At 71.4% G+C, this 57671-nt stretch carries 47 protein-coding genes and 1 riboswitch (2 of these 48 running past the window's edge); of the genes, 17 read left to right on the top strand and 30 right to left on the bottom strand.

Going from position 1 to position 57671, the window contains the following annotated elements:
* A protein-coding gene (locus CLT71_RS03615) for a cellulose-binding domain-containing protein (RefSeq protein WP_486483031.1) crosses the window boundary here: on the bottom strand, nucleotides 1-821 show its start. It extends 874 nt beyond the left edge of the window; only the first 821 of its 1695 coding nucleotides appear in the window; it begins with the start codon at nucleotides 819-821; its stop codon lies off the left edge, out of view.
* Nucleotides 822-1360: 539 nt separating this feature from the next.
* Here CLT71_RS03615 and CLT71_RS03610 point away from each other — a divergent pair.
* Nucleotides 1361-2440, top strand: coding sequence for a Rossmann-fold NAD(P)-binding domain-containing protein (locus CLT71_RS03610; protein WP_486483030.1), 1080 nt, complete (start codon nucleotides 1361-1363; stop codon nucleotides 2438-2440).
* 153 nt (nucleotides 2441-2593) lie between these two features.
* Here CLT71_RS03610 and CLT71_RS03605 read toward each other — a convergent pair whose 3' ends face one another.
* Nucleotides 2594-4357 carry a glycoside hydrolase domain-containing protein gene (locus CLT71_RS03605; RefSeq protein WP_101365839.1) on the bottom strand — a complete coding sequence of 588 codons (1764 nt, stop codon included), beginning with the start codon at nucleotides 4355-4357 and terminating at the stop codon, nucleotides 2594-2596.
* 317 nt (nucleotides 4358-4674) lie between these two features.
* Between CLT71_RS03605 and CLT71_RS03600 the strand changes: the two genes are divergently transcribed.
* Entirely contained in the window at nucleotides 4675-5748 is a 1074-nt protein-coding gene (locus tag CLT71_RS03600; protein WP_101365838.1) for a hypothetical protein, read from the top strand.
* A 91-nt stretch (nucleotides 5749-5839) separates the two neighbouring features.
* On the opposite strand, the gene erm is transcribed toward CLT71_RS03600, so the two are convergent.
* Nucleotides 5840-6628 (bottom strand): ErmE/ErmH/ErmO/ErmR family 23S rRNA (adenine(2058)-N(6))-methyltransferase, encoded by a 789-nt coding sequence (gene erm / locus CLT71_RS03595; protein WP_486483029.1) that lies wholly within the window; start codon nucleotides 6626-6628, stop codon nucleotides 5840-5842.
* A 957-nt stretch (nucleotides 6629-7585) separates the two neighbouring features.
* On the opposite strand from erm, the gene CLT71_RS03590 reads away from it, so the two are divergent.
* Nucleotides 7586-7957: an FKBP-type peptidyl-prolyl cis-trans isomerase gene (locus tag CLT71_RS03590; protein WP_101365836.1), complete on the top strand. Its 372-nt coding sequence runs from the start codon at nucleotides 7586-7588 to the stop codon at nucleotides 7955-7957.
* 131 nt (nucleotides 7958-8088) lie between these two features.
* Here CLT71_RS03590 and CLT71_RS03585 read toward each other — a convergent pair whose 3' ends face one another.
* From CLT71_RS03585 to CLT71_RS03570, 3 genes are all read right to left on the bottom strand, one after another.
* Nucleotides 8089-9945, bottom strand: coding sequence for a Xaa-Pro dipeptidyl-peptidase (locus CLT71_RS03585; protein WP_486483028.1), 1857 nt, complete (start codon nucleotides 9943-9945; stop codon nucleotides 8089-8091).
* An 843-nt stretch (nucleotides 9946-10788) separates the two neighbouring features.
* Nucleotides 10789-11238 (bottom strand): hypothetical protein, encoded by a 450-nt coding sequence (locus tag CLT71_RS36890; RefSeq protein ID WP_158242166.1) that lies wholly within the window; start codon nucleotides 11236-11238, stop codon nucleotides 10789-10791.
* A gap of 6 nt (nucleotides 11239-11244) precedes the next feature.
* On the bottom strand, nucleotides 11245-11463 hold the full coding sequence (locus tag CLT71_RS03570) for a hypothetical protein (protein ID WP_143743358.1): 219 nt from the start codon (nucleotides 11461-11463) through the stop codon (nucleotides 11245-11247).
* 401 nt (nucleotides 11464-11864) lie between these two features.
* Here CLT71_RS03570 and CLT71_RS03565 point away from each other — a divergent pair, with 401 nt between their 5' ends.
* Nucleotides 11865-13514: an ABC-F family ATP-binding cassette domain-containing protein gene (locus tag CLT71_RS03565; protein ID WP_101365833.1), complete on the top strand. Its 1650-nt coding sequence runs from the start codon at nucleotides 11865-11867 to the stop codon at nucleotides 13512-13514.
* A 50-nt stretch (nucleotides 13515-13564) separates the two neighbouring features.
* On the opposite strand, the gene CLT71_RS03560 is transcribed toward CLT71_RS03565, so the two are convergent.
* The 4 genes from CLT71_RS03560 to CLT71_RS03540 all read right to left on the bottom strand — a co-directional run bounded on the left by CLT71_RS03560 (nucleotide 13565) and on the right by CLT71_RS03540 (nucleotide 19548).
* Nucleotides 13565-14437: an FHA domain-containing protein gene (locus CLT71_RS03560; protein WP_199187496.1), complete on the bottom strand. Its 873-nt coding sequence runs from the start codon at nucleotides 14435-14437 to the stop codon at nucleotides 13565-13567.
* Between the two features lie 4 nt (nucleotides 14438-14441).
* A complete protein-coding gene (locus CLT71_RS03555; RefSeq protein ID WP_101365832.1) occupies nucleotides 14442-15734 on the bottom strand; it encodes a VWA domain-containing protein in 1293 nt (430 codons plus the stop codon).
* On the bottom strand, nucleotides 15731-16531 hold the full coding sequence (locus tag CLT71_RS03550; RefSeq protein ID WP_158242165.1) for a protein phosphatase 2C domain-containing protein: 801 nt from the start codon (nucleotides 16529-16531) through the stop codon (nucleotides 15731-15733). Before CLT71_RS03550 ends, CLT71_RS03555 begins: the two co-directional genes overlap by 4 nt.
* A gap of 968 nt (nucleotides 16532-17499) precedes the next feature.
* Nucleotides 17500-19548: a serine/threonine-protein kinase gene (locus tag CLT71_RS03540; RefSeq protein WP_486483027.1), complete on the bottom strand. Its 2049-nt coding sequence runs from the start codon at nucleotides 19546-19548 to the stop codon at nucleotides 17500-17502.
* 7 nt (nucleotides 19549-19555) lie between these two features.
* Here CLT71_RS03540 and CLT71_RS37775 point away from each other — a divergent pair, with 7 nt between their 5' ends.
* Together CLT71_RS37775 and CLT71_RS37360 are read left to right on the top strand one after the other, a co-directional pair.
* Nucleotides 19556-19792: a hypothetical protein gene (locus CLT71_RS37775; RefSeq protein ID WP_486483026.1), complete on the top strand. Its 237-nt coding sequence runs from the start codon at nucleotides 19556-19558 to the stop codon at nucleotides 19790-19792.
* A gap of 3 nt (nucleotides 19793-19795) precedes the next feature.
* Nucleotides 19796-20068: a hypothetical protein gene (locus CLT71_RS37360; RefSeq protein WP_199188007.1), complete on the top strand. Its 273-nt coding sequence runs from the start codon at nucleotides 19796-19798 to the stop codon at nucleotides 20066-20068.
* Nucleotides 20069-20117: 49 nt separating this feature from the next.
* Here CLT71_RS37360 and CLT71_RS03535 read toward each other — a convergent pair whose 3' ends face one another.
* From CLT71_RS03535 to CLT71_RS03520, 4 genes are all read right to left on the bottom strand, one after another.
* Nucleotides 20118-21539, bottom strand: coding sequence for a coiled-coil domain-containing protein (locus CLT71_RS03535; protein ID WP_143743357.1), 1422 nt, complete (start codon nucleotides 21537-21539; stop codon nucleotides 20118-20120).
* A gap of 151 nt (nucleotides 21540-21690) precedes the next feature.
* Complete coding sequence (locus CLT71_RS03530; RefSeq protein WP_101365827.1) at nucleotides 21691-22683, bottom strand: glutamate ABC transporter substrate-binding protein; 993 nt, start codon at nucleotides 22681-22683, stop codon at nucleotides 21691-21693.
* The gene (locus CLT71_RS03525) at nucleotides 22680-23954 is read right to left on the bottom strand and encodes a hypothetical protein (protein WP_143743356.1); all 1275 of its coding nucleotides are present in this window, start codon (nucleotides 23952-23954) and stop codon (nucleotides 22680-22682) included. Before CLT71_RS03525 ends, CLT71_RS03530 begins: the two co-directional genes overlap by 4 nt.
* A 329-nt stretch (nucleotides 23955-24283) precedes the next feature.
* Nucleotides 24284-24847: a snapalysin family zinc-dependent metalloprotease gene (locus CLT71_RS03520; RefSeq protein ID WP_101365825.1), complete on the bottom strand. Its 564-nt coding sequence runs from the start codon at nucleotides 24845-24847 to the stop codon at nucleotides 24284-24286.
* Nucleotides 24848-25175: 328 nt separating this feature from the next.
* Between CLT71_RS03520 and CLT71_RS03515 the strand changes: the two genes are divergently transcribed.
* The gene (locus tag CLT71_RS03515; RefSeq protein WP_101371107.1) at nucleotides 25176-26192 is read left to right on the top strand and encodes a LacI family DNA-binding transcriptional regulator; all 1017 of its coding nucleotides are present in this window, start codon (nucleotides 25176-25178) and stop codon (nucleotides 26190-26192) included.
* 56 nt (nucleotides 26193-26248) lie between these two features.
* On the opposite strand, the gene CLT71_RS03510 is transcribed toward CLT71_RS03515, so the two are convergent.
* Both CLT71_RS03510 and CLT71_RS03505 read right to left on the bottom strand, forming a co-directional pair.
* A complete protein-coding gene (locus CLT71_RS03510; RefSeq protein WP_101371106.1) occupies nucleotides 26249-27601 on the bottom strand; it encodes a glycoside hydrolase family 43 protein in 1353 nt (450 codons plus the stop codon).
* A gap of 153 nt (nucleotides 27602-27754) precedes the next feature.
* Nucleotides 27755-28648, bottom strand: a complete 894-nt coding sequence (locus CLT71_RS03505) for a LysR family transcriptional regulator (protein WP_101365824.1) — start codon at nucleotides 28646-28648, stop codon at nucleotides 27755-27757.
* A gap of 109 nt (nucleotides 28649-28757) precedes the next feature.
* On the opposite strand from CLT71_RS03505, the gene CLT71_RS03500 reads away from it, so the two are divergent.
* Complete coding sequence (locus CLT71_RS03500; RefSeq protein WP_486483025.1) at nucleotides 28758-29639, top strand: aldo/keto reductase; 882 nt, start codon at nucleotides 28758-28760, stop codon at nucleotides 29637-29639.
* A 62-nt stretch (nucleotides 29640-29701) separates the two neighbouring features.
* Here CLT71_RS03500 and CLT71_RS03495 read toward each other — a convergent pair whose 3' ends face one another.
* Entirely contained in the window at nucleotides 29702-31294 is a 1593-nt protein-coding gene (locus tag CLT71_RS03495; protein WP_101365822.1) for an amidohydrolase family protein, read from the bottom strand.
* Between the two features lie 330 nt (nucleotides 31295-31624).
* On the opposite strand from CLT71_RS03495, the gene CLT71_RS03490 reads away from it, so the two are divergent.
* Complete coding sequence (locus CLT71_RS03490) at nucleotides 31625-33073, top strand: RICIN domain-containing protein (protein ID WP_101365821.1); 1449 nt, start codon at nucleotides 31625-31627, stop codon at nucleotides 33071-33073.
* A gap of 133 nt (nucleotides 33074-33206) precedes the next feature.
* Here CLT71_RS03490 and CLT71_RS03485 read toward each other — a convergent pair whose 3' ends face one another.
* From CLT71_RS03485 to CLT71_RS03475, 3 genes are all read right to left on the bottom strand, one after another.
* A complete protein-coding gene (locus CLT71_RS03485; RefSeq protein WP_486483024.1) occupies nucleotides 33207-33857 on the bottom strand; it encodes a GNAT family N-acetyltransferase in 651 nt (216 codons plus the stop codon).
* Between the two features lie 12 nt (nucleotides 33858-33869).
* Nucleotides 33870-33985: riboswitch (SAM riboswitch) on the bottom strand.
* Between the two features lie 106 nt (nucleotides 33986-34091).
* Nucleotides 34092-37517: a glycosyl hydrolase family 18 protein gene (locus CLT71_RS03480; RefSeq protein ID WP_199187494.1), complete on the bottom strand. Its 3426-nt coding sequence runs from the start codon at nucleotides 37515-37517 to the stop codon at nucleotides 34092-34094.
* 57 nt (nucleotides 37518-37574) lie between these two features.
* Nucleotides 37575-40403: an ATP-binding protein gene (locus CLT71_RS03475; protein ID WP_486483648.1), complete on the bottom strand. Its 2829-nt coding sequence runs from the start codon at nucleotides 40401-40403 to the stop codon at nucleotides 37575-37577.
* 608 nt (nucleotides 40404-41011) lie between these two features.
* On the opposite strand from CLT71_RS03475, the gene CLT71_RS03470 reads away from it, so the two are divergent.
* Nucleotides 41012-41542, top strand: coding sequence for a DinB family protein (locus tag CLT71_RS03470; protein WP_101365819.1), 531 nt, complete (start codon nucleotides 41012-41014; stop codon nucleotides 41540-41542).
* A gap of 79 nt (nucleotides 41543-41621) precedes the next feature.
* Here the strand turns inward: CLT71_RS03470 and CLT71_RS03465 are convergent, their stop codons facing one another.
* The 3 genes from CLT71_RS03465 to CLT71_RS03455 form a co-directional block, all read right to left on the bottom strand.
* On the bottom strand, nucleotides 41622-42245 hold the full coding sequence (locus CLT71_RS03465; RefSeq protein WP_101365818.1) for a GyrI-like domain-containing protein: 624 nt from the start codon (nucleotides 42243-42245) through the stop codon (nucleotides 41622-41624).
* Between the two features lies 1 nt (nucleotide 42246).
* Nucleotides 42247-43068, bottom strand: a complete 822-nt coding sequence (locus tag CLT71_RS03460; RefSeq protein WP_101365817.1) for a MerR family transcriptional regulator — start codon at nucleotides 43066-43068, stop codon at nucleotides 42247-42249.
* Between the two features lie 137 nt (nucleotides 43069-43205).
* Nucleotides 43206-43733 (bottom strand): GNAT family N-acetyltransferase, encoded by a 528-nt coding sequence (locus tag CLT71_RS03455; RefSeq protein ID WP_101365816.1) that lies wholly within the window; start codon nucleotides 43731-43733, stop codon nucleotides 43206-43208.
* A 130-nt stretch (nucleotides 43734-43863) separates the two neighbouring features.
* On the opposite strand from CLT71_RS03455, the gene CLT71_RS03450 reads away from it, so the two are divergent.
* The 5 genes from CLT71_RS03450 to CLT71_RS03430 all read left to right on the top strand — a co-directional run bounded on the left by CLT71_RS03450 (nucleotide 43864) and on the right by CLT71_RS03430 (nucleotide 47603).
* A complete protein-coding gene (locus CLT71_RS03450) occupies nucleotides 43864-44319 on the top strand; it encodes an LURP-one-related/scramblase family protein (RefSeq protein WP_101365815.1) in 456 nt (151 codons plus the stop codon).
* Nucleotides 44320-44488: 169 nt separating this feature from the next.
* Nucleotides 44489-45568: a LacI family DNA-binding transcriptional regulator gene (locus CLT71_RS03445; RefSeq protein ID WP_101365814.1), complete on the top strand. Its 1080-nt coding sequence runs from the start codon at nucleotides 44489-44491 to the stop codon at nucleotides 45566-45568.
* A 108-nt stretch (nucleotides 45569-45676) separates the two neighbouring features.
* Complete coding sequence (locus CLT71_RS03440) at nucleotides 45677-45988, top strand: hypothetical protein (protein ID WP_101365813.1); 312 nt, start codon at nucleotides 45677-45679, stop codon at nucleotides 45986-45988.
* 122 nt (nucleotides 45989-46110) lie between these two features.
* Nucleotides 46111-46890, top strand: coding sequence for an LLM class flavin-dependent oxidoreductase (locus CLT71_RS03435; protein ID WP_101365812.1), 780 nt, complete (start codon nucleotides 46111-46113; stop codon nucleotides 46888-46890).
* A gap of 164 nt (nucleotides 46891-47054) precedes the next feature.
* Complete coding sequence (locus tag CLT71_RS03430; protein ID WP_101365811.1) at nucleotides 47055-47603, top strand: YceI family protein; 549 nt, start codon at nucleotides 47055-47057, stop codon at nucleotides 47601-47603.
* A 30-nt stretch (nucleotides 47604-47633) separates the two neighbouring features.
* Here CLT71_RS03430 and CLT71_RS03425 read toward each other — a convergent pair whose 3' ends face one another.
* The 7 genes from CLT71_RS03425 to CLT71_RS03395 form a co-directional block, all read right to left on the bottom strand.
* A complete protein-coding gene (locus CLT71_RS03425; protein ID WP_143743354.1) occupies nucleotides 47634-48377 on the bottom strand; it encodes a 4'-phosphopantetheinyl transferase superfamily protein in 744 nt (247 codons plus the stop codon).
* Nucleotides 48378-48710: 333 nt separating this feature from the next.
* Nucleotides 48711-49397 (bottom strand): L-ribulose-5-phosphate 4-epimerase, encoded by a 687-nt coding sequence (locus tag CLT71_RS03420; protein WP_101365809.1) that lies wholly within the window; start codon nucleotides 49395-49397, stop codon nucleotides 48711-48713.
* Nucleotides 49394-51061 (bottom strand): ribulokinase, encoded by a 1668-nt coding sequence (araB, locus tag CLT71_RS03415; protein ID WP_101365808.1) that lies wholly within the window; start codon nucleotides 51059-51061, stop codon nucleotides 49394-49396. The genes CLT71_RS03420 and araB overlap by 4 nt, the downstream gene beginning before the upstream one ends.
* A 224-nt stretch (nucleotides 51062-51285) precedes the next feature.
* A complete protein-coding gene (gene yjfF / locus CLT71_RS03410; protein ID WP_101365807.1) occupies nucleotides 51286-52284 on the bottom strand; it encodes a galactofuranose ABC transporter, permease protein YjfF in 999 nt (332 codons plus the stop codon).
* Nucleotides 52281-53342: an ABC transporter permease gene (locus CLT71_RS03405; protein ID WP_101365806.1), complete on the bottom strand. Its 1062-nt coding sequence runs from the start codon at nucleotides 53340-53342 to the stop codon at nucleotides 52281-52283. The genes yjfF and CLT71_RS03405 overlap by 4 nt, the downstream gene beginning before the upstream one ends.
* Complete coding sequence (locus CLT71_RS03400; protein ID WP_199187493.1) at nucleotides 53342-54943, bottom strand: sugar ABC transporter ATP-binding protein; 1602 nt, start codon at nucleotides 54941-54943, stop codon at nucleotides 53342-53344. The genes CLT71_RS03405 and CLT71_RS03400 overlap by 1 nt, the downstream gene beginning before the upstream one ends.
* A 42-nt stretch (nucleotides 54944-54985) precedes the next feature.
* Nucleotides 54986-55933 carry an ABC transporter substrate-binding protein gene (locus CLT71_RS03395; protein ID WP_486483647.1) on the bottom strand — a complete coding sequence of 316 codons (948 nt, stop codon included), beginning with the start codon at nucleotides 55931-55933 and terminating at the stop codon, nucleotides 54986-54988.
* Nucleotides 55934-56339: 406 nt separating this feature from the next.
* Here CLT71_RS03395 and CLT71_RS03390 point away from each other — a divergent pair, with 406 nt between their 5' ends.
* Nucleotides 56340-57323 carry a LacI family DNA-binding transcriptional regulator gene (locus tag CLT71_RS03390; protein WP_101371102.1) on the top strand — a complete coding sequence of 328 codons (984 nt, stop codon included), beginning with the start codon at nucleotides 56340-56342 and terminating at the stop codon, nucleotides 57321-57323.
* A 282-nt stretch (nucleotides 57324-57605) separates the two neighbouring features.
* A protein-coding gene (locus CLT71_RS03385) for a histone-like nucleoid-structuring protein Lsr2 (protein ID WP_101365804.1) crosses the window boundary here: on the top strand, nucleotides 57606-57671 show its 5' end (the start). Its footprint extends 282 nt past the window's final position; the window shows 66 of its 348 coding nt (coding positions 1-66); its start codon is at nucleotides 57606-57608; its stop codon lies beyond the right edge, outside the window.

The raw sequence follows: 57671 nt of genomic DNA, 5'->3' as shown, positions 1-57671 counted from the left end.
ACCGTCAGCACCTTGTGCCCGACGTGGTCCTCGTGCCGGTGGCTGTGCTCCGCCATGTTGTCCAGCATCACCTCGCTGGTGTAGCCGAAGGCGGGCCAGCCCACGGTGCTGTACAGGTCGGACGGGCGTGGGTCGTCACCGTGTTCGTGGCCAAAGTTGCAGCCACTGGAGTCCCGGGTCGGGTGCCAGGTCGGATAGACCTTCCCGTCGGGGCCGTACGTCCAGTAGCGGGCGTGGATCTCGACGGAGCACTCACCGGATCTCGGCAGGTACCCCTTCTCGTTGGCGGTGGCAATCAGCTCGTACGCCCGGCTCCGCTGGGCGCTCGCCGGCGGCAGCGCGGTACCCCAGGTCGGGTTGCCGGGCGGCGTCGTGCTCGGCGGTGTGGTGGGCGGCGAGGTCGGTCCGGTGGTCGGACCGGTGGTCGGACCGGTCGTGGGGTTCGGACCGGGTGCTCCGGTACAGGTGGTGCCGTTCACCGCGAAGCTGGTCGGCGCGGGGTTGCTGCCGCTCCACGACCCGTTGAACCCGAACGAGACGCTGGCTCCGGTGGCGATGCTGCCGTTGTAGGTGGCGTTGCGGACGGTGACCTGGCTACCGCTCTGTGACGCGGTGGCGTTCCAGGCCTGGGTGATCCGCTGGCCGGCGTCGTAGCTCCAGGTGAGCGTCCAGGAGCTGATCGGGTCACCGACGTTGCTGACTGTCACCGTCGCGGTGAAGCCGCCCTGCCACTGCGAGCCGATGGTGTAGGTGACGCCGCAGCCGGGGGCGGCGACCGCGGGCCCGGCGATGGTGACAGCCACGCCGCTGGCGGCGGCCACGGCTGCCACGGTCACGGCTGACCACAGCCGGGACCGGGGACGATGTAGGCGCATTGCAGGTCCTCCGAGCGATGGTGGGTGAATCGACGGGGAACGTCGACCCCGGCAGGCGGATTGCCGGACGGCGGAGACCGGGGCCCGCCCGCCGGGTGGCGAGCGCGAGCCGCACGCGACCACGGGTGGCCGGGCGGTACCCCGGCGGGGGATGCCGGCGTATCACCATCGATTGATTTCTATCTATGTTACTGGCCGGGTGGAGCCTGTCAACGCATACCTGGTCCGGTCGGACGTGGTCATCGACGCAGGTGAACGTGGTTCGCTCCGAACGGGTAGGCGGCCGGACCAGCCCGGGACGGCGGGCCGGCGCCGATGTCGGGTTCCGGATTGTCGTCCGCGCTCGACCTTCAGCTACGGAAGAGGTTCAGCCGGCGGGAGACGTTTAGCGGCGGCAGACGTTCAGCGCGCGGGAGACGTTTAGCGGCGGGTACAGCGGGAACGGCTCCAGCCATGAGCATCGAGCCGGACGGCGGGATGGACCGGTGACGTCGACACCGGGTGGCACCGGCTCCGGCCTGCGGGTGGTGGTGGTCGGGGCGACCGGCAACGTCGGGACCAGTGTGGTCGAGGTACTCGGCCGGGATCCGGCGGTCGGCACGATCGTCGGGGTGTCCCGTCGGCCACCCCGGTGGCGGCCCCCGAAGACCGAGTGGGTCGGGGCGGACATCGTCAAGGCCGACCTCGCCGAGATCTTCGACGGTGCCGACGTAGTGGTGCACCTCGCCTGGCTCTTCCAGCCCACGCACCGGCCGCTCACCACCTGGCGGGTCAATGTCGTCGGCGGGCGCCGGGTCTTCGCCGCGGCGGCCCGGGCCGGGGTACCCGCGCTGGTGTACGCCTCGTCGGTCGGCGCGTACTCGCCGGGGCCGAAGGACCGGCCGGTGGACGAGAGCTGGCCGACCGACGGCTGGCCGACCGCCGGGTACACCAGGGAGAAGGCGTACCTGGAACGTGCCCTCGACGCCTTCGAGCAGCGGCACCCGGGGATGCGGGTGGTGCGACTGCGCCCCGGCTTCATCTTCAAACGCGAATCCGCCAGCCAGCAGCGCCGGCTCTTCACCGGCCCGCTGCTGCCGGGTCGACTGGTCAGGCCGGGGACCGTACCCGTCCTCCCCGACCTGCCCGGCATGCGGTTCCAGGCCCTGCACACGGCCGACGCCGCCGAGGCGTACCGGCTGGCGGTGCTGCGCGACGTGCGCGGCGCGTTCAACGTGGCCGCCGAGCCGGTCGTCGACGGCCGACTGCTCGCCGACGTCCTGCGCGCCCGGCGGGTACGGCTGCCGGCCGGACCGGTCCGGGCCGCGCTGGCGCTGGCCTGGCACCTGCACCTGGTGCCGGCCTCCCCGCACCTGCTCGACGCGGTGCTCCGGGTGCCGATCATGGACATCAGCCGGGCCAGGAACGAACTCGGCTGGACACCGCGACACAGCGCCCGGGAGGCGATCGAGGAGTTCCTGCACGGCCTGCGGACCACCGGCGGGATGCCGACGGCACCGCTGACTCCCCGGCTCACCGGTGGCCGGCTCGCCGAGGCCGGCACCGGGGTGGGCGAGCGCCCCTGACCGGACCGGCCCGAACCGACCCCGTCGGAGCGGGACCTGGGAACCGGCACCGGTCAGGCCGGAGCGGCCTGGTGGAGGCACGCCCCGGCCCGACCGGCCGAACCCGGAGTCGCCGGTTCGCGGACCGAACCCCGGGTGATCCGGATTGCGGAATCAGAAACGGGTGACCCGGATCGCGTCGGCGATGATCTCCCCGGTGCCGCTGGTCCACCGGCTCACACCCACCCGGTCCCCGTCACCGGCGGCCAGCGTGAAGACGCCGAGTGACACCCACTGGCCTCCGGTGAGGCGCTGGTTCACCCGTACCGTCTGGTTGCCGCTGGGGGTGGCGACGATGAACGGGGTCGAGTCGTTGTAGCCGGGGTTGGCCGCGTACCAGACCGAGATCTCGTAACTGGCGGTCTGCGGCACGTTCACCCGGTACCAGGCGACGTCGCTGGCCAGCACCGGCTCGGCGAACCGGTAGTCGGCGCCGTACCGCTGGGCGGAGTAGCTTGACGTGCCCCAGTTGGCGCTCGCGGTGAACCGGCCGGCCGTACTGTTGTCGACGATGGTGCTCCAGACCGGCGGCTCGCCGCCGCCTCCGTCCACGGAGACGTCGAGGTAGTTGCGGTCGATTCGCATCTGCACCCCGCCCCAGGTCTCGTAGACGTCACCGGCGTACTGGTGCAGCCGTTGGTGGTTGGCGTAGTACTCCGCCGGGCAGTACGGGCCGGCGTCGACGTTCGCCACGTTGTTCCACCAGGCGAACCAGAGATGGTCCACCCGGGTGTAGGCCGGGTCGTTGTACGCGCCGCACAGGTCCGTGACCCCGGACGAGCCGCTGGAGTACATCCCCGACAGGTAGCCGAGCGTGTGCAGCCGTTCCGTCCAGCCGGAGAGGTACGACAGCACGGCCGCCCTGCACGACGCGCTCGACGGATAGTGCTCCATGTCGTTGTAGATGGTGCTGCCGGCGAGGATGCCGAGCGCCTTTGCGGCGTTCACCGCGATGGTCGCCCGGCTGGCGCCCTGGGATCGCGCCGTGGCCGGGTCGGCGGACATCTTCGGCGCCCGGGTGCCGCAGGGAGCCTGGTAGTCGAGTTCGATGGGGATCAGCCGCCAGCCGTTGTTGGTCTGGTTGGTCACCCAGGTGGCGGTCAGGTTGGGTTGCGCGCACGAGCGGCTGGCCCCGCTGATGTAGATCCCGACGGCCCGGTACGGCGAGTTGGCGCGCCAGGTGTTCATCGTGGACTGGGACGGGGCGGTGCAGGTGTCGAAACCCCGGCCGAGGAAGGTGCCGGGCTGCGGACCGGCCGCCGCCAGCGGGGCGACCGGGGCGTCGGACTCGGCCAACGCCCCGGGGGCGGACTGCGACCCTCCAGCGGCGGACTGCGCCTCGAGGGCGGACGCCCCCGCCAGCGGTACCGCCTTCGGGTCGAGGGTGGCCGTGGCGAGGATCCGTCGGACGAGGCTCTCGGTCGACGGGGTGTGCGCGGCCGTGACGAGTACACCCGCGTCCCGGACCGCGACCTGGAACTCGTCGTTGCGGGACGGCGGTGCGGCCACGGTCGCGGCGCCGGGCACGGTGGTGGCGGCAGCGGTCGGCAGCCGCTCCGCCGAGGCTGCGTCGATCGGTTCGAGCAGCAGCCCGGCGGTCCGCCCGGAGAGTCCGGCGGGGCACTCCGCCTGGTCACCGGGGTGACCGAGGTAGACGGCGGGGCGGTCGAACCGGACGCAGGCGTGCGGTCGGGCGGTCAGGTCGACGACCTGCCAGCTCTGCGGCACCGTGACCCGGTAGCCCTGGTAACTCACCGTCCGGCTGCCCTCCGGCGTGACCGAATCTTCGGCGAGGCCGGCCCGGGCCGGCAGGACCGCCATCGTCGAGCCGGCGACCACGGCGGCGAGGCCGGTCAGGCCCGCCACGGTTCTCTTCATCCGAGCCTCCTGGAGGAATCTTTACCCGCAGCCGCATCGATTGAAGAATTCCTACCAGATATCGACGCCAGCCGCTAGGCTCAGTCCTCCGCGTCGGCACACCGTGGGTTGGGTGGGCACACCGTGGGTCAGGTCGGCACAGCGCCGGTTGGTTGGACGGTGGCTGACGCACTGCACGGCATCGTCCGCGCCGACATCGTCGGCGCCACGGCAGAAGCGCGGAACTGTCCCCTAAGGACGGTGCGGTCGCGGTAGAGTCGCCGCCACCACCGGTCCCACCGGTACCCCGGATGCCCGCCCACCGGACAGGAGTTCGCATGGCCACCGTCGCACGTCGGTCGACCCGGACGGCCGCTACCCTCATCACCGCCGTCGCGTTGGTCGCGGTCCCGACCGCCGACGCGGCGGCGCGCGACGGCGACAGCCGGGGCGCGCCCGGTCACGCCCAGGTCGCGGCCAGCACCAACGCCGTGGCGGCCGAACGGGTGCTGCGGGTCTACAACAACAACATCGAGAACCTCGTCATGAACAACGCCGACGGAACCTGCACCCGGATCTCCGGCCCGGACCATCTCACCTCGATGCTCGTCGACGACAACGGCCGGACGGGCACCGCCGGTGTGGCCGCCCCGGACCTGCTCATCGTGCAGCAGGTCCGGGGCACCGGGCAGGCCGAGGCATACGCCGACCAGCTCTCGGCGAAGTTCGGCTACCCGGCGGGCACCTACCGGGCGATCGTGGCCTGGAGCGACCCGGAGCCGTGGGGCAGCAGCCACAAGTGCAGCTCCCAGTCGCTCGGTGACCTGAAGAAGAAGCAGACCAACGGCATCCTCTACAACACCAGGACCCTCAGCCTCGCCTCCGGGGACATCTCGAAATACTGGAGTGCCGGCTGGTTGCGCCCCGGGACGGCGTACGCCGGTGGTGCCGGGTGCACGCTCTACAAGCCGCCGAACAGCGACCCGGACAGCACCGACTACTACAAGTGGAAGCGGACCAGCGCCATCGCGGCGAGGTTCACCATCAAGGCCACCGGCACCACGGTATGGGCCGCCACCATGCACCTGCCGCAGGAGAACCGGCAGCACGCCTGCGCCGGGGACGGTTACACCGGCATCGGCGGAACGGGAATCCACATCGGAGCGGACGCCACCAGCCTGATGAACGCCTCGACGATCCGGGTGGTCGGCATCGACGCGAACCGTACCGGCATCCCGGCGTCGACGTTGAGCGCGTACGGGATGACCGGCTACGGTTCGAGGGTCACCATGAACTCCAGCAAGATCGACTATCTCTTCATCAGGGGTACCGTGCAGCCGTCGGCCGTAGACCACACCGTCGCCAGCACCAAGTCCGACCACCTGGCCCTGTACGGCTTCATCACCTACTGACCAACCGTCTTCAGCACTGCCGCGCGGGCGCTGCCGGCTCGACCAGCCGGCAGCGCCGCGTCGACGACGGTACGTCGGACCGCCCGTCAGCTCACCGCCGATTCGAGTGGATCGCCTGGAACAACGCGATCCACTGCTCCGGCCAGAGGTAGCCGACCAGGATGTCGGCCGGTACTCGGTTGGCGCGCAGCGCGGCGTCGACCCGGCGGGCCGGGTAGGCACGGTGCAACGAGGCCCGAAGCGAGCCACCCACCCCGCCGAAGCCGAGCGCGACGAACCGCTCGTAGTCGGCGAGTTGACGTCCCGGCAGCAGATCCACCGCCCGTCGCTCCAGGCGCAGGATGCCGGAGTCCACCCGGGGCATCGGCCGGAACCGCTCCCGGGGGATCCGGCCGGCCAGCCGCCAGTTTATCCACGGCCACGTCTGCACGGTACGCAGCGTCCACCGACCGTAGTCGCCGCAACGCTTCCGGGCGTACTCCAGTTGGGTGACGAGGGTGGCGGTGGTCAACCGTGGAGCGTCCAGGCACCAGTCGACGATCCGGCTGGTCGAGGCGTACGGGATGTTGCCGACCACCGCGAACGGCTCGGTGGGTGGCTCGGCAGCGACGAAGTCGCCGTGTACGAGCCGGAGTCCGGGTTCGGAGCGGAACTCCTCGCCGAGCCGGGCGACAAGCGTCGGGTCGATCTCGTACGCGACGACCCGGCGGCACCGCCGGACCAGTTCCCTGGTCAGCGCTCCCTGCCCGGCGCCGACCTCCAGGATCAGTCCGGTCGGGTCCGGGCGGGCCGAGGCGATGATCTGCGCGATGGTCCGCTCGTCCCGGAGGAAGTTCTGCCCGAGCACCCGGCGTGACCGGTCCTGCCCGGTACGCGGCACCGATGGCCGGGCGGGCCGGCCGGCGTCCGGTTGCCGGCGGACCGGCGGGGTCGTCCGGCGGGCATTCGGACGGTTCTCTCGATTCGGATGGTGATGCGGCACAGCCGTGTCCTCCCGCCCGGATGGTCCGGGCCGGTTTGTGGGCAGGCGGGCACGACGGCCACGACCTGTCCCGGAAGCGATCAGGACTCGGATGACCCTGGACGTGCGAGGATGCCGGCGGCCCGCGTCCACGCGTCGTCGCCGCGAACCGCGTCGCGGCCACGAACAGCGCCACATCACGCCACAGACGCGGCAGACGCCACAGACGCCACAGCCACGAACTGCGGTCACGACACACGTCGCCGCGAACCGCGCCCGTCAGCCGCGAACCGCGGTCGTCAACAGCCGCGAACCGTGCTCACATCACGTCACGGACGCGAAGGAAGTCGCGTGCCAGCACAGGAGGCGGGTACGACCTCACGTGCCGTTTCATGGCCGCGACCGGCATCGCGTGCCGTCGGATGCCGCGAACGGCGTCACGGCTGCGACGAACGGAACCGGCGTCGCAGGATGACTGCGGGCGGTGGCGGAACGACGCGGCGGGCCGCCGGAAGGACGGACTGGCGTTCGGCCGCGCCGCCTCAGCGGCGTCGGCGAACGTTGCCAGGTGCTCCCGCGCTCAGCCGACCAGGGCGGAGCGGTCGGCCCGGAGGCGGATCAGGAGCTGGGGCGCCCAGTCGGCGGTGCACATCCCGGTCAGGGAGCCGCGGATCAGGGCGTGGAAGGTGCCAGACACCCGACCACCCTAGCTCAGTAACCGGCGAGTACCGCAACCGGTTTTCTCATCCTCGCCCACGCCCGTCCGGACCCTCCGGTCGAGCCAGGACCGCCCGGCTGCTTCCCGCTGCGCCGCAGGCGGGGGCCGATCCGGCGGGGGAAGTGATCACGATCCCCGGCCGGCGTTAAGGTACCCGGATGGAAAAGCCCACCGTTGGTCTGGTCGACGGTCCGCCGCCGCCAGACCTTGTCATCGAGGACATCACGATCGGCACGGGCCAGGAGGTCCAGCCTGGCCAATGGGCCGTGGTGCACTACGTCGGGGTCTCGTTCGACACCGGCGACGAGTTCGACTCATCGTGGAACCGCGGCTCGCCGTTCAGCTTCCCCGTCGGTGGCGGCAAGGTCATCGAGGGCTGGGACCGGGGCGTACTCGGGATGCGGGTCGGCGGCCGGCGCAAGCTGGTGATCCCGCCGCAGCTCGGCTACGGCAACCAGGGCGTCGGCAACCGGATCAAGCCGGGTGCCACCCTCGTCTTCGTGGTCGACCTGGTGGACGTCAAGTTCTGACCTGCCGGTCCTGACCTGCCTCGACCCGTCGGGGTTCACCGCTCCGGCCGACGGGCCCGGACGCCGACGGCAGGGCCCCGGGCGCCGTCGGCGCCCGGGGCCCGTGACCGGTTCGGACCGGTCCTGTCCGGTCAGAAGCCGAGGCCGCTCCGGCCGCCCACCACCGGCAGGGTCAGGGTGCTCGCCGCCGGCAGCACCGTCAGCCGGGTACCGGGCAGCGGCAGCAGCGTGTAGTCCTGGTCACTGGAGAAGATCACCAGACCGAGCCGGTGCCCCGAGCGGAACACGTAGTCCTTGGGCTCCATCGTCCAGCGGTAGTCGGCCAGGCGCCCCGGCCGCAACGGCCGGCCGTGTGCCTCGCTGGTGCGGTTCTGCGGGTCCAGCCAACCCCGGCTGACCACCACAGGTGCGTCGGTCGAGCCGGCCGGGCCGTAGTCGACGAGGTAGCCGGTCAGGTTCGCGGCCGTCCGGTTGTCGACGGAGAGCCGTACCCGAAGCTCCGGCCGCCCGGAGATCCGGACGTCCCGCCCGAGGGCCGGAGAGGTGTAGACGAGCCGGTTCGGGTTGGCGCTGTCCGGTCCCGAGACGAGTTCGGTCGGGGTGAGGGTTCGCCCGGAGTCGACCATGCTCTGCACGGTCCGGCCCCGCCCACCGTGCCCGACCAGGAGGCGACCCGGCGCGCTCGGGTCACTCGCCGAGAGCCGCATCGACACCTCGCGGGCGGCCGGGTCCGGCCAGTCCCGGTACGTGGCGTAGACCCGGTCCTCCCGCTGCACCACCGCCCTCGGCTCGGCCATGATGTCGTTGTCGACGCCCCACAGCCAGTAGTCGAACCAACGGTTCTCGGTCTGCTTGTAGGTCCACGTCCGCCCGTCCGGCAGCGTGACGGTGGCAGCGCTGCCCGGCCCGCCGTGCCCGCCCTGGTGCAGCCAGAGCTTACGCGGCACGCCGTACCGGTCGAGCCGCTCCCACCAGTCGGCGAACTGCCCGGTCTTCACGTTCCAGTCGTTGAGCCCGTGTACGACGAAGACGCTGGCCCGGACCTTGCGTGCCCCGGGAAGGTAGTCCCGCTCCGCCCAGAACCTGGTGTAGTCGCCGGTGACCCGGTCCTGTTCCTCGGTGATCTCGGCGATCTCGTCCGCACAGGTGCCCTCGGAACGGGCCCGCCCGGCGGTGTACATGGTGAGGATGTCGGCGTCCTCGCCCTGGTATCCACCGGGTGCCACCACCAAGCCGTTGGCCCGGTAGTAGTCGTACCAGTTGCTGATCGCGGCGACCGGGACGATGGTCCTGAGCCCCTCGACGCCGGTCGTCGCCACCATGTTCGGCAGGGTCCCGTTGTAGGAGACACCGGTCATCCCGACCGCACCGGTGGTCCACCCGGCCCGTACCGGTGCGCCGCTGGCGTCGTACGCCCTGGCCCGTCCGTTGAGCCAGTCGATTATCGCCTTGGTGCCGAGCGTCTCGGCCGAGTCGCCGGTGGTCGGGCAGCCGTCGGAGTCGCCGGTGCCGACGCTCTGCCCGAGCACCACCGCGTAGCCACGCGGCACGTAGTAGTCGTCGAGCTGGCCGGGCAGGTTCGCTTTGGCCCGCAGCACGGCCGGTTGCTCCGCCCGACGCGCCGAGGCGCCGGTCGACGCGCTCTGCGGCAGCTCGTCGACGAGGACGCTCGGATAGGGTACGTCGCCCCAGGTGTCCTTCCGGTACGGCGAGTGCTCCAGGATCACCGGCACCCGCAGCCCGGCGGTGTCGGTCTCCCGAGGCCGGGAGATGTCCGCCACCACCCGGTCACGCCTGCCGTCGTGGTCGGTGTCGAGCGGGGTCTCGACCCATACCCGCTCCTCGATGGCGTCGGCGAGGGAGAAGACCGGTTGCGTCATGCCGTCCTGCACGACGATGCCTGGCGGCGGGGCAGCCGTGGCGGCGCGGGCCGGTACCGGTGCCGCGACCAGGGCCAGACCCACCGCGTACGCCCCGAGAATTCTCACGGGACCTGCTGATGGCATGGAGATGCTCCTCTCGACCGGTCCTCGTGCACCGGCGCCCGACGCCGCGCTGCCCGTCCCGGAGCGTTGTGGCGGCATCCGGGGCGGAGCGCTGTCCGCATCGGACGATGCGGCGCATACCGGGGTTGTCGGAATGGTCGGGGCGGGGTGTACCGAGAACGGCTGACTACGACGGAAAGGGATTGCCCGTGCTGGAACATTGACGACTTATCCTAGATAAGCCACCGGGGTACGTCGATTCGTCGAGGCCACCCCAACCCGTCGTGGCAGCAAGTCACACCGCCCCGGACTTGGCCAACGGCCTGACCGGGAGGTAGCTTGGCCGCCGACATCCTAAGAGTCGTACCGACGTGACCGTTGACGGGGCCGGGAGCGCGACGGTGGCGAGACTGTGGTTATTGGAGGCTGGGCCCCGGTGAGTGCCTACACGATTACGATTTCTCCGGACGACCGGACGCGGGCGACCACGACGCTGCGGGTGGAGGTTGCCGGCAACGCCACCAGGATCACCGAGTTGCTGGTACGGGCAGGTGAGGGCGGTGGGCTCACTCCCCCGGAGTTGCCCGCGGTCGACCTCGACCAGTTGCTCCGCGCCGTGATGCCGTCCGGCGCGGCGCCGACCGCCCCGCCCCCGCTGGTGTCGTCCGACTCCGAGACGAGCCCGTCGCTGTCGGCCTCCTTCCCGTCCCAGGGGTCCAGGGTGGAGTTGCCGGCGGACCCGGTCGTCGTCGAGCCGGTCCCGGCGGATGTTCCGGCGGAGGCCGCAACGGGATCGGTCGACGAGGGCGCACCGGCGCCGAGCGGAGATGTCGAGCCAGCCGCTGATCAGCGCGCGGCGGGCGCGAAGCGCGCCACCAGGAAGTCGGCAGCGACTCGGAGTACCGCCGCGAAGACCGCGTCGGCCCGGAATTCCACGGCGAAGGAGACTCCCGCCGGAGGGCGCGCGAGCAAGACCACGGCGCCCGCGAAGCGGACCGGCGCCGTCAAGGGCGCCCGCGCCGCCAGCAGCACCGGTACCGCGAAGCGCGGCGGCACAGCCAAGGCCACCACCGCCACCGCGAAGCGGACCCGCACCACCAAGTCCACCAGCACCATGAAGCCCACCAGCACCACCAAGTCCACCGGCACCGCCAAGCGGACCGGCACGACCAGGAATACCGGTACGGTCGCCCGGGTGGCCGGGGGCGCAGCGAAGGGCGCGACCGGAGGTCGTACCGGTGCGGCGCGCCGGGCCACCACCGGGTCCGCTTCGGTGGCCGCGACCAGGAGGGCCACCCCGACTCAAAAGCCGACCCCGGTCAGGAAGGCGAGCGCGGCCCCGAAGCCAACCTCGGCCCGGAAGGCGAGCGCGGCCAAGAAGGCAAGCACGGCCGGGAAGGCTTCGGCAGCCTCGGCCACGACGACCGCCACCAGGCGCGCGAGCGGGCGGGCGACGAAGAGCGCCCCGGACACCGCCAGCACCCGGACGACCGGCGGGCGGCGTGGCCAGAGCCCGGCCATCGCCGCCACCGCGACGGCCAGCCGTTCCTACCGGCGTTCCCCGGACGATCTCCCGCAGGTGTACCGCCAGGCCGGCACCGTCACTGCGGTGGCCGATCACTACGGGGTACCTCGACACACCGCACAGAGCTGGATCCGGACCTGGCGGCAGCGCCAGGAAAGGGCGTCGGCCTGATCGAGGTACCGGCAGACGGGTTCCCTGTCAGGTTTGCGGACCGGCAGAGCGGCTCGTATGATCGGTTCGTGCATTTGTACTTCCTGTGACGGCCGAGAAGGCCCCCCGCACTCGTTGAGGTATTCCGAGATTGCGGGCGGCCTCTCGTTCTCGCCTTATGGCCCGTCACCTGCGCACCGTCCGCCCGCCCTCGGGCCGCATGGTGTGTCACTTCCGAAGGACACAAATGCTTACCCGAACCAGTCCAGCGCGCCAGCGCGCGCAACTCGTGGCCTCCGACCTGTCTGTCATGCGGGGAGAAACGCTTGTTCTGAATCACGTCGATCTCATCGTGACTCCCACGTCGCGGGTTGCGATCGTGGGCGAGAACGGCCGTGGGAAGTCGACGCTGCTCCATGTGCTCGACGGCACGCTCGCGCCCGACAGCGGGGCGGTGCAGCTCGTCGGCACGCTCAGTATCGCCGAACAGGAGATGTCGGTCGATGATCACCGGACGGTCGGCCAGGCCGTCGCGGAGGCGATCGCCGAGCAGCTCGCAGCGCTGGCGTCACTCGACACGGCCGCGGTCGCACTGTCGACCGGAGAGCCCGGCGCCGATGAACGGTACGCAGCGGCTCTGGAGCACGCCGAGGCTCTCGATGCCTGGAACGCGGAGCGGCGCGTCCAGATCGCGCTTGAATCTCTGGATGCGGAAACAGATCCAACCCGTGCGCTCGCCGAACTTTCGGTAGGGCAGCGCTATCGGGTACGCCTGGCGTGCCTCCTGGGCTCCGACGATGATTTCCTGTTGCTGGACGAGCCCACGAACCACCTTGACCGCAACGGCCTGGAGTTCCTGACCACACAACTGAAAGCTCGCCATGGTGGCGTAGTCGTCGTCACACACGATCGCGCATTGTTGTCCGATTTCGCGGAGACGATCGTGGACCTCGACCCGACTCCCGACGATCGAGTGCGCGTGTACGGCAACGGCTACGCCGGTTACCGCGAGGGCCGCCTGGCCGAGCGTGAACGGTGGGAGCAGGAGTACGAACGCCAGCAAGCGGAACTCGCTCGGCTCCAGGACAGCCTGAGTGCGGCGCAGAACCGGCTCGTGTCCGGGTGGCGACCGGACAAGGGCACGAACAAGCACGGCCGGGCAACGCGGGCGGGTGGGCTCGTGCAGAGCGTGCACCGCCGGCAGGTACAACTCGAGGCCCACGCTGTGACGGTTCCTGAGCCGCCACAGCAGTTCCGGCTCCCCGAGCTGCCGACGCGAACCGGCGCAGCGCTGCTGGATGTGGAAGGCGTGAGCGTGGCCGGACGGTTGCCGCACCCGGTATCGTTCTCACTCTCGCACCGGGGTCGCCTCGTCGTGACCGGCCCGAACGGGGCCGGCAAGTCAACGCTGTTGAGCGCCGTCGCCGGCGAGCTGGAACCGACCACCGGCTCGGTACGCCGGCCGAAGAACGTCCGTCTCGGCTTCCTCCGGCAGGAGACGACACTACCGCTGCATCGCCGGGCAAGCGACGTCTTCGCGGCGCACGTCGACAGGCTCGTCGCCGCCAGGACGGTGCAACAGACAGAAACCCTGGGCCTGTCGCAGCTCGGGCTCCTGCGCGCCCGCGAGTCAAGCAAGCGGATCGGTGAGCTGTCGATGGGACAGCAACGTCGCCTGGACCTGGCCCTGGTGCTCGCGACGAAACCGCACGTGCTCCTTCTCGACGAGCCGACCAATCACCTGTCAATCGCTCTCGTCGACGAACTCACCGACGCCCTCGGGACCACCCAGGCCGCAGTCGTCCTCTCGACCCACGACCGACAGTTGCTCCGCGACGTCGGCGACTGGCCACCGTTGCGACTGAGCGCGGCGGCCGAGGGGGAGGCGCTGGTATGAGCAGGCCCTTCCCGGATGCATGCGCGCGCTGGGCCGGGTGATGCCGCTGGTCAGGGGTGGGCCCGGATCGTCAACCGGGTCCAGGCGCCGAGGTAGACGCGGTCGCCGTCACCGAGCGGGATCGGGGTGTTGGCCACGATCGGCGGTGTCGACGGATCGTTGAGATAGGTGCCGTTGGCGGATTCCAGGTCCACCACCGCCCAGCCGTCCGACTGTGGGATCAGCAGTGCGTGCAGGTGGGAGACCCCGGGATCCTCCGGCGGCCCGACCAGGTCGATGTCCGGGTGTACGCCCCGGGATCGGCTGCGGCGACCGATCAGCAACTGCCGCCGTTCCAGGGTGAACCGGCGGGGTACGACGAAGCGGGGAAAGGTCAGTTCTCCGGCGTCCGTACCGCCGAAGGACGCGACGAGTTCGAAGTATCCGGGGTCGGCGTCCACCACCAGATGCCAGGTGCTCCCCTGCCCGCGCACCGCTGTGCCGTCGCCGGTTTGGACCGGACGGGGCATCTCCGGATCGGCACCGGCCGGAACGCCGACCGCCGACGCGACGGCCGATGCGGCTGCCTCGGTCGAGGCGGGGACGACCGGCGGGGAGAGCAGGAAGTCGTAGCCGTCCTCCTCGCAGAACCGGCCCACCTGCGGAGCACCGCAGTCGGGGCACGTAACGGCCGGAGTGGACTGGCTGGCGGGTCCCGCCGCGCCGGCCACCGACCGTCCGCCATCCGCCGGCACCGCGCCGCCGGCCGGCGCCGGTACGCCGATCGCCGGTGCCACCGGTACGTCGAGTAGCGATGCCGGGCCCGAGCCTTCGGCGCCACCTGCTGCCGGGGCGGCGGAACCACGCGACATCGGTACGCCACAGACGTCGCAGTAGTCCATCGTGGACGACTCGTGCCCCCGGGAGCAGACGGCTGCCGTCACGGCCTCACCCCTGCTCCTTCTTCACCCGTACCGTCTTCACCGAACGTACGTCGGTCAACTCGGCATCCAGCGCGGCCACCTGCCGCCTGAGCCGTACCGTGCCGGTCGGCGCGTCGACGACCTCGACGACCCGGCCGAGCAGCATCGCCGTCTCGTCGTGTCCCGACTCGGCGGCCAACTGCACGGCCCGGCCCAGCCGGGCGGTCGCGGTCTCCACGTCGCCGGCCTCCCGAGCCCGCAGCCCCTCCTGGATCGCGGCGGCGAGTTCGGCCTGTCCGGTGTAGTGCGCCACCTGTGGGCTGATCCGGGTGGAGAGTGCGGTGTCGTCGGTCCACCTGGCCAGGATCAGCCGCTCGGTCAGCACCTGCCCGGCGCTGACCACGCTGACCCGGGCGGCCAGCACCTCCTCGCCGACCGCGTCGGGTTCGAGGGCGACGGAGAGGTGGTATTCGCGCGTCTCCGCTCCCCACGCGCCGGTCGGATAGTCTCCGATCCGCGCGCTGACCGCGCCACGGCGACCGGTCAGCTCCTCGACGTGCGGAAAGACCTGCTTGACCATGCGTACCGTCGCGCCGGCCGGACTCCAGATCCGCAGCGCGACGTCCGCCACCCGCTTGCCCATCGCGTTCGCCGTCATCGCCTGGAACGCGGCCGGCAGCTGTGCGGGATGTTCCAGCCCGTCGGCCGTGCCGAGCAGGGCCGAGGCGATGGCCCGCAGCTCGCTGGCCACCCAGCCGCTGCCGATGCCCCTGCTGTCGCAGACGAACCGCCCCTCGCAGGCGGCGAGCATCCGACGCAGGTCCTCGGGTTTCTCGTGCTCGTTGCGCCCGTCGGTGAGCAGGATCGCGTGCCGCACCTCGGCGGGATAGCTGGCGAACAGCCAGTTGGCCAGGTCCAGCCAGCGGCCGATCGCGGTGCCGCCGTCGGCCCGCAGCCCGGCCACCGCCGCCTTCGCCGCCGCCCTGGTGTGCACGTTCGCCGGCACCATCCCCGGCTGTACCGGGTAGACCATCCGGGCGACGGCGGTCCCGGAGACCACCGCGAAGGCCACACCGTCGCGCAGGGTGTCGATGGCTACCGCCGTGGCCCGTTTCGCCTCGGCGAGCTTCGTCGGCGGCATCGCCATCGAACCCGAGGTGTCGACCATGATCACCTGCGCCGCTGTCGGGGCGGTCGCCGGGTCGCGCAGATCCGGACCGGACGCGGTCACGGTCAGGATCGCGTCCACCACCTGACCACCGGCCGGCAGGTACTCGTTGTGGTCGACGTCGACGACGAACCGCGGTGCACCGCTCACCTGCCCGCCTCCCCCGTTCCCCCACCGGGCGGAAACGGCAGCACGGCTACCGCGATGTTGTCGTGCCCACCTGCCTCCGCCGCGAACCTGGTCAGGTCCCGGGCGATCGCGATCGGCGTGCCACCGCCCGGCCCCGGTACCCGGGCCGCCAACGCCCCCGCGTTCGGCAGGTAGTGCGAGAGGCCGTCCGAGCAGATCACCAGCCTGCCCGGCCGTCCCGGCTGGAAGGTCACCACCTGCGGGTCGGCGTCGTTGGAGTCCGCGCCCAGCCACCGGATCAACGCCTTGGATGTCGGGTCCTGTTCGGCACCGGGCGGCACCGGGCGGCCGGCCCGGATCTGGCCGACCACCGAATCGTCCACGGTCAGGCAGACCGCCTCGTGCACCGCGCCGTCCGGACCGAGCCAGTACGCCCGGCTGTCACCGATCCAGCCGACGGTGACCGAGCCGGCGGTGACGGCAGCGGCCACGAAGGTACAGCTCGGCGGCACCTGGCCGTCGTCGTGCACTGCGGTCGCCCGGGCAGCCACCGCTGCCGCCCGGCCGGCGGCCACCATGGCGTCGGGCGCGGCGGCACCGTTCCCGAGCGCGGAGAGCATCGCGGCCAGCCCCGCCTCGGCGGCCGCGTGGGCGGCGAGATCGGCCCGCAGCGAGGTGGAGACCCCGTCGCAGACCACCGCGGCGATGGTCGAGCCCAGCCGCCCGACCGTGACCGCGTCCTCGTTGCGTCTGCGTCGGGCCCGGTCGGTGACGGCGGCGACGACGCCCAGATCCAGGTCCGCGCGGTCGCGGCCCACGGACGATCGCCGTCCACAGTGGTCACAGTGGCCGGAGTTGCCGGCGGGCGGGGTGCCGCAGCTTGGACAGGGTTGGCCAACCGCACGTGACGAGAGCCAAGGGCTGGGTGGGATCACACCGGCGGCCGGCGGCACCATCAAACCGGGCGGAGCACCAGGCGGCAAGACCGCACCGGGCGGCAAGACCGCACCGGGCGGAGCACCGGGCGGTACGGGTGCCCGGGGCGGCGCGATGGCGCCGGTCGAGGACGCGGCGGCGGGCCAACCGGTCACCGGACCGGAGGATGTGGCCGGACCTCCCCATTCGGGTGACCCGGCAGGTGCGGCGGGGCCCGGCCAGCCGGACGGGGCGGTCCAGCCGGGCTGAGCGGGAGGACCCGCCCAGCCGGGCGGTGCGGCCGGAGGCGGGTAGCCAGGCTGGTTGCCCGCGCCGTCCGGTACCCCGGGATGGCCGGGCGCACCCCAGCCAGCCGCACCCGGTGGCGTGGCTACACCCCGCTGTCCCGGCTGACTCGGCGCGCCGGTCGGCCCGGCGAGCGCCTCCAGCCGGGACAGCGCGGTCGGTCCGGAAATGTCGGCCAGCCTCAGCAGCTCAGTGGACTCCGGCAACTCGACCGAACCGGAGGTCTCGGCCCAGCCGGAAGCGTCGCCCCCGCCCGAGGTCCCGTCCCCCGAACCGGAAGCACCAACCGAACCCGCAGCGTGCGCCGAGCCGGAAGCGTGCGCCGAGCCGGAAGCGCGGGCCGAACCAGAGGCCCGGGCCGAACCGGAGACGCGGGCCGAACCGGATGCGGTGGCCGGGCCGCTCGCCGGGGCGGCCAGACCCGACGGCCCGGTCGCCCCACCGAACGGGACGCGTTCCAACTCCCGGCCGCACACCTCGCAGTAGCGGTGCGCCGGGTCGTCGGGCGCGCCGTGCTCGGGGCACGGTTTCGGCATACTGCCGGCAGTGCCGGCTCCGACGGCCGTCACACCAGCGTCCTCGGCCGGACCGCGTTCGCGTGGTCGACCAGCGCGATCCGCAACTCCGGATCGCGGGAGAGCTGGGCCAGCGTCCGGTACGCCCGTTCCAGCCCCAACCGCAGGCCGCGTTCGGAGAGGTCGTGCCCCAGCAGGCGCGCCCCGGAGGTGGCGGTCGAACGGTTCCGTACCCAGGCCAGGGCGACCTCCAGCACCTCGATGGTGAGCCGGGTCTGCCGCTCGACATCCAGGCCGAGCCGCTCCAGCCGGGCGGACGCCCGCAGCAGATCGTCCGGTCCGGTGGTACCCGCCGTCAACCCCGGCAGGCTGGCCCGGACGGCGGCGACCTGTGCGGCCACGTGCTGGCTCGAACTGTCCGGCACCTGGTCCAGTACGGCGAGCGCGCCCGCCCGGTCGCCGATCAGGAAGCGGATTCGGGCCAGCCCGAACGCGGCGCTCAGATAGCCGTGGTCGACCCGCCAGACCCGGTCGTAGAGCCGGGTCGCCAGTTCCCGGTCGCCGGTGCACTCCGCGCTGACCGCCAGTGCCAGCCGGGCCGCCGGTTCACCCGGCAGGGCGTCGTAGACCGCGTCGAAGGCGACCCGGGCGTCGGCGGGACGGTTGGCGGTCAACGCCGCCAGCCCCCGGTACCAGTCGACCCGCCAGTCGAACGGGTCGGCCGCGGCCAGCCGGTCCAGATCCGCGGCCGCTCCGGTCAGGTCTCCGCCCTCGATCCGGGCCCGGGCCAGCCGCAACGCCACCTCCACACTGCGGACCGGCGCGGCCGTGAGCTGGCGGACCAACTCCGCCGGATCGGTCGCGCCGAGCGAGGCGAGGAAGCCGGCGCCGGGATCGAGGACGTCGACCTGCGGCAGCGGCAGCGCGGCGGCGACCACCGGCGGCGACGGGGCGATCGCACCGGGCGGTACGCCACCTCCGGCGCCCCAGGCCCGCCCCGCCACCGCCGAGCCGACCTCGCCGGCCTCGGTACCGAAGGCGCGTCGCTCCGGAGTGAACTGTCGGGACACCGCCGGCCGGGGCACACCGTCGGCGGCGGAGAGCACCTCGCGGAGCACGCCGAGCAGTTGCTCGCTCATCTCCCCCGCGCTCTGGAAGCGCCGGTCCGGATCGGGGTGGGTGGCCCGACGCAGCAGCCGGTGGTACGACATCTCGGCGGTGAACAGCGGCGTGTCGGCCGGTTCCGGCAGCCGGTTGGCGTACGTCGTGGAGAAGCCGCGGAAGTCGAGGCTGAGTACCGCGAGCGCCCGCCCGACGGTGTAGATGTCCGAGGCGACCGAGGGGCCGAGCGTGCCGACCTCCGGCGCCTGGTAACCAGGGGTACCGAAGATCGCACTGGTGGTGTCGTCGATGTGGCGTACCGCGCCGAGGTCGATGAGTTTGAGCTGCTCCTCGGCGTGGATGACGTTGTCCGGCTTGAAGTCGCAGAAGAGCAGGTTCCGGTCGTGCAGGTAGTCGAGGGCGGGCAGGATCTCGACCCCGTACGCGATCACCTCGGGCAGCGGCAGGGCGCGTTGGCCGGTCTCCCGGCGCCGGGCCAGCAGCATGTCCCGCAGCGACTGGCCGCCGACGTACTCCATGACGATGTAGCCGACCGGGACCCCGGTGCGCGGGTCGGGGTGCTCCACGAAGTCGTGGATCTTGACGATGTTGGGGTGGTCCAGTTCGACCAGGAAGCGACGCTCCGCCACGGCCGAGGCCATCGCATCCTCGTCCGAGGTGTTGATCAGTCCCTTGAGCACCACCCATCGGTCGCTGACCGTGTCACTGACGTTCCGGTCCCGGGCGAGATAGATCCAACCGAGTCCGCCGTACGCGAGCGCCCCGAGGATCTCGTACCGCCGGTTGATCACGTCTCCCGGGCTCAGCCGGGGTACGAAGGAGAACTGGGTGCCGCAGTGCGGGCAGAAGCCCTCGGCCCGACCCGGGCGGTCCTCCCGGCCCCGCCCCACCGGTTTCTCGCAGCTCACGCAGAACCGCCGCGACTCGGCGACCTTCGGCTCGGCCATCACCGCCGTCGCCGGATCGCGCAGCGGCACCCGGGCGATGTCAACCAGGCCGGCACCGAGACCGCCCCGGGACGCGCTGCGGGACCTGGTGGAACTCCGGGAGCCGGAGTTCGAGGTTCCCCGGCTCGGCCTGGTGCCGAGCCCGCTCGCCGCCGACCCCCACCCGGTGCCCGTCGACCCCGGCCCCTGTCCGGTCGACACCGGGCCGTGGCCTGTCGAGGCCGGACCCGGACCGGCCGGACCCTGCCCCGTCGAGGCCGGACCCGGGCGGTGACCGGTGGAGATCCCCGCGTGGCCGGTCGACCCGGTTGGCTGTCCCGGCACCGACGCCCGGCCAGCTCCGGCCGACACCGAGGCCCGGCCCGTCCCGGTCGGCGCCATGGACCGACCGGTACCGGTCGACGTGGCGATCGCGCCGGTACCGGTCGAGGTGGCGACCGGGCCGGTACCTGTCGAGGTGGCGATCGGGCCGGTACCTGTCGAGCCGGTGCCCGCCGGTGCCGCCGTCGACCCGGCGGCCGGTGCCCGTCGGCCGCACTCGTCGCAGTAGCCGTCGGGAAGGTAGGAGCCTGGGCAACCGGGCCGCAGGCAGCGGGTGCTCATGGTACGGCTCCCTTCGGGCCGGGCGCCGGGCGCTCGGCGAGATCGTTGAGGTGACGCTGGTACGCGACCACGGCCCGGGTCGCCGCCGACAGGTCACACGGGCTGGTGTAGAGCAGGTCGTGGGCCTGCCGGTACCGGGCGGAGAGTTCGGTGTGCTCGATCAGGCCGAGCCGCCCCGCCTTGGCCCGGTACGCGTCGAGTCGGCCCCGCAGTTCGGCCCGCCGCCGCAGCAGCCCGTCCGCCGCCTCGTGCGACTCGGCCGTCCGACGCCGGGCTTCCGCGACTCCCCGTTCGAGCGCGGCCAGTTCCCTGCCGACCTGGCTCCACCGGTGCTCCCGGTGTACCTGACCGAGCTGGGCGAACTGGGCGCGCAACGCCGGAGTCGGATCCGGCGCCAGGTCGGGCAGGGCCGAGTTGGCAATCTTGGTGCGCGCAAGGGTGTGCGTCCGGGCGGTCTCGGCGACCGCCGTACCGAGTTCGTCCAACTCGGTCGCGAGCCGTGCGGTACGCCCTGGGTACCCCTCGCGTACCTCGGTCAGCTCGGCGAGTCGACCGGTCAGGGCGGCGAGTTCGGCCTCCAGCCGACGCAGCCGGTCCCGCACGGCGGTCCCGGTCGACCCGGACCCGGCCGCGCCGAGCGGGTCGGCGAGCGCACTCCGGTACGCCTCCTCGACATCCCGGCCCAGCCGTTCCAGTTCGTCGCCCGGCACCCTGGCGGTACTCGCTCCCGCCGCCGCGACAGCAGCCGGCGAACCAACGACCGGAGGACCAACGGCCGGAGGACCAACTGCCACCGGACCAGCTTCGGGGGCGCCCGGATCGCCGCCACCGGGCACCTGGTCGGGTCGCTCCGCACCGGCCAGTTCGGCAGCGTCCGTCCGCAGCCGCCGCAGCCCGTCGGTGATTTGATCGAACCATCCGGCGAGCCGGGCGCGGGCCGCCTCCAGTTCGTCGAGCGTGCCGGCCAGTGCGGCGGCCTCCGCCTCGATCCGCCGGGCCAGCTCGGGCAACCCGACCCGGTGCGCCACCGCACCGGCCGGGTCGTCCAGCACCCTGCCGTCCCCGTCCAGCACCGTGCCGTCAGCGTCGAGCGCCACCGTCGGCGCTCCGAGCAGGGCGCCGAGTTCCCGCAGCTCGGGGTCGCCGGGCCGGGACCGCCGGGCGCGTACCTCGCGGGCCCGGCCGAGCAGCACTCCGAAGGCGGTGAACTGGGACCAGAGTGCACCGGTCCGGGCGAGCACGTCGGCGGCGACCCGCGCGGTTTCGCCGGTCGACCGGGTGTTCCGCAGCAGGATCAGCTCGGGCCGACTGTCCAGGGCGTACATCGCGGCCGAGGCCCGGTCCAGCGCCGCACCGAGCGCGTCGAGCACCCGGTCGACCTCGGCGCGGCCCATCGGTGACGGCGGCGGCCCGCTCATCGGCGCGGCTGACCGAATCTCGCAGTACCGAACCCCGCGCAACCGGACCTCGCCTGTCCGGTTCTCGGGTGACCGGGTCTCGTGCTGCCGGCCGGCGTCGACGGGTGACCGCTGGTGCCCCGCCACTGCGCTGGAAGGTCCACGAGACACGCTAGTCCCGGTAACGCGCGACCGGTGGTGCCGGTGCCGGGCCCAGCGACGTCAACCATCGGGTGTAGAGCCGGGTCCAGGTCCCGTCCGAACGGATCTTGGCGAGTACTCCGTTGACGAACCGGACCAGCTCGGGCGAGTCCCGGGAGATCGCCACCCCGTACGGCTCGTCGCTGAACCTCGGGCCGACGACCTCGGTGTTCGGGTCCTGGGCGGCGAGCCCGACCAGGATGCTGTCGTCGGTCGAGACCGCGACGACCTGGTTCTGCTGGAGCAGCACCAGACAGTCCGTCCAGTTGACCACCGAGACCGGCGCCGTGCCCTTCTCCGCGATGTTCCGGATCGACGTGCTGCCGGCCGCCGCGCAGACCTTCTTGCCGCGCAGGTCGTCGATGCTCTTCACCCCGGAGCCACGGGTGACCAGGACGCGCTGGCCGGCGGTGAAGTACTCGGTGGAGAAGCTGACCTCCTGCCAGCGTTCGCAGTTCATCGTCATGGTCCGGACCACCATGTCGACGGTGCCGTCCTTGACCACCTTGATCCGGTCGGCCGAGCTGATCGCCCGGAACTGGATCCGGCCCGGGTCGCCGAAGAGGCCCCGGGCGATCTCCCGGGCGATGTCCACGTCGAAGCCGGTGAGCTGGCCGGTGAGCGGATCACGGAACCCGAACTGGTAGTTGTTCTGGTCGACCCCGACGATCAACCGTCCACGCTGGACGATCTTGTCCATGGCAGAGCCGGAGGGCATCTGTCGGGGGCGGGGCAGCGCCCCGGACGGCCGCAGGCTGGCCCGCGGGTTGCAGGAGCCGGACGAGGCCGCCGGACCGGTCGGGATGACCGCAGGATCCTGCATCCCGACCGGACGGGGCGGGTCGGCCACCATCCGGTTGTCGGGCAGCGCCTGCTCGTCCGCGCCGCAGCCGGCGAGAGCCGTCGCCGCCACCACCGCGAGTACGCCGGCGAGCAACCGGCCGGCGAGATGCCGCTGTCTCATCGATACTCCGCAATCCGCTGCTGCATGCCCACCGCAGCCCCGACCAGCAGGAGGAGGCTCAGTCCGACGATACCGATGTCGACGCCGGTCAGGGCCCGGCCCGCGCTTACCGCCTCACGTTCGAACCGGTCCCCGTTGTGCGTGATGGCCAGGGCGAGCGCCTCGTCGAACTGGTTGAAGATGGCGGCGGTGGTCTGCTCACCGGTGCCGACCGTCGCGGCCACCGCCTTGGCGTACTCGCCACTGTCGTCGAGGGCCCGCACATTGCGGTGCGCCGCCGACCATTCCTTGCTCCGGGCGATCGCCGCCTCGACCGCCTGCCTGGTGGTGTCGTCCGGCGCAGCTGCCAGCGCCTGCGCCAGCAACCCGCCCGAGCCGTCGGCCCCGGCGAGGCGCTCCATCACGGCGCGGTGGTTCTCCTCGAAGGCGGCACCGTTGCCCCGGGCGACAAGGGTCAGCGCCTCGTCAGCGCGAGCCTGCAACCCGGCGATCCGGGCCTCGGCGAGCAGGTTGACCTGGGCGGAGCCGGAGTCCCGGCTGTCCCGCAGGTTGCCCGCCGCGACCAGCGCCGACCCGGCCAGCCAGGCCACCAGCAGCACGGTCGCACCCGTGGCGACCAGCAGACCGACGTTGAGCAGGCGGTTGGTGCGCCGGGTCAGGTGGATCTGCGTCAACACCAGCGCGGCCAGGGTGAGCACGGCGAGTAGCACCGCCACCCACGGGAAACCGGCCGCCCGGTCCCGCGCCTCGTCCAGTTCGGTCGACGCCGTCGCGTAGAGCTCCTGGGCTGCGGGCAGCAGCTCGTCGCGCATCAGGCCGGAGGCTTCCTGCAGATAGGCGACGCCCAGCGGCAGGCCCTGCCGGTTGTATGTCCGGGCGGTCTCCACCAGCCCGCTGTAGACCGGGAGGCGGGCCGTGATCCGGGCGACCGCCGCGGCACCCCGACTGTCGTCGGAGACCGCCGCCGAGACGACGGTGAGCGCGGAGGCCGCGTCGGCCAGATCGCGCTGATAGCGGTCGCGCAGCGCGGGCGGCTCGAGACCGTTCGAGAGGAAGGCGCTCGCGGCCGTGGCGTCGGCGTCGGAGAGCGCCCGGTAGAGACTCTGCGCCGCCACCGCCAGCTCACCGCTGCGCGCGGTCACCCCACGGACGAGGTCGGCGCGCTGCCGTACCCCGACGAAGGCGACCACCCCGGCGAGCAACCCCAGCACGACCACCCCGGCCAGGATCGCGGTGAACCGGCCGGGCGTGCGGCGCAGCGGTGTCGTCATCCGGCGCATCAGGTCCGGCGGGCGCGGTTGCGGCGGAACGGCCAACCGGCCTGGCGGCACTGCCACCGCCGACCCGTGCGAACCCACCCGAAACCTCCCCAACACCACACCGGGAAACCGCCGGCCTGGAGATGTCCGGGCCGGTCAGATCTTGGACGACCGGCTTCAAGGTAACCAATCGCCTCAACCGGTGGGGGGCGGCCCGCCGGGTGCCGAAGAGCCTACGGTCGGCCACCGACAGCCCGGCCGGGGCACCCTCCACTTTCGGGTTCCCGATCTCGGCGGGACACCGGGTCCACGCCAGCGGGCCGCGTCCGGCTCGCGGTCACTCAGCCGGCCCAGACGTACGTGCCGGTCACGGTCGCCGCCGTGCCACCGGCGTACGCGGGGGCGAGGCCGCCGCCGAACAGCGCGTCGACCCGGGACGCCTCGGCCGCGCTCGGGTACGCGTTGCGGCAGGAGACCGGTGCGCTGCTGCCGGACATGAGATCCGAACAGAGTCCGGTACGCCGATCGGGCAGCCCGAGAATGTGCCCGAGTTCGTGGGTGGCGATCCGGGTCCGGTCGTACCCCTGGTTCACGGCCTGCCAACCCATGTAGACCCGGCCGGAGCCGAGTCCGGTGACGTACGCCCTCGGCCAGCCGCTGTCGACGTAGATCGTCACCGTCGCCGGGGTACCGGCGACCAGGCGCACGTTGCTGACGCTGCTGTTCCAGATCTGTGCGGCCTGGGTGAAGTTGGTGGTGAACTCCCCGGCCCGGCTCGCGTCGTAGTAGACCGTTCGCACCGCGGGCGCGGCGGTGGCCGGCGCGGTGGCGACCTCGACCCCGACCAGCGAGGTGGCGAGGGTCAGCAGGCCGAGCGTGGCCCGGAGGAGGTGGCGTCTGAGCATGGCGACTCCTTATGGGAGCGGGGGAAGGCGGGAAAACGACGCCCTCGATCGATGCTCATTAATCTAGGTGTCCGGCTCGCCGCCCGGCGCATAGCAGTTGCCTCATACCGGCGGCACCCGACCTCCGGTCGGAACCGGGGCGATCGGGGGCGGTGAACCGAAACGTAACCTGGCCGAACGCGCGGCGTCGTGACCGTCGACCATGGTGAGGGGGCTAACCTGAATCGAGCGTCCGGCGTCGCCGGCGGGGGTGGAAGGCGGTAGCGGGATTGTGCTGGCGGAGGAGAACCACGTGACCACGCCGTCACGGACCGGACGCCCGGCGGTGATGACCGACGTGGCCCGGCTCGCCGGGGTGTCACACCAGACGGTCTCCAGGGTGATCAACGGCCACCCACGGGTCCGGCCGGAGACCCGGGACCGGGTGGTCCGGGCGATGGCCGAGTTGAGCTACCGGCCCAACGCGATGGCCCGGGCCCTGGCCAGCCGCCGCTCCCGGGTACTCGGCGTGGTGAGCTTCGACACCATACTGTTCGGTCCCGCCTCCACCCTGCTCGGCATCGAGCGCGCCGCCCGGGCGGCCGGTTACGGGGTCAGCATCGTCACCCTGGAGAAGGTCGACCGCCGTGGTGTGCTCAGCGCGGTCGAGGCGCTGGACGGTCAGGGCGTGGACGGCGTGATCATCATCGCCCCGCAGATGGCCGCCGCCGCCGCGCTGCACAGCCTGCCGCAGGGAATGGCGGCGGTGGCGGTCGAGGCCGGCCAGGACAGCGGGTTGCCGTCCGTGTCGGTGGACCAGGTGGCCGGGGCCCGGCTCGCCGTCCGGCACCTGCTCGAACTCGGGCACCGGACCGTCTGGCACGTCTCCGGGCCGAGCGACTGGCTGGAGGCGGGCGACCGGATCATCGGCTGGCGGCAGACCCTGGAGGAGGCGGGTGCCGCCGTACCGCCGATCATCTCCGGGGACTGGAGTGCCCGTTCCGGGTACACGGCGGGCACCGCGCTGGCCGGCAACCCGGACGTCACCGCCGTCTTCGTCGCCAACGACCAGATGGCACTCGGCCTGCTGCGCGCCCTGCACGAGCGGGGTGTCCGGGTACCGGCCGACATCAGCGTGGTGGCCTTCGACGACATTCCGGAGGCGGAGTTCATGCTGCCGCCGCTCACCACGGTCCGGCAGGACTTCGACGAGGTGGGCCGGCGCGGCATGGCGACCCTGCTGCAACTGCTCGACACCGCCGGCCGGGCGGGCGGGCCGCTTCCCGTGCTCTCCAGCACCACGCCGATCGAGCCGACACTCGTGATCCGGCAGAGCACCGCCGCTCCCCCGGCCGCCCGGAGCTGACCGGAAGGTCGCCCGGAGCTGACCGGAAGGTCGCCCGGGCAACCTGACCCGAGGGGTCAGACCCACCCGGCGGTCGGCCGGAACGAGCTGTCCGCCCGGAAGGTGGAGTTGTCGGCGTACCAGTCGATCCGCAGTTCGTAGTTGTAGTGCCGCAGGTACCGGCCCGGCTGGTTGTACGACTCCAGGGCGACCGAGCCGGCCACCGAACCGGGTCGGGCGCAGTAGGTGGCGTCGGCACGGAAGATGGCGGTGCCGTCGTTCGGGTCCAGGCGCAGCCGGTAGTCGTAGTGGCGCAGGTAGCGGCCGCCGGTCCCGGTGAAGGAGTAGCAGTTCGGGTCGGCGAGTCCGGCGACGACGGTGAAGGTGGCGTCCTGCCGGGTCTGCACCGGGCTCGATCCGGAGACCGGTTCGATGTAGCCGAGGTTGTCGCGGTGCCGGATGTACCGGTCCGGGAAGTTCACCGACTGGAACGACCGGGCCGTGTTGACCGGCAGGGTGACCCCACCGGAGACCGTCTCCTTCAGCACCGTGAAGTGCCGGGCGAAGCCGGAGAGTCCGGGCAACGGGGTCGGCGCCGTCCAGGTGTTGAAGCCGTCGTAGCTGTCGCTGAAGAGGTACTGCCCGCTCGTGTAGCCGTCGAAGAAGATCCGCCAGCCGCCGTTGTCCAACTGCACGAGCGCCTGACCCTCGCGCGGGCCGCCCCAGCCGGCCCAGTTGCCGGTACGCCGCATCGTGTAGGGCCCGGTCAGGCTGCTCGCCGTGGCGTACTCGATGAACTTGGTCGTCTCCTGCTTGGTGAACGCGTGGTACGTGCCGCCGATCTTCACGATGAACGTGTCGATGTAGTTCGGCCCGATCCCGCTCAGTACGGTCGGCGCGCCGAACGCGGTGAGCGAGGCGTTCGTCGCCCGCAACCGGTACGGCTTGAAGTCCGCACCGTTCGTGGAGAGCGAGACGATGACGTTGACGCTGCCGTCGGTGTCGACGAACCACTCCGGTGCCCAGGTGTTCTGCACGGTCAACGGGATCGCGTGGTTGCGCAGGAACGTCCAGTTGACCCGGTCGGTACTTGTGGCGAAGCCGATGGTGTTCCCGGTCCAGTTGGTCGTGTAGACGATGTAGTAACGCCCGTCGGTGTGCCGGATGATGCTCGGATCCCGGATCAGTCCGGACGGCGGGGTGTAGGCCGGGCCACGCAGCAGCCGGAAGCCGGTGGCGTCCGGGGACTCGTAGACGTACATGTTGGATTCGCTGCTGTTGGTGAAGGCGGTCATCGTGTACCGGGTGGCCTGGCCGGGTGGCGGCGCGGCGGCTCCGGCCGGGGTCGCGGGTGCCACCGCCCCAGCGGTCAGCAGCAGCGCGGCGACGACCGCCGACAGCCATCGGGGACGGTCGCCTGCTCGGATCATCGTCGCCACCTCCGGCGGGTACGAGCCTGCCGTCTCCGACAGCTGTGTGAGCGCTAACATACACCGGGCTCGGAGCTTGCTCAATAGAAGAGCAACAATGCCTGGCCTACCCGTCGCCCCCTGCGCTCGGGCCGACGGTGTGGACGAGGGAGGTCAGCGGCTGTGCCGCACGAGCGCCTCCAGGGCGGCGCCGATCGCCGGCCGGGCCGTCGCGCTCGCCCGCCAGAGCGCGAAGATCCGCCGGGTCGGCGGCGGATCGATCGCTACGAACCGGACCGTCGGAGGCGCGGGATCCCGGCCGAGCCGTGGCATCACCGCCGCGCCCAGTCCCGCCGCCACCAGGGCGAGCTGGGTCGAGTGTTCCGAGGCGGCGTGCACGATCCGGGGCCGCAGCCCTTCGGCGCGCAGCGTACGGACCAGCCAGTCGGAACAGATCTGTCCGGCGCTCCAGCCGATCCAGTCGGCGTCGGCGAGGTCCCGGATGGCCACGGCGGGCTGGTCGGCGAACGGATGGTCGACCGGCAGCGCCACGTCGAATCGGTCGTCGAGCAGGTCCCGGCGAGCCAGGTCGTCGGGTACGTCGAGCACGTCGTCGGCCCAGTCCTGCACGATCGCCAGGTCGAGGAGGCCACGGCTGAGCAGCGGGACCGCCTCGTGCGGCTCCCGTTCGGAGAGCGAGACCGACAGGTCCGGATGACGCGAGCGCAACTCCCGCAGTACCCCCGGAAGGAGCCCTCGGGCCGCGGTGGCGAACGCGGCGACGGCGAGCGGACCGGCGACCGCACCGCGCTGCCCGGCAAGACCGGACTCGATCCGCTCCACCTGGGCGAGCAGCTCTCCGGCGTCGCGGGCCAGCAGCGTGCCCGCCTCGGTCAGTCCGATCCCCCGGCCGCGTCGCTCGACCAGCCGCTGCCCGACCTCCCGTTCCAGTCGGGCCATCTGCTGCGAGACCGCCGACGTGGTGACCTGCAGAGTACGCGCGGCGCCGACCACGGACCCGGTGACCGCGACCGCGTGCAGCACCCGGAGCCGTTCGAGATTCAACATCGTAGCGATGCTACGCGATCGAGTTCATGAAGTGTCACTTGTCCTTATCAGTAGCCCCGCGCAGAGTTGTCGCCACACCCAAGCCGGCAATTCCAAGGAGAACCGAACCGTGCTGCAACAACTCGCGGAGAACACCGACCTGACCATCGGCGGCGACCTGACCGTCCACCGGCTCGGCTTCGGTGCCATGCGGCTGACCGGCCGGACCGGCCCGGAACGGGCCAGCGCCATCGCCGTCGCCCGGCGAGCGGTCGAACTCGGTGTCACCTTCCTCGACACCGCCGACTCGTACGGCCTCGGGGAGAACGAGAAGCTGCTCGCCGAGGCGCTGCACCCGTACCGGACGGGGGTGGTGATCGGGACGAAGGGCGGGCAGGTGAACCTGGGCAACGACTGGATCCCGCTCGGCCGCCCCGAATACCTGCGTCAGCAGGCCGAACTGAGCCTGCGCCGACTCCGGCTCGACCGGATCGACCTCTACCAGCTGCACCGGATCGACCCGAAGGTACCGCTGGCCGACCAGATCGGGACGCTCCGGCAACTCCAGGACGAGGGCAAGGTCCGGCACGTCGGCCTCTCCGAGGTGACCGTCGAGCAACTCGTGGCGGCCGAGCGGATCACCCCGATCACCAGCGTGCAGAACCGCTACAACCTCGTCGACCGGCGCTCGGAGGACGTACTCGACTACTGCGAGCGGCGCGGCATCGCGTTCATCCCGTGGCTTCCCGTCGCACCCACCGTCCGAACCGCCGCCAACGCCGGCGCCGTCAGGGCCACGGCCGCCACCATCGACGGTGACGATCCGGTCGGCGCCGTGGGGGAACGGCTCGGCGCCACGCGCAGCCAGGTCGCGCTGGCGTGGCTGCTCCGCCGCTCCCCCGTCACGCTGCCGATTCCCGGGACCTCCTCCCGCAGGCACCTGGAGGAGAACGTGGCAGCCGCTGACCTGCCGCTCGGAGCCGACGACTTCGCCCGGCTCACCGCCGGCTGACCCCGGCTCACCGCTGGCTGACCCCGGCTCACCGCTGGCTGGATCGGGCTCGCCCGGGATCGCTACGCCGACAACCTCGGTGCACCGGCCGGTGCCGCGCCGTGGCAGGGGCAGCCGACCGCCGCGACCGCACCGGCCGGCGCCGACGCGGACATCGCGGCCGCCGCTTCCTCCACCCCGCGCAGCAGTCCGTCCAGGGCCGCCCGGTCGAGGTAGCGGCCCCGGACCACCACACCGTCGATCCGCCGGGTGTTGCCGATCGCCGTGAGCGGGTTCGCGTCCAACACCACCAGGTCGGCGGCGCAGTGCCGGGCCACCCGGCCGGTGCGGGCGCCGAGGAAGCTCGCCGGTTCGGCGGTCGCGGCGTGCAGCGCGGCCATCGGGCTCAACCCGGCGTCGACCAGGAACCCCAGCTCGTCGTGGACCGAGAACCCCGGGTACACCCCGCAGGTGCCGACGTCGGTGCCGACCATCAGCGGTACCCCGGCCCGGTGCAGCTCGCCGACCATCCGCAGCCGATGGCCGAACATCACCGCCCACCGGGGGTCGTCCTCCGGAGCGCGGTCCTTGAGATACATCTCGTCGAGGGCGTTCTGGATGCCGGCGAGGACCGGTGCGGGCAGGTAGCGGGCGCGCGGGTCGCCGGACAGGTCGAGGGTGCGGGCATTGTCCAGGGCGTGGTGCATGGCGAGGGTCGGCACCTGACGGGTACGACGTGCGGCCAGCCGTGCGAACACCTGGCGGGCCTTGGCCGGGCTGTAGGTGTGTACGGCGGTCCACTCGACCGGGTGGATCGCGGCGAACCAGCCACTGTAGTCACCGGTCTCCAGCCGGATCCGCGCGATCTCGGCCCGGAGCCGGTCCTCCTCCCGCGAGGTGTCGATGGCGGTCCAGAACATGTGCTCGACGCTCGCCTGCCCGAGGGTGGCCACCTCGGCGATCGGCACCTCGTCCGGGCAGTGCCCGGCGAACGCGACTCCGAGCCGGCGGCACTCCGTGACGATCGCCCGGTACGCCGGCGGCGACAGTCGCGAGTAGACCTTCACGAAGTCGGCGCCCTCCGCCACCACCTGGCGGACCGCCGCTCGGGCCTGCTCGGCGTCGGCAACCGCGAGCACGCGCAGCACCGCCGGATCCCAGATCGTCGGCGCGCCGTCGATGATCCGACTGCCGATCGTGTAACGCGGGCCGAGCAGGCTGCCCGCCTCGATCCTGCGCCGCCAGTCGTGCACGGCCGCCGTGCCCGACATCTCGCGTACCGTGGTCACCCCGTTCGCCACGCAGAGCGCCGGATCGATCTGCTCGGCGAACGCGTGGGTGTGCATGTCCGCCAGTCCCGGGATCAGGAACCTGCCGCGCAGGTCGACCACGGCGGCGCCGGCCGGCACCCGGACCTGGCCGGTCGGGCCGACCTCGGTGATGCTGTCGCCGCGCACCAGCACGGTCGTTTCGGGTCGGACCTGTCCGGACGCCGGGTCGATCACGGTGGCCGAGGTGAACGCGGTTCCGGCGGAGCCGGTGGCGGCGGAGTCGACGCCGTGCGCCGGGCCCGGTGCGGCGGCCAGCGCGTTACCGACGGCCAGTGCGCTGCCGGTGGTGGCACCGACGGCGAGACCGGCGACCAGCACGCCCCGGCGGGAAAGCTTTGTCGTCATGCCTGAAATCGTCGCAGCGGTTGGCCGATCGGACACACGTCCTGGCACCCGAGACGCCGGTGGTCCTAGGTCCACTTTCGGCGCCCTCCGTGGCCCGGCGCGCCATCCACACTTCGCAGAACTCGACGGTTGTCGATGGGCGGGCTCTGCCGCGTCGACCCTGAGCTGGGCAGGTGATTCTAGCGCCGATCACCCGGAGCACGGCACCATCGATGCCAATTTATCAACGTCCATGGATGAATAGGCGCCGAAGTATGGCGCGTCGATTGACGTTCGGTTACCAAGGTGTTGCCGGACCGTCCTACCAGCACGGGCAGAAGGGACACCACAGTGAAGAAGGCCAGGCGGTTGCTGTCGCTCGGGCTGTCGCTCGCCGTCACCGCGGCGGCGATCGTGACCGCGGTGGCCGGGACGAGCACGCCCGCCCAGGCGGAGCCGGTGACCATCACCAACGGTACGCAGTTCAGGGACACCAGCGGCAACCTCCTGCAGGCCCACGGCGGCGGTGTGCTCAAGGTCGGCAACCACTACTACTGGTTCGGCGAGAACCGCAACGGGGACAACACCTTCCGCGCCGTCTCGGTCTACCGCTCCACCAACCTGCGCGACTGGGAGTTCCGCAACAACGTCCTCACCCAGTCCTCCGCGTCGGAACTACAGGTCGCCAACATCGAACGGCCGAAGGTCATCTACAACGCCAGCACCGGCCGGTACGTGATGTGGATGCACAAGGAGAACGGGTCCAACTACAGCGAGGCCCGGGCCGCCGTCGCCTCGTCGGCCACCGTCGACGGCAACTACACCTACCACGGCAGCTTCCGACCGCTCGGGCAGCACATGTCCCGGGACATCACGCTCTACAACGACAACGGCACCGCGTACATGATCTCGGCTGCCGACGAGAACTACGACCTGCACATCTACCGGCTGACAGCGGACTACCTCAACATCTCCACCCTGGTCGGCAACTTCTGGAACGACGCCCACCGCGAGGCACCGGCGATGTTCAAGCGGGGCAGCACCTACTTCCTGCTGACCTCGGCGGCCACCGGCTGGAACCCCAACCAGGCCAGGTACGCCACCGCGTCGAGCATCTCCGGCCCGTGGACCGGCTGGACCAACGTCGGGGACTCGACGACCTACCGCTCGCAGCCGACGTTCGTACTTCCGATCCAGGGCACCTCCACCACCAGTTACCTCTACATGGGAGACCGGTGGGCCGGCGCCTGGAACGGACCCGTCAACGACTCCCAGTACGTCTGGTTGCCGATCACCTTCCCGTCCAGCACCAGCATGCGCCTCGACTGGTACCCGTCGATCACCATCGACACCAGCACCGGCAGCATCACCGGCCAGGCACCGCCCTACTACCGAATCACCGCCCGGCACAGCGGCAGGGTCCTGGACGTGGTGGGCAACTCGACGGCCGACAATGCCGAGGTCAAGCAGTACGGCTGGAACGGTGGCGGGAACCAGAGATGGGAGTTCCAGGACGCCGGCAGCGACTACTTCCGGATCGTCAACCAGAACAGCGGCAAGTGTCTCGACGTCGCGTCCGCCTCGACCGCCGACAGCGCGAACATCATCCAGTACACCTGCGGCAACGGCACCAACCAGCAGTGGCAGTGGGTCGCCACCGGCAGCTACTTCCAACTGCGGGCCCGGCACAGCGGCAAGTGCCTCGACGTGGTGAGCGCGGGCACCACCGACGGGACCGACGTCACCCAGTACACCTGCGGCAGCGGCACCAACCAGCAGTGGAGCCGTACCCAGTCGTGAGGGGTGCTACTGTCGGTGATCGGCAGACCTCTGCCCGGAGGCGTACCCGGGGCCGGCCGTCGCGGCCGATGCGCCAACCGCCTCGCGGGAAGCTACGGGGAGCGGCTGCGGGAGCCGATCGGCGTGGGACGCGCTACTCGCTGTTGCGGCGCCGGCTGCCGAGCCCGCTCGGGTTCGTGAGGTCCAGCCAGGCCATCCGGAGCATGCGGGGAGCACCGTCGAGTCGGGACGGGTCGCCGCCGGGCGGTGCCACTGCCGCCGTCTCGACGGCGTGCGCTCCACAGGCGCGGTAGAAGGACTGGGCCGCCGCGTTCTGCTCCAGTACCCACAGGTACATCCGTCCGGCCGTCGCGTGTTCCAGGACGGCTCGGGCGGCGTGGGCGAGCAGTCTGCTGCCGACGCCGGTCCGCTGGCGGCCGTGTGTGACGTGCAGGTTGTCGACCAGGCTGCCCCACCTGGGATGGTGGTCGAACACGACGTGGACGAAGCCGACGAGCCCGGTGCCGTCCTCGGCCAGCACCGTCCGGCTGTGGGTCGGGGCGGCCAGACGTGCCGACCAGACCGAGCGCCGGTCGGCGACGACGTCACCGTCGAGATAGGAGTCGGCGTAGGCGCCACGGTAGTGCCGGCGCCAACTGTCGGCGTGCAGCCGGGCGATCTGCTCGGCGTCGCCACCGCCAGCGAGGCGCAGTCGTGGCTGGCCGGTCGACCCGAGGTGCTGGTCCGCGGTGTCGAGGTGCTGCTCGGACGTCGTGTCGTTGTCGAAGGAAGGGATCGACGGCACCTGGACCTCCTGTTTCGCGGCTTGCCCGACAGCACTCGTGTCGAGCCTGGTCCTCACCCGGAGCACCCCGCCCGCGAACGGAGGGTTGCCGGCCAGCAAGCCGGGGCTTTCTGCTGGCGCTCATGACCTGTGCCGGCGATCGTAGCACCGCCGCCGTCGGGTCGACGCCGCCGACGAACCGGGGCGCCCCGCAGTTCGCTCGCGCGACCTGGGGACGCCCCGATCTCGGCCGACTCAGCTCGCCGGACCGATCAACCGCCACGGCTCGTGGTCGGCGTCCGGTCCGGTACCCGGAATGTTGCCCTGGGTCCACCACTTGGCTTGCCAGACCTTGCCGGCGTACTTCACGGTGATGTTCTCCACCGATTGGGTCGCCGGGTTGTAGACCTTGCTCGCGTCCCAGGCCGGGGCGGAGCAGCCGCCCGCCGGTGGGGTCGTCTGCGACGAGCCCCGGTTGTGTTCCGGCAGCAGCGCGAACCGCTGGTCGCCCACCCTGAGTGTGGTGTTCACCGGCCCGGTGGCCGGGAGGTAGTAGATGATTGGAATGTCCAGGCTCTTCCCCGGCGGGATGATCTGGCAGTAGTCCAGTTTGACGCCGACCCGGTGGAAGTAGCCGCGCAGGCCGCCGCCGGCATTCGGGCCGGTGTGCCCCGGCTCCACCTGCCACTTGCCGCCCTGCTGTCCGGTCTGCCAGTTGACGTCCTTGATCAGCGGCGGGGTGGAGGTGGGCAGGTCGAAGCGGAGTTCGACGTCCTTGCCGCCGCCGAGGGTGCCAGCGGTGTTGTTGGTGATCCGGAGGGTGGGCTGCATCGGCCACAGCGCCGTGGCCGAGGAGCCGTACTCCACCAGGTCGACCCGGACGTCGATGGCCGCCGGCGGCATCGTCACGGAGCTGCCGGTGTTACGGCTGGCGCCGTAGCCACCCACCCCGGCCAGCCGCTCGTGCAGCTTGTTGGTCATCGTGTACCCCATCCGGCAGGGATCCTGGCCGGTCACCCGTGCCGGGCAGTGGTAGTCGCCGGCCAGTTCCCACATCATCACGCCACCCGCGCCCTTGTCGATCACGTAGTTGGCGACCGCGTCGAGGCCCTCGGTGTCCATGGTGGAGAGGAACACGTCCTTGCTGTCGTTCCAGAGCCAGGACGTCTTCGTGGTGTCGTCCCAGTGCCGGACGTACTCGCCCCGGATCTCGTCGGAGGGGTCGTCCGGGGTCAGGCCCACGTTGTCCGCGTACCCGGGCATGACGTTGCGCTCCAGGTTCTTGGCGTGCCACATCGGGCTGACCCCGGCACCGAGCTCGTCGCCGTCGGCGGTCTTGTCGTGCCAGATGTTGTCGATGCCGACGGCACCGTTGCCGCACGGCCGGACGAGTCCGGTGCCGGGGGCGCAGTCGGTCCCCGCCGACGTCCCCCACAGGCCCGATTCGCCACCGGTGACGCCCCGCCAGCCCCGGGTGTAGTACGGGATGCCGATGTTGATCCGCCCCGCCTGCATCGCACCGCGCAGGTAGTGGAACGCCCAGTCGGTGTTGAAGTAGCCGAGGCCGTCGTACTCCGGGGTCTCGTAGAGGTCCGCCAGCTCGGCGTCCCGGCCGTCGTCGTAGAGCGGGGCGTTGGGTCCGACCACGTCGTTCCAGGTGCCGTGGAAGTCGTACGACATCAGGTTCGTGAAGTCCTGGTACCGCAGCGCCTGCTGGTTCGCCATGCCGCGCACCAGGTAGCCGGAGGCCGAGGAGGCGGACGTGAGCAGGTAGTAACTGTCGTCCGTGGCGGCGGCCCGGTCCAGTTTCTCGCGCAGCGTCTTCATCAGCGCGGTGTAGCTGGCCGGCAGTCCCGGTCGGCGGGGCCGCGCCGCGTCCCAGTCGGCCGGGTTGCCGGTCTGGTCCAGCACGGTCGGGTACTCGTAGTCGATGTCCACCCCGTCGAAGCCGTACCGGCGCAGGAAGTCGACAGCCGAGTCCGCGAAGGTGTTGATCCCGCCCTGGTTGACCGTGCCGTCCGCATTGGTGGTCATCGCGTAGAAGCCACGTGACTCGGCCCAGCCGCCGACCGAGATCAGCGTCTTCACCCGTGGATGCAGCCGCTTGTACCTGTTCAGCAGGTTGAAGTGCCCCTGGTACGGCAGGCCGGGATCCATCTCGGCACCCCGTATCCCGGGCCAGGTCATCCCGATCGCCGGGTTGCCCGGACCGGCCTGCCCCACCGAGATCCGGTTGTTCTCGATGTGCGCGAAGGCGTAGTTCAGGTGCGTCACCTTCGACCACGGGATGTTCTTGACCAGGTAGTACGGCATCCCGTCGGCGCCGGTGCGGCCTCCGTTGAAGTAGCCGATCACCCGCCGGGACCGGCCCTGGCCGAGCCACTCCCGGCCGTCGCTCTGGTAGACGTCGCAGTACGGCGTCGTCACCCCGGCGGTCGGCGTCATCCCGTCCGGGCGGCACGTGTGGTGGGCACCGGTCGCCGGCTTGACACCGCCGTCGTCGCCACCGGCGTGCTGCTCCATCGGGTCACCCGCCCCGCCGTTGAGCACGGGGTCGGCCGGGGTGACGCCGTTGTACGCGTTCCAGGTGTAGCCGAGGTCGGCGGAGGCGGGCTTGCCCGGCCAGTCGAAGTAGTTGTGCACGAGTTCGGCCGGGTTGGTGGCCAGATAGCCCCGGCCCGGGAGGTCGTCGGAGTCGTCCCAGGCCCACGCCGGGTTGGCGGCGTCGGTGGGGCAGTCCCCGTCCGCCGGGCCGGCCACCCCGCCCTCGCCGCAGACGGCGCCGTACGGGTTGCCGCTGTCGTCACCGGCGAAGTTGTTCGGCGTGGCGAAGAGCGTCATCAGGTTGCGATTGGCCCACATGCCGTTCTCGGCGAAGATGTCGACCAGCCGGTACTGCACGTCCCGGTCGTTCGGCCCGTCGGGCACCTCGGCGGTGGAGCCGGGGAAGTAGAGGATCCCGTCGCCGTTGCGGTACTGGTCTCCGAGGTCCGGGGAGGGCTTCCGGGTCGCACCCATCGCCCACGCGGCGTGGGTACCGGCCTGCTGGGCGGTCCACGGGCGCTGGTGACCGTCGTCGTGCGGGCTGCCCCGCGTCGCGATCACACCGTCGACGTCCTCGGCCCCGCTGGCGAAGTCGCTGCCCTCGGGTACCCAGGAGTAGAAGTCGCTGTGCGAGACCGTGACGACGGCCTTGAGCGTGCCGTGCGCGGAGCCGTCGTTGGCCACGATCACGAGGGCACCCTCGGCGTCGTTCTCGTGCTCGGTCGCGTCCTCCTCGTAGTCGTCGAGCGCGGCGTCGGCCCAGTCCCGGGGGTGGAAGAACATGTAGATCAGGTAGGTGAAGCTCCGGGTCTGGACCACCGAGTAGTAGACGTGCGCCGCCAACGGGTACTCGCTGGCGTTCTCCCAGTTGTTGCGGCCGTTGAGGTCGCCGTCGAAGTCGTACGACGTGATGTAGTCGGACTCGCCACCGAACGAGGTCTCGCCGCTGGTGTCGACGTCCTGGAAGTGCACCGGCGCCCACCACTGGGCCAGTTCGGCACGCTCGGCGGCGGTGGACGGGATCGTGGTGGCCGCCGCGGCGGGCCGGGCCGGGCCGATGGCTCCGGAGACGGCCAGCAGGGCGAGGACGGATAGCAGGGCCAGAGATCTTGGGAGTACCCGGGCAGCGAACGTCATTGCCACAGCCTCCCCGGCCTGCCGGGGGCGGACATCAGGCAACTGACGCGGCTTCATCTATCGATGTTTATCTATGACCTCCCGGGCGATCTCCACCCGGCTGTTCAGCTCCAGCTTGGCAAGTACCCGGGAGACGTGCGTCTGCACCGTGCGCCGGGACAGGAACATGGTCGACGCGATGTCCGGCGTCGACCGGCCCTCGGCGACCAGCAGCGCCACCCGGCGCTCGGTGTCGGTCAACGCCGGCCAACCGGTGACGGCGCGCGACGTCCGGGCGCCGTGGACACCACGCCGGATGCCCCGCCGCCGCAGGCGGGCGTCGGTGCGGCGGATGTCCCAGGTCGCGCCGAACCCGGCGTAGAGTTCGATCGCCTCGTTCAACGCGGCACGACACGCGGCGGTGTCCCGCTCGGCGAGCAGCACCGCGAGATCCTCCAGCGCGCCCGCCAGGTCGACGGCCGGACCGACCGCGCGGTAGTGGGCCACCGCCGCCCGCACCAGGGCCGGATCGTCGCCGAAGAGTCCCTCGCAGCGCAGCCGGGCGGCCTGCGCCCGCCACGGTTCCGCCTCGGCGGCGGCCTCCCGCCGACTCGCCTCCACCGCGCTGCGGGCGGCAGCGCGGTCACCGGCGGCGAGGGAGACCCGCAACAGGTCCGGCAGCCACTGGTGGATCAGTGTCATCTCACCCGGACCCCGGTCCAGGATCTCGCCGAACGTCGACACGGCGAGCCGGAGCGCGCCATCCCGCTCGGCCGCCAACGCCTGGGCGGCCAGCAGGAAGTCTCGATTCTCCCGGTCCGCAGGGGTCTCCACGGGGAACGCCGAACCGGCCGCGAAGTGCTCGGACGCGGCGGTCCGGTTCTCCCGCCGGACGGCGAGGAGGGCGGCCACGCCGTGCCGCAACACCGTCGGCCCCCGCTCGCGCAACCCGGCGTACGTGATCCCCGGCCCGTCCTCGTCGACCGAGTGCAACTCCGCGATCGCGTCGTCCCACCGCCCCGTCCAGTACAGCAGGACCGCCGCCGTCACCCCGGTGGCCGAACCCACCGCGTTGCCCGGCTCCCGGGCCACCTGGCGGGTCTGCCGCTCCGCCGCCTCGGCATCCGCCCACCGGCACAGGTTCTGCAGGCTGAACACCCGGGCGTGCAACGCGAACATCCGCACGTCGGCGTGGTCCGGTTCGTCGCCGAGCACCCGCAGCGCCCGCTCCACCCGCTCAAGCGCGCAGCGGTGCCGCCGCCGGACCGATTCGGTCAGCCACAGATCCGTCAGGGCGTACCCGATGGCGTAGGCGTCGCCGGAGAGTTCGGCCGCGCGCAGCGCCTCGACCGCGGCGGCATCGGCCGCCACCAGGTCACCCCGGCTGGCGCGCAGCGCCATCGCCGACGACGCCAGCAGCCGGGGATGCCAGGAACCGAGCTGCTCCGGCCGACCGAACACGTCCCGCAGCGCGTCGAGCGCCTCGTCGGTGTGGCCACCACCGATCAGCGCTCGGGTGAGCACCCAGTACGTCTCGCCCCGGTCCTCCGGGCCGGTCAACACCGCGATCGCCCGCCGGGCGTGCGAGGCTGCCTCGGAGTGGCGGCCCATTCCGAGCAGGATCCGGGCCAGCGCGGCGAGCACCGGAGCCTGGTCGCCGGCCGCCACCGACGGCCTGCCGAGCTCCCGGCGCAGCAGTGTCACCGCGACGTCCGGAGCGCGCGCCGCCACCACCGGCGCGGTCGCCAACAGCCAGCCCCGGACCCACCGGTCACCGAGCTGGTCCGCGGCGAGCAGTTGCCGCGCGACCGTCAGCGGGTCGCCGTCCGCGTCCGCGAGCACCCGGGCCGCGTCGAGATGCAGCGCCGCGCGTACCGGCACCGGCACGCGTTCGTACAGCGCCTGCCGGATCAACGGATGCCGGAACGCCATCCGCGATCCCGAGCGCACCAGGATCCCGGCCGCGACGGCGTCACCCAGCCCGTCGGAGAGCACCGGCACCGGTTCCCGGACGAGCGTGGCTAGCTCGGTCACGGCGAACTCGTGCCCGAGCATCGCTGCGGTGTCGAGCACCTGAACCGCCAGGTCGGGTACGAAACTCAACCGGCCGCTCAGCGCGTCGGCCAGGGACACCGGTACCCGGTCCGCCTCGTCATCGGGCAGATCGGCGACCTCGCCGCGTACCCGGATCAGCCGCTCCCGCAGCAGCGCCTCGACCAACTCCCGCAGGTGCAGCGGGTTACCCGTCGCGGCAGCCACCCAGCGGGCGAGATTGGGCCCCGGCCAGCCACCGACAAGCGACGCCACCAGGGTGGCCGTGTCGGCCTCGGTGAGCGGTTCGAGTGTGATCACGGCGTGGTTCCGGCGGCTGACCACGGTACGGACGTTCACCACCTCGGGTCGGCGCAGGACCGGACCGCAGATCCCCACCAGCATCAGCGGCATCTGCTCGACGGCCAGGCAGAGGCGCTGCCACACCGTCACCGACGCCGGATCGGCCCACTGGAGATCGTCGATCACGAGCACGGTCGGTGTCGCCGTGCACAGCTCGTCCACCAGGGCGACGAGCATCTCGGCCGCCGCCGCATAGACCACGTCGAGATCGCGGACGAGCCGCGGACCGCGCCCGAGCAGGAACTCCGCGATCTCCGCGCGCCGCCGGTCGGGCGAGCGCGCCCGGATGCCCAGACAGCTCGCCATCACCCCGAGCGGCGAACGCTGCGACAGCTGGTCCGCCGTACCCCACAGCACCTCACAACCGAGGTCACGAGCTGCGGCCACCCCCGCCTCGACGAGTGCGGACTTGCCGACGCCCGGCTCACCCTCGACCCAGACCGCGCATCCCCGCCCGCGCGCCAGCTCAGCGATGGCAGCGGTCAACAATCCCAGCTCCTGGTCGCGCCCCACAAGGCGGTCCGGATCCGTCACCGTACCCCCGTCCGGTACTGCACCGTCTCGACGATGGACTGGCCCGATCCCGGCCACCGCCGTACCCGGCGGGGCACGGGTCCGCCAGTCAGCTCGGCCACCCCACGGTGAGCTGGCGAGAACCTGGACCCGACCGGGTTGGAGCACCGACTCGTAGCATTGGAAATCGTCCTCGGCGGATAGTCGGATAGTCGGATAGTCGGATGGGCGGATAGTCGGATGGGCGGGGCGAACGGGAGTTGGCGGCAGCCGCCTGCCGCCGGTGGGCAACGTCGTCGTGGCGTCATCGCTGACACCCCGGGTACGGGAAGCTGGCCGAGCCGTCCGACGCTGTCGCGGACGGCATCCGGGTCCGAGTGGGGGCACGGCGTCAGCCGCCGGAGCACCCACCGTCGCCCCGGCGCGACCACGACCACGCTCCGCGCGCCAGTGCGCAGCAGCGTACGGCGGACGACGGCTCAGGCATCGATACTACCCTCTGCGAGACGCCCGACCGGCTCCCACCCGAGGGCTGTCGGAGCGACCGACGCCCGCTGACTCGTGGATAACCGCTCGCCCGGCCACGGCGATGATGTGAAGATCGTCCGATGACGGCATCCCGTTGCGAACTGCTGCGCTGGCAGTTCGACCTGACCTGGTCGCTCTTCGACTACCATCTGGAGCGGCTGGAACCCGCCCACCTGCTGTGGGAGCCGGCCGAGCTCTCCTGGACCGTACGCCCCGACGACGCGGGCCGATGGCTGCCGGACTGGTCCGACGCCGAGCCGGATCCGGTCCCGGTACCCACGGTCGGCTGGCTCAGTTGGCATCTCGGCTGGTGGTGGAGCGCGGCAGTGCAGCACGCTCAGGGAAAGACCCCGCCGGACCGGACCGAGGTGCACTGGCCCGGCGACCTCGCGGCGACCGTCGCCTGGTTGCGCGCGCTGCGCACCGAGTGGCTGTCGGTGCTCGATGGGCTCACTGAGGCGGACCTCGACGAGACCGCCCCGTTCCCCTGGCAGGGCGACCCGGCACACACCGTCGCGCACATGGTCGCCTGGGTCAACGCGGAACTGATGAAGAACGTCGCCGAACTGGGCCAGCTCCGGCTGCTGCACGAGGCACGCGCGACGCCCTGAGCCGCCGTGTCGACGCCGTCCACAGCCTCCGCGTCGACACCGTCCACGATGGACCGCATGTGGCTGCGGTGGGAAGTCCTCAGCGAGGAGCCACCGGATAGCGGAGGATCGTCCGCAGTCTCGTCGCGGCCGTCCGGGCCGGGTTCGACAGGTAGATCTCGTGGTGGTGCCCCGCTATCCGGTACCCGGACTCGTCGACGAAGGCCATCAACCGGTCGTGGGTCGGCCGCTCCTCGCTGTACGGCCCGACGTGCAGCACCTGCGCGCTCGTCCCCTCGGTCAACCGGCGCAGCTCGACCCGGTCCACCGGCACTCCGGGCTTCTTCCGGGCCGCCTCGGCGATCACCTCCGCCACCAGATCCGGCTGCGCCGCCTCGAACGGCTGGAGGATCAGCATCGTCCAGTTCCAGGTCGACCGGTCCTGGCGGGTCAAGTCCCACTCCCCCGACCCCCACCACAGCCCCTCCAGCGGTGCGACGGAGTAGTCGAGCACACCGGCGCGGCCGAGCCGGAAGCGCAGCCCGTACGCGACCGTGTAGAGCGCCCGCACCGCCTCCTGGTACGCGGACCCGTCCGGGTCTCCGACACCGTCGATCGCCAGGTACGGCAACTCCGGTACCTCCACCAGGGTCGGTGCGGTGCCCGCCGCGTACAGCCGGGAGTGCACCTTCTTCAGATCGGTCCTGGTCGGGGTGGTGGTCATCTCAGTTGTACTCCTCGTCCTCGATCGGCACGACCACCCGGGTCACCAGTTGGGCCGGTTCGGTCGTCAACGGGTCGGCCAGGTACGCCTCCCGCACCTGCCCGTACGGGCGCAGCCCGCGCTCGTGTATCCAGGCGAAGACCGCCTGGTACGTCAACGTCAGGTGTTCGTACGGCCCGACGTGCACCGCCACCACGGCCGGACCCGGCGGCAGTTCCTCGACGGCCGTACCCGCTGCGGCGTCGGCGGGTACCTCGCTCTGCACCCCCACCGCGACCCGGAGCTGGCTGCCCAGGTCGACCGGAAAGAGGCCCCAGACCGGCGGCGTCCAGTCGAGGCCCGACATCCCGGCCAGCAGTGCACCGATCTCGCCACCGAGCGTCGCGCCGATCTCCTCCGGTGCGCAGACCGCGCGGCGGACCAGCAGCCGGCGGGCGGGCTCCTGCGCCAGCGTCACCTCGTGCCGGAGCAGCCCGTCGATGAGCAGGTCACCGCTGAGCAGCCGGTCCAGCAGCTGCCAGCTGCGCTGCTGTGCGGCGATCCGGTCGGCCAGCCGGCGCTGCTCGGTCCGCAGCACGGCGGCCCGGGCGTCGTCGTCGCCGGTGAGCACCCGGGTGATCGCCGCGAGCGGGACGTCGAGGCCGCGCAGCAGGGCGATCACCATCGCGTCGCGCACCTGGGCCCGCCGGTAGTAGCGGTAGCCGGTGGCCGGATCCACGCTCGCCGGCCGCAGCAGGCCCAGCTCGTCATAGTGGCGCAGCTGCTTGACGCTGAGTCGGCACAGCCGGGCGAACGCGCCGATCGGCAGGAGTTCCCTGGTCACCGCCTCATCCTGGACCCTCCCACCGAGGGAGGGTCCAGGCACCACCCGGTCCGCCGTCAGACCCCGGTCGCGGCCGGGGTCATCGGTCGGTCAGGCGTTGGAAGAAGATGTGGTCAGGCGTTGGAAAGAAGATGTGGTCAGGCGTTGGAGGAGGTCGTGGCCAGGCGTTGGAAGAGGATGTGGTCCTGCCATCGTCCCGCGATCTCGACGTGTGCCCGGGCTACGCCGATCCGGTCGAACCCGTTGCGCCCGAGCACCCGCTGTGATCCGGTGTTGTGCAGCAGCGTTCCGGCCATCACCTGGTGCAGGTCCAGTTCACCGAAGGCGATGTCGAGGATCAGCGCAACGGCCCGGGTCGCGACGCCGCGTCCGTTCACGGGCTCGGCCACCCAGTAGCCGAGGTTCGCGGACTGCGCCGGCCCGCGCAGGATCGTCGACAGCGTGATCGTGCCGCAGATCTGCCCGTCGTGCTCGATCACGCAGCCATAGCCGGTGCCGTACTCCCGCTCCGCGGTCGCCTGTTCGAGCCGGGCCCGCTGACCTGCGGTGGTGAAGAAACTCTCCGGCCGGCGGGGTTCCCAGGGGGCGAGGAAGCGCCGGTTCGCCACGTACGCCTCGGTCAGCGCGACCGCGTCCTCGACAACGGCGGGTCGGATTCCGATCATGGGCCGATTCTCTCAGCCGGCGGCGTCGGCGGTCAGCCGGGCTTGCGCGGGTGCGGGCCGGGGCGATCAGCGCACAGCCCCGGCCCGCACCCGGCAGGACGGGTTTGCCGAGCCTGGTTAACCTGGGGAAATGTTGAAGGCCCGCAGGGTGAGCACGTGGCGCAGCCGCTACGAGATCAGCGTCCGGGACCGGGTCGTGACGACCTGGGACGACGCCTTCTGGCGCAGCGGCGGCGACTTCGAGTTGGACGGCCAGCGCTACCAGGTGCGCGGCAACGCCTGGGGAAGCCGTTACAGCCTGCTCGACGGGGCGGGCACCGCCGTCGCCTCGGCGGACCGGGTCGGCCGCAAGCGATGGACGGTCGAGTCCGCCGGGCAGACGTACCACTTCCAGCGCGCCTCGCTCTTCGGCAACGAGCAGGAGTTGCATGCCGGCGGCCGCCGGGTCGGCTCGGTGAAGCGGGTCAGCTTCTGGCGCGGCGAGATCGACGCCGAGCTGCCCGGCCTGCCGCTGCCGGTGCAGATCTTCGTCGTCGGCGTGGTGATCACCATGTGGAACCAGCAGGCGGCTGCCGGGGCCAGCTGAGCCACCGGGCAGCGCCGGAGCCGACCGATCCGAAAACCTTTTCGGAGTACCCCGACCGGGTCGCGCGACCACTGTCCCTTCCCCACGAAGGGGAGAATTACGGTGCAGGCGGCCTAGACTAGAATCTCGGTGGCTCGGCCCTCTCGAAAGACGGTCCGAAAGGATTTCGGTGGTCAGACAACGCTCCCAATCAGTGACCCTGACCGACGTGGCCCGGCGGGCCGGCGTCTCGGTGGCCACCGCCTCGAAGGCGCTCAACGCGCGGGACGAGGTCGCTCCGGCCACCCGCCGCCGGGTCCTGGAGGCGGCCGAGGAACTCTCCTTCCACCCCAACGCCCTGGCCAAGGGACTGATCTCGGGGCGTACCCGGACGATCGGGCTGCTCACCGACGAACTCGGCGAACGCTTCGCCTTTCCGGTGCTGCTCGGCATCGAGAACGCGCTCGGCAACGAGCAGATGTGCGTACTGCTCTGCGACGCCCGTGGGGACGTCATCCGGCGCCGGCACTACATCCGTACGCTGCTGGCCCGCCAGGTGGACGGCTTCATCATGCTCGGTGACTCGAACGACATCCGCCCCTCGCTCACCCGGGACATCCCGGTGCCGGTGGTCTACGTCTACGGCGAATCCGACGACCCGAAGGACCTCTCGGTACTCGCCGACGACGCCGGTGGCGCACGGCTGGCCGTCGAGCACCTGGTCGCCCTCGGCCGGCGCCGGATCGGGCACATCACCGGTCCGGAGACGTACCGGGCCGCCCGCGACCGGGTGACCGGCCTGCACTCGGTACTGGCCGAGGCCGGCCTGCCGCTGGCCGGCGGTGACCCGCTGTACGGCGAATGGTCCCAACGCTGGGGCCGGCACGCCGGCCGGATGCTGCTCACCGCAGACCCGGAGATCGACGCGATCTTCTGTGGCAACGACCAGATCGCCACCGGGGTCGCCGAGACCCTGCTCGACCTCGGCCGGCGGATCCCGGACGACGTCGCGATCGTCGGCTACGACAACTGGGAGGTCTTCGCCGCCGACTGCCGGCCGCCGCTGACCACGGTGGACCTGAACCTGCAACAACTCGGCGCGACCGCGGTCAAGCAGCTCTTCGCCGCGCTCGACGGCGAGCGGGCCTCCGGGGTGATCCGGCAGCCCTGCCGGCTCGTCGTCCGGGAGTCGACCGGTCCGGTCGCCGCGCTCGGCGCCGCCCGCGCGGCCGTCCGGACCGAGCTGGCTACCCAGGCCGACCGCGGGTAATCCCGCCGACCGCCTCCGGTCCGGTCCGACGGGCAAAAAGCGATAACAGGGGACCCTCCCGCAGCTCTCGGGGCATGCTCAGATAACCGGCGGGGAAGGGAGTACGGCGTGAGGAACTACGACGACGACTGGTCCGAGGACCAGCGCGCGCTGTACGACGAGTGCTTCAACCTCGGTGAGGCATGGGGCGGCGACCCGGAGACCGACGCCGACGAACTCCAGGACGTGATCAACCTCGCCGAGGCCGACGACGACGAACTCGCCGAGATCGACCTCAGCTATCCCCCACTCGTCGACGCGGTTGCCGAGGCGACCGGGGAACAGGTGACGAGTGTGACCGCCGACCGGGAGGATCCGGCGTTCCGTGGCTTCGTCGACGGTGTCCGGCAGGGTGCCGAGGAGGACGTCTTCGGCCTCTGAGACCCGCTCGGCGGACGAGACAGGGCGAGCCAGCGGACGGGACAGGGCGAGCTGGCGGGTCGGACAGGGCGACCCGGCGGACGGGACAGACAGGGCGGGCGGAGACCGGTAGACATGCGGGCATGCGGTACGCGATATCCCTTCCGCCGGCCGGAGCGCCGGCCGACCTGATCGACGCCGCCGTCGCGGCCGACTGGACGGGCTGGCACGGCTTCTTCCTCTGGGACCACCTCGGTGCCGACGGCGAGGCGATGCACGACCCGTGGGTCCTGCTCGGCGCGATCGGCGCCGCCACCGACCAGGTCCGGCTCGGCGCGATGGTCACCCCGCTGGCCCGGCGCCGGCCGTGGAAGGTGGCCAAGGAGGTGATCACGCTCGACCAGCTCAGCGCCGGCCGGGCCGTGGTCGGGGTCGGTCTCGGCGTTCCGGAGACCGACTTCACCGGGTTCGGCGAATCGGCCGACCCGCGCGCCAGGGCAGCCGCCCTGGACGAGGCGCTGCTGGTGCTGGACGGGCTGCTGCGCGGCGACGAGGTGGCGCACGACGGCCCGCTGTTCCGGGTACGTGCCCGGCTCGGCCCGAACACCGTGCAACGGCCCCGGCCGCCGATCTGGGTCGCCGCGACCTGGCCGCACCGGCGTCCACTGGACCGGGCCGCCCGCTACGACGGGGTGTTCGCGCTCGGCCGCGACGCGATCGGCGGACTGACCCCGGACCAGGTCGCCGAGGTACGCGCCGTACTCGGGCCGGACCGCGACATCGTCGTACCGCACGATTCTGCGGTGCCGGTCGACGAGTACGCCGCCGCCGGGGTGACCTGGTTGGTGGTGGGGCCGGACAATCCGTACGGTGACTGGTTGGCCCGGTTGCGCCGGCAGATCGAGGCGGGTCCGCCAGCCTGATCGCACCCCGGCGCTTTCTGGCCGCAGCACGGCGTTGCCTGAGGATTGGCCGCAGCGCGGCGTTACCCGAGGGTCTGCCGAAGGGTCACGCCGGCCTCGTCGATCTAGGCTGTACCCGTGATCGGAGACCGGCGTCGTCCAGCAGTGGAGGAGATCGAGCGGCCATGACCGTGACCAACAGGGCCGAAGAGCCGAGTGGCGACCCCGGGCAGGACGTGCCGACCGGCACGTACACCATCGACCCGGCCCGGTCGGTGATCCGGTTCGACACCCGGGCGGTCTTCGGGCTGCTGCCGGTACGCGGCACCTTCCGGATCGACAGTGGCACGATCACGGTGGCCACGCCGCTGACGGAGTCGACGGTGGAGACGGAGGTGCTCGCGGGCAGCTTCGACAGCGGGCTGCACCTTCGGGACGCGCACGTCCGCTCCGCCGACTACCTGGACGCGGCCACCCACCCCCGGCTGCGCTTCCGGGGCGAGCGGTTCGTGCCCTCCGGCGACGGCGGCGGGACGTTGCACGGAGAGTTGACGGTACGCACCGTCACCCGACCGGTGACGCTCACCGTCGAAGGGGTGGCCGCCGGCACGGCGGAACTCAGCGCTCGGGCCGGCACCGTCATCGACCGGTACGACTTCGGCCTGACCAGGGCCCGGGGGATGACGGGCCGTTCGATCCGGCTGACGCTGGAGATCGTCGCGACTCGCCGCTGAGAGTGCGGCGATAAACGGGTCGGCCGGGGCTCAGGCCGGTTCGGGCATCGGACGGCCGGCGGCGAGTGTCGCCGGGAACTGCGCCAGGCTGACCCGGACCGGCCGGCTGGAGAGGACCGCGACGGCGGCGGTGTAGTCCGGACCGGCGTCGAGGTCGTGCAGTTGCACCGGGCCGTCGAGGCCGTTCCCGGCGGCCCAGTCGACCAGCCGGGCCGGCTCGTCCGGCGGCGTCAGCGTGATCCGGTTCATCGGTGCGGCCAGCCCGTGCCCGGTCGCCTTCAGCAGCGCCTCCTTGCGGGCCCAGTACCCGAAGAAGGCCCGTCGGGCGGACTCGGCCGGCTGCCCGTCCCACCAGCGCAGCTCGGCCGGCGACAGCACGCTGCGACTCAGCGCGGCCACGTCGGTGCCGTCGGTCAGCTCCTGCACGTCCAGGCCGACCGGGTCGGTTGCCACCGCCACGGCCACCCACTGCCCGGAGTGGGTGAGCGAGAAGTCGAGCCTGGTGGCGGGCCGCTCGACCACCGGCTTGCCGTGCCCGGCGCCGCAGTGCCGGCAGTGCCGGGAGAAGCCGAGCTGCCCGGCCGGCACGTCGAGGTAGTGCCCGAGCAGCATCCGTACCCCGACGTGTGCGGCCTGGTAGCGGTCCCGGTCGGCGGCCTGCCGGAACCGGGCGTGCCGCTGCCGTTCCTCGTCGTCGAGCACGTCGAGCCCGGCCCAGTGCGCCGGACCTATCGGCAGCCGCCACACCTGGCACTCCCCCGGCACCGGAGGCACCGGTCCACCCGCTCCAGCGGGTGTCGGGTGGACCACCTCGGGCACCTCCGAGGGAGTGCGGCGGGATCCGGTCAACAGGCACCACCTGGGGTCGCGGATGGACGACGGGCGCGGGCGTCCTTGCCCGGAGACATTCTGGCGCGAGCGGCGAACGGTCCGATGCGGCGGAAACCCCGCTGTCGCGCCCGGAGACATTCTGGCGCGAGCATGCCAGCCCCGAGTCGGCGCACCAGCCCGCCCGGGCCGCGCCGTCGACCCAGCAGGCCGCCGAGCGCCCAGGACGGGCCGGGCCGTCGACCCGCCCGGCCCGCGGCGCCCGCCCGGCCCGCGGCGTCAGCGCTGGCCGTACACCCCCTGGTAGCGCTCGTAGAGGGCGTCGATGTGCTGGGGCTCGATCGGCACCAGCGGGCCGCCGGTCCGGGCGATGTGCACGGTACGCGCGACGTCCTCGCACATCACCGCCGCCTTCACCGCCGCCTTGGCGCTGGCCCCGATGGTGAAGACCCCGTGGTTGCGCATCAGAACCGCCGGTGAGCGGTGTCCCTCCAGGGTGGCGACGATGCCCTTGCCGATGTCGTCGCCGCCGATCAGCGCGAACGGGCCGACCGGGATCTCCCCACCGAACTCGTCGGCCATCGCGGTGAGCACGCAGGGGATCGCCTCGTCCCGGGCGGCCCAGGCGGTGGCGTACGGGCTGTGCGTGTGCACGACTCCGTTGACCTGCGGCATGTGCCGGTAGACGTACGCGTGTGCGTCGGTGTCGCTGGACGGTGAGTGGTTGCCGTCCACCACGTCCCCGTCCAGGGTGGTCACCACCATCGACTCCGGGGTCAGGTCGTCGTACGACACGCCGCTCGGCTTGATCACCATCAGGTCCGCGCCGGGCACCCGGGCGCTGACGTTGCCGCTGGTCCAGGTGACCAGCTTCCAGCGGGTGAGCTCCTCGTGCAGCCGGCACACCTCCTGGCGGATCCGGGCGACATTCTCGCTGATCGTGCCGGTGAGTTCGCCGCTGGTCATCGGCGCGCCTCCTCGCGTAGTGCGTGCAGCCGGTGCAGCACGTCGTTGCCGCCCCGGCCGAAGTGGTCGTGCAGTCGCTCGTACTCGGCGTAGAGCCGGTCGTACACGTCGGCGCTGGCCGGGTCGGGCTGGTAGACGCCGCGCCGGACCTTGCCCATCGCGGCGGCCGCGGCGGTGATGTCCGGGTACGCCCCGGCGGCCACCGCCGCGTGGATCGCCGAGCCGAGCGCGGGCCCCTGCTCGGAGTCGATCACCGACAGCGGCCGGCGCAGCACGTCGGCGTAGACCTGCATCAGGAAGGTGTTCTTCAGCAGGCCGCCGGCGGCGATGAACTCGGTCACCGGAACGCCGGCGTTCTCGAAGGCGGCGACGATGGTCCGGGTACCGAAGGCGGTCGCCTCGATCAGCGCGCGGTACTGGTCCTCCGGCCGGGTGGCCAGGGTCTGCCCGACGATCATCCCGGAGAGGTAGTGGTCGACGAGCACCGAGCGGTTGCCGTTGTGCCAGTCCAGGGCGACCAGCCCGTGCTGGCCGGGGCGCTGCGCTGCGGCGAGTTCGGTGAGGAGGTCGTGCACCCCGATTCCGCGCCGGGCCGCCTCCTCGGCGTAGCGGGCCGGTACGCAGTGCTCGACGAACCAGCCGAAGATGTCCCCGACGCCGCTCTGCCCTGCCTCGTAGCCGAGCCGACCGGGCACGATGCCGTCCCGGACCACGCCGCACATCCCGGGTACCTCGGCCAGGGTGTCGGCGACCATCACGTGACAGGTCGAGGTGCCCATGATGGCCAGCAGTTGACCGGGCTCGACGGCGTTCGCGGCGGCGGCGGTGACGTGCGCGTCGACGTTGCCGACCGCCACCGCTATCCCGGCCGGCAGCCCGGTCACGGCCGCCGCCTCCGGGGTGAGCCGTCCGGCGAGCCCACCGAGCGGGGCGAGCGGGTGGGCGAGCCGGGTGTCGACGAAGTCGGCGAAGTCGGGGTGCAGCGCGGCCAGGTAGTCCCGGGACGGGTACTGCCCGTCCTGGTGGATGCCCTTGTAGCCGGCGGTGCAGACGTTGCGGGTCTCCTCGCCGCAGAGCTGCCAGATGATCCAGTCGGCCGCCTCGATCCACCGCTCGGTCCGGGCGTAGACCTCGGGATCCTCGGTGAGCACCTGGAGCGCCTTGGCGAACTGCCACTCGGCGGAGATCCGGCCGCCGTACCGGGGCAGCCACGGCTCGCCGCGCTGCTCGGCCAACTCGTTGATCCGGTCGGCATGCCGCTGCGCGGCGTGGTGCTTCCAGAGCTTCGGGTACGCGTGCGGCCGGTCGGCGAACCCGGGTACCTCGTTGAGCGGGGTGCCGTCGGCAAGCGTCGGCAGTACGGTGCAGGCGGTGAAGTCGGTGCCGATCCCGATCACCGCGTCCGGCGACACCGAGGCGGCCGAGAGCGCCTTGGGTACCGCCTCGCGCAGCACCGAGCGCCAGTCCTCGGGCATCTGCAACGCCCAGCCGCCGGGGAGTTCGGCTCCGGTCTCCGGCAGCCGCTCGTCGATCACCCCGTGCTGGTACTCGTGCACCGCCGAGCCGAGTTCGGCGCCGTCCGAGACCCGGACCACCACCGCCCGGCCGGAGAGCGTGCCGAAGTCGACGCCCACCACGTACCGGTCCGCACCGTTAGTGCTCACTCGTGTCCCTCCTGGACGTTCCCTGTTCTCCCTCGCCGGCTCCACCGCCCGCACCCGGTGGACCGGCTCCACCGTCCGCGTCCGGTGGACCGGCTCGCGGCGGCACCCGCCGACGCACCCGCCGGGCGCCTCCGCCACCCGTCAGCCAACCACGGTGTTAGCGCTATCACCAGCCCGGGGTGCACCCCTCGGTCCCCCGCCGCCCGCGCCGGTTGGTGGCCGCCCTACTTCTGTCGTCGCGTCACCACGCGCTGCAACACGATGAACACGAAGAGCAGAACACCGATCACGATCTTGGTCCACCACGAGCTGAGGTTGCCCTGGAAGGTGACGATGGTCTGGATCAGCCCGAGCACCAGCACTCCGAGCACGGTGCCGACCAGGTAGCCCGAGCCGCCGGTCAACAGCGTGCCGCCGATCACCACGGCGGCGATCGCGTCGAGTTCCAGCCCGACCGCGTGCCCGTTGTTGCCGGAGAGCATGTAGAAGCTGAGCAGCAGCCCGCCGAGCGCCGAGCAGAACCCGCTGATCGTGTAGACCGCGATCCGGGTACGCGCCACCGGCAGTCCCATCAGCAGCGCCGACTGCGGGTTCCCGCCGATCGCGTACGTGTTGCGGCCCAGCCGGGTGTAGCCGAGCACGTAGATCCCGATCGCCACCACCACGAGCGCGATGATCACGCTGGTGGAGATGAAGAAGCCACCGAACCGGATCCGCTGCTGCGCCACCGACGTCCAGAACGGGTCGTCGATGGTGATCGACGATGTGCCGATCGTGTAGCAGAGACCACGGGCCAGGAACATCCCGGCCAGTGTCACGATGAACGGCTGGATCTCGAAGTAGTGGATGATGCAGCCCATCGCGAAGCCGAGCAGTGCGCCGATCAGCAGTACCAGCGGCAGCACCAGGTACGGCGACCAGCCCCGCTCCTCCAGCAGCGACGCGGAGAGCATGGTGGTCAGCGCGACCACCGAACCGACCGAGAGGTCGATGCCGCCGGTCAGGATCACGAACGTCATGCCGACCGCGACCACCAGCAGGAACGCGTTGTCGACGAAGACGTTCAGCACCACCTGGGTGTCGGAGAAGCCCTCGTAGCGCAGCACCCCGGCGCTGTACATCAGGACCAGCAGGGCGAGGGTGGCAAAGATCGGCAGGTACTTCTGCTGGACCCCCAGCATCCGGGCCCGCCCGTTCGCCACCGTTCCCGGCACGGCGGTCATGCCGGCACCTCCTCCACCTTGGGCTGTCGTTCACGCTCCGGAGCGGGCGGCGATGGCGGCGGCTTCCGGCGTCGGCCGAAGACCTTGGCCCGGAAGGCCGGCGACTGGAGCAGGCAGACGATCGTGACGACCAGCGCTTTGAACAGCAGCGTGGTCTCCGGCGGGATGCCGATGCTGTAGATGGTGGTGGTGAGGGTCTGGATGATCAGCGCGCCGAGCACCGTACCGCCGAGGGAGAACCGGCCACCGGCCAGCGACGTACCGCCGATCACCACCGCCAGGATGGCGTCCAGTTCGATCCAGAGGCCGGCGTTGTTGCCGTCCGCGCTGGAGACGTTGGAACTGATCATCAGTCCGGCGACCCCGGCGCAGAACGCGGCGAAGACGTACCCGGTGAAGATGATCCGCCGGGCGTGGATTCCGGCCAGCCGGCTCGCCTCGGCGTTGCCGCCCACCGACTCGATCAGCAGGCCGAGCGCGGTACGCCGGGTGAGCAGCAGCGCGAGCCCGAAGACCAGCAGCGCCACCAGGATCGAGAACGGCACCGTCAGCCAGTACCCGCCGCCGATCAGCTTGTACGGCGAGCTGTTGATCGTGATGATCTGCCCGTCGGTGATGAGCTGGGCCAGTCCCCGACCGGCGACCATCAGGATCAGCGTGGCGATGATCGGCTGGATGCCGAACTGCGCGACCAGCAGTCCGTTCCAGGCGCCGAGCAGCAGGGCCAGCACGAGGGCGACTCCCACCGCGGCCAGTACCCCGAGCACGCTGTTCTGGTCACCGAGTTCGCTGATCCGCAGGCAGGCCAGCGCGGCGGAGATCGCCACGACCGAGCCGACCGAGAGGTCGATGCCGCCGGTGGCGATCACCAGGGTCATGCCGAGCGCGACGAGGATCAGCGGCGCCCCGAACCGCACGATGTCGATCAGGTTGCCGTAGAGGTGCCCCTGACGTACCTCGATGGCGAAGAAGTCGGGGGTGAAGAACAGGTTGCTGACCAGCAGCAGCACCAGGGTCAGCACGGGCCAGAAGAACCGGTGCCGTACGAGGCCGGCCATCACACCTCCTCCCGGACGACCACCGCGTCCGTATCGTGCGCTCGGTCAACCGGGTCGGGTGGCGCCGAACCGTGGCCACTGGCGATGATCGCCATGATCCGCTCGGCGGTCACCTCGTCGTCGTTGGCGAGGTCGTCGACCATCCGCCGGTCCCGCAGGACCGCTATCTTGTGGCTGAGCCGGAGCACCTCCTCCAACTCGGCGGAGATGAAGAGCACCGCCATCCCACCGTCGGAGAGCGTGACCACCAGGCGCTGGATCTCCGCCTTGGCGCCGACGTCGATGCCCCGGGTCGGCTCGTCCAGGATCAGCAGCCGGGGTTCGGTGATCAGCCAGCGGGCCAGCAGCACCTTCTGCTGGTTACCACCACTGAGCTGGCCGACCAGCGCCTCCGGGTTGGCCGGCACGATCCGCAGCGCCTTGACGTACCTGTCGACAAGCTCGTCCTGGCGGCGCCGGGGCAGCGGTCGGGACCAGCCCCGGGCGGCCTGTAGGGCCAGGATGATGTTCTCCCGGACGGTGAGTTCCGCTACCAGCCCCTCGGTGCGGCGGTTCTCGGAGCAGAAGGCGATGTCCTTGGCCATCGCGCTGCGCGGGCCGCGCATCGCCACCGGCTCGCCGTCGATCCTGAGCTCTCCGGCGTCGGCCCGGTCCGCGCCGAAGAGCAGCCGGGCGATTTCGGTACGCCCCGAGCCGAGCAGCCCGGCCAGCCCGACCACCTCGCCCCGGTGGATGGTGAGGCTGAACGGGGCGATCGCCCCGCCCCGCCCGAGCCCGGCCGCCTCCACCACCGGCTGCCCCCGCTCCAGGGTCGCCAGTGAGCGGCGCGGCTGCTCCTCCAACTCCTCCAGCACCGCGAGTTCCTTGCCGATCATCGCGCTGACCAGGTCGAGCTGGCTCAACTCCCGGGTGGCGTACTCGCCGACCAAGCGCCCGTTGCGCAGCACCGTCATCCGGTCGGAGATCTCGTAGACCTGGTCGAGGAAGTGGCTGACGAAGAGGATCGCCATCCCCTCGCGCTTGAGTTGCCGCATCACCCGGAAGAGTTGCCCGACCTCGTCGGCGTCCAGGCTGGAGGTCGGCTCGTCCAGGATGAGCACCTTGGCGGAGATGTCGATCGCCCGGGCGATCGCGACCATCTGCTGCACCGCCAGGGAGAGGCTGCCGAGCGGGGCCGAAACGTCGATGTCCAGCCCCAGCCCGTCGAGCAGTTGCCGGGACCGGCGCCGCAGCTCGCCCCAGTGGATCGCGCCGAAGCGGCGCGGTTCCCGGCCGATGTAGATGTTCTCCGCCACCGAGAGGTTGGCGCAGAGGTTGACCTCCTGGTAGACGGTGCTGATCCCGGCCTGCTGCGCCTGCAACGGGCCGGCGAAGTGGACCGGGGTGCCGTCGAGGACGATCTCGCCCTCGTCCACGTCGTACACCCCGGTCAGCACCTTGATCAGCGTCGACTTACCGGCACCGTTCTCGCCCATCAGGGCGTGCACCTCGCCGGGGAAGAGCCGGAAGTCGACTTCGTCGAGTGCCCGTACGCCGGGGAACCGCTTGCCGATGCCGGTCATGGTCAGGATCGCCCGGGGCTGCCCCGACGTCGTCTCCATCCGCTCTCCTCCGTCCGTCATGTCGTGCGGTCGCGTCCTCGGCTAGTACTGCCGACTCGGCAGCGCGGCCTTGGCCTGCTCCTGGGTGAAGGTGGTCTCCTCGGTGACCACCCGCTCCGGCACGGTCTCACCGGCGACGACCTTCTTGACCAGGTCCATCAGCTGTGGGCCGAGCAGCGGGCTGCACTCCACGATGAAGTTGATCTTGCCGTCCGCCAGCGCCTGCATCCCGTCCTTCACCGCGTCGACCGTGATGATCTTGATGTCGACACCCGGCTTCAGACCGGCACCCTCGATCGCCTCGATCGCACCGAGACCCATGTCGTCGTTGTGCGCGTAGAGCACGTCGATGTCCTTGTGGGCCTTGAGGAAGGCGTCCATGACCTCCTTGCCCTTGGCCCGGGTGAACTCGCCGGTCTGCGACGCGATCACCTTGAACTTCGGGTCGGCCTTGATGACGTCGGCGAAGCCGGCCTTGCGGTCGTTGGCCGGCGCCGAACCGGTGCTGCCCTGCAGCTCGACGATGTTCACCGGCTCGGACTTGCCCTGGTATTCGGTGACCAGCCACTCACCGGCCTTCTTCCCCTCAAGCACGAAGTCGGACCCGATGAAGGTCTTGTACAGCGTCTTGTCGGGGGAGTCGATCGCCCGGTCGGTCAGGATCACCGGGATCTTGGCGTCCTTGGCCTCACGGAGCACCGTGTCCCAACCGGACTCCACCACCGGAGAGAAGGCGATCACGTCGACCTTCTGGGTGATGTACGTCCGGATCGCCTTGATCTGGTTCTCCTGCTTCTGCTGCGCGTCGGAGAACTGCAGGGTGATGCCGGCCTCCTTCGCCGAGTCCTGGATGGACTTGGTGTTCGCGGTACGCCACCCGCTCTCGGCACCCACCTGTGCGAAGCCCAGCGTGATCTTGCCGTCGTCCTTTCCGGAGCCACTGCCCGCGCCGCCGCCGTCGCCTCCGCAGGCGGCCAACGCGGTCACCATCAGTCCGCCGAGTACAACGGCGGAGATCTTTTTCAGCACCGTTTCCTCCTCGCCTGGGAACATCGTTGTCTGTCGTAGTTACCGTTCACACGCAAGGCCGAGCAGGAGATCACCACACCAGCCGTACGATGCCGGAGATTCCTGGATTCGGCCCAGTCTGCCACGGAGAACGCCGACAGTGAGGGCACGCCGGACGATCCACAGGGCTTCCTGTTTCGTGAGTGTTAACGTTCTCATGCCGGTCGTCAAGAGGTACTTCCGGCGACGGTATGGATCCGTGATGCTGGATCGCCGGACCCGCACCGCCGGACGGCCGGCCGAGACGAAGGAGCGGCTGTTGACAGCTGACCGTATCGACGCCGGTGACCAGCCCGCCAGTGCGGTGCCCCGGACCCGCGGCTTCGTGATGCGCGACGTCGCGCGCCTGGCCGGCGTCTCCCACCAGACCGTCTCCCGGGTGCTCAACGACCACCCGAACGTCCGGCCGGAGACCCGCGACCGGGTGCTCGCGGCGATGCGGGCGCTGAACTACCGCCGCAACTCGGCGGCCCGCACCCTGGTCACCCGCCGGTCCCGCACCCTGGGACTGATCGCCTACGAGACCACGCTCTTCGGCCCGGCCTCCACTCTGTACGGTCTGGAGCAGGCCGCCCGGGCCGCCGGATACTTCGTCAGCGTGGCGAGCGTACGGGCCCTGGACCGGGCGTCGGTGCTGGACGCGGTCGACCGGCTCTGCGAGCAGTCGGTGGAGGGGATCGTGGCGATCGCCCCGCAGAGCAGCGTGGGCACCGCCCTGGCCCAGGCGCCGGCCGGACTGCCGGTGGTCGGGGTCGGCGGCGGCGGTGAGCAGGTGCCGACGGTCTGCATCGACAACTCCACCGGGGCCGCGATGGCGACCCGGCACCTGCTCGGACTCGGGCACACCACCGTGCAGCACATCGCCGGCCCACCGGACTGGCCGGAGGCGCGGGACCGGATCGAGGGCTGGCGGGAGGCGCTGCACGCGGCCGGCGCCCCGGTGCCGGCCGCCCGGTCCGGTGACTGGAGCGCACGGTCGGGTTACGAGCACGGTCGACTGCTCGCCGCCGACCCGACGGTGACCGCGATCTTCTGCGGCAACGACCAGATCGCGCTCGGCGCGCTGCGGGCCCTGCACGAGGCCGGCCGCCGGGTACCGGCCGAGGTCAGCGTGGTGGGCTTCGACGACGTACCGGAGTCGGGTTATTTCCTGCCGCCGCTGACCACGGTCCGGCAGGACTTCGCCGAACTCGGCCGACGCAGTCTGGACCTGCTGATCGAGCAACTCGAAAGTGGCGGCCGGAGCAACCGCCGGGTCTCGTTGACCCCCCGGTTCGTCACCCGGGCGAGTTCCGGACCAGCGCCCGGCTGAGCGGCGCGTCGGGCGGGACCCGCACCCGGAATGCGTGGCGTCGGATTAATCGGGATAGCACACCCCGCCGCCCACAATGGCAGCCGCCCACCTGCCGTGGTGGCGCCGCCCCGGCAAACCTCGGAAGCCTTACCGCAGCGGGATACCGCGTGCGCCGACGCCAGAAGTTAAGCACCGCCGGGTGCCGCCGACGCGCGAGAAATATCCAATGTCTTGCAGAATTGGCAGGTGATCAGTCAAACTCGACTCCTAGCAATTAAGGTTCACGAGGAGTAATCGACCATGGCGAAGCAGGTAATCACACTTCTGACCGACGACCTCGACGGCGGCGAGGCCGACCGCACTGTC

The sequence above is a fragment of the Plantactinospora sp. CNZ320 genome, assembly GCF_002846275.1.
The sequence above is the reverse complement of the archived record's forward strand: the minus strand, read 5'-3'. Positions and strand labels throughout refer to the sequence as shown.

Bases quoted from the DNA above. Each gene is read 5' to 3' on its own strand.
- CLT71_RS03480 (WP_199187494.1), bottom strand. From the start codon at position 37,517: ATGACGTTCGCTGCCCGGGTACTCCCAAGATCTCTGGCCCTGCTATCC.
- CLT71_RS03455 (WP_101365816.1), bottom strand. From the start codon at position 43,733: ATGATCGGAATCCGACCCGCCGTTGTCGAGGACGCGGTCGCGCTGACC.
- CLT71_RS03395 (WP_486483647.1), bottom strand. From the start codon at position 55,933: ATGGTGACCGCGTTGGCCGCCTGCGGAGGCGACGGCGGCGGCGCGGGC.
- CLT71_RS03510 (WP_101371106.1), bottom strand. From the start codon at position 27,601: ATGATCCGAGCAGGCGACCGTCCCCGATGGCTGTCGGCGGTCGTCGCC.
- yjfF (WP_101365807.1), bottom strand. From the start codon at position 52,284: ATGACCGCCGTGCCGGGAACGGTGGCGAACGGGCGGGCCCGGATGCTG.
- CLT71_RS03465 (WP_101365818.1), bottom strand. From the start codon at position 42,245: ATGACCACCACCCCGACCAGGACCGATCTGAAGAAGGTGCACTCCCGG.
- CLT71_RS03505 (WP_101365824.1), bottom strand. From the start codon at position 28,648: ATGTTGAATCTCGAACGGCTCCGGGTGCTGCACGCGGTCGCGGTCACC.
- CLT71_RS03450 (WP_101365815.1), top strand. From the start codon at position 43,864: ATGTTGAAGGCCCGCAGGGTGAGCACGTGGCGCAGCCGCTACGAGATC.
- CLT71_RS03605 (WP_101365839.1), bottom strand. From the start codon at position 4,357: ATGAAGAGAACCGTGGCGGGCCTGACCGGCCTCGCCGCCGTGGTCGCC.
- CLT71_RS03515 (WP_101371107.1), top strand. From the start codon at position 25,176: ATGACCGACGTGGCCCGGCTCGCCGGGGTGTCACACCAGACGGTCTCC.
- CLT71_RS03390 (WP_101371102.1), top strand. From the start codon at position 56,340: ATGCGCGACGTCGCGCGCCTGGCCGGCGTCTCCCACCAGACCGTCTCC.
- CLT71_RS03590 (WP_101365836.1), top strand. From the start codon at position 7,586: ATGGAAAAGCCCACCGTTGGTCTGGTCGACGGTCCGCCGCCGCCAGAC.
- CLT71_RS03405 (WP_101365806.1), bottom strand. From the start codon at position 53,342: ATGGCCGGCCTCGTACGGCACCGGTTCTTCTGGCCCGTGCTGACCCTG.
- CLT71_RS03600 (WP_101365838.1), top strand. From the start codon at position 4,675: ATGGCCACCGTCGCACGTCGGTCGACCCGGACGGCCGCTACCCTCATC.
- CLT71_RS03495 (WP_101365822.1), bottom strand. From the start codon at position 31,294: ATGACGACAAAGCTTTCCCGCCGGGGCGTGCTGGTCGCCGGTCTCGCC.
- CLT71_RS03520 (WP_101365825.1), bottom strand. From the start codon at position 24,847: ATGCTCAGACGCCACCTCCTCCGGGCCACGCTCGGCCTGCTGACCCTC.
- CLT71_RS03535 (WP_143743357.1), bottom strand. From the start codon at position 21,539: ATGAGCGGGCCGCCGCCGTCACCGATGGGCCGCGCCGAGGTCGACCGG.
- CLT71_RS03400 (WP_199187493.1), bottom strand. From the start codon at position 54,943: ATGGAGACGACGTCGGGGCAGCCCCGGGCGATCCTGACCATGACCGGC.
- CLT71_RS03430 (WP_101365811.1), top strand. From the start codon at position 47,055: ATGACCGTGACCAACAGGGCCGAAGAGCCGAGTGGCGACCCCGGGCAG.
- CLT71_RS03570 (WP_143743358.1), bottom strand. From the start codon at position 11,463: ATGGCCGGGCTCTGGCCACGCCGCCCGCCGGTCGTCCGGGTGCTGGCG.
- CLT71_RS03420 (WP_101365809.1), bottom strand. From the start codon at position 49,397: ATGACCAGCGGCGAACTCACCGGCACGATCAGCGAGAATGTCGCCCGG.
- CLT71_RS37775 (WP_486483026.1), top strand. From the start codon at position 19,556: ATGTCAACCAGGCCGGCACCGAGACCGCCCCGGGACGCGCTGCGGGAC.
- CLT71_RS03525 (WP_143743356.1), bottom strand. From the start codon at position 23,954: ATGACGACACCGCTGCGCCGCACGCCCGGCCGGTTCACCGCGATCCTG.
- CLT71_RS03435 (WP_101365812.1), top strand. From the start codon at position 46,111: ATGCGGTACGCGATATCCCTTCCGCCGGCCGGAGCGCCGGCCGACCTG.
- CLT71_RS03470 (WP_101365819.1), top strand. From the start codon at position 41,012: ATGACGGCATCCCGTTGCGAACTGCTGCGCTGGCAGTTCGACCTGACC.
- CLT71_RS03565 (WP_101365833.1), top strand. From the start codon at position 11,865: ATGCTTACCCGAACCAGTCCAGCGCGCCAGCGCGCGCAACTCGTGGCC.
- CLT71_RS03530 (WP_101365827.1), bottom strand. From the start codon at position 22,683: ATGAGACAGCGGCATCTCGCCGGCCGGTTGCTCGCCGGCGTACTCGCG.